At 70.3% G+C, this 45,298-nt stretch carries 33 protein-coding genes, 3 rRNA genes and 1 riboswitch; of the genes, 9 read left to right on the forward strand and 27 right to left on the reverse strand.

Translation table 11 applies throughout. The features are described from left to right. The coding region (locus tag IIE03_RS09150) for a sigma-70 family RNA polymerase sigma factor (protein WP_192862451.1) at nucleotides 1-918 on the reverse strand (918 nt) is incomplete at its 3' end. Between the two features lie 198 nt (nucleotides 919-1,116). Between IIE03_RS09150 and IIE03_RS09155 the strand changes: the two genes are divergently transcribed. Continuing rightward, entirely contained in the window at nucleotides 1,117-1,884 is a 768-nt protein-coding gene (locus IIE03_RS09155) for a hypothetical protein (protein WP_192862452.1), read from the forward strand. Between the two features lie 89 nt (nucleotides 1,885-1,973). On the opposite strand, the gene IIE03_RS09160 is transcribed toward IIE03_RS09155, so the two are convergent. The 6 genes from IIE03_RS09160 to IIE03_RS09185 all read right to left on the reverse strand — a co-directional run bounded on the left by IIE03_RS09160 (nucleotide 1,974) and on the right by IIE03_RS09185 (nucleotide 9,276). Next, nucleotides 1,974-2,282: a DUF1540 domain-containing protein gene (locus tag IIE03_RS09160; protein WP_192862453.1), complete on the reverse strand. Its 309-nt coding sequence runs from the start codon at nucleotides 2,280-2,282 to the stop codon at nucleotides 1,974-1,976. A gap of 195 nt (nucleotides 2,283-2,477) precedes the next feature. Further along, entirely contained in the window at nucleotides 2,478-2,930 is a 453-nt protein-coding gene (locus IIE03_RS09165; protein WP_192862480.1) for a heat shock protein transcriptional repressor HspR, read from the reverse strand. 27 nt (nucleotides 2,931-2,957) lie between these two features. Continuing rightward, nucleotides 2,958-3,950 (reverse strand): DnaJ C-terminal domain-containing protein, encoded by a 993-nt coding sequence (locus IIE03_RS09170; protein WP_192862454.1) that lies wholly within the window; start codon nucleotides 3,948-3,950, stop codon nucleotides 2,958-2,960. A gap of 61 nt (nucleotides 3,951-4,011) precedes the next feature. Beyond that, entirely contained in the window at nucleotides 4,012-4,746 is a 735-nt protein-coding gene (gene grpE / locus IIE03_RS26695; protein ID WP_192862455.1) for a nucleotide exchange factor GrpE, read from the reverse strand. After that, the gene (gene dnaK / locus IIE03_RS09180; protein WP_192862456.1) at nucleotides 4,743-6,614 is read right to left on the reverse strand and encodes a molecular chaperone DnaK; all 1,872 of its coding nucleotides are present in this window, start codon (nucleotides 6,612-6,614) and stop codon (nucleotides 4,743-4,745) included. Before dnaK ends, grpE begins: the two co-directional genes overlap by 4 nt. Nucleotides 6,615-6,795: 181 nt before the next feature. Next, nucleotides 6,796-9,276 (reverse strand): hypothetical protein, encoded by a 2,481-nt coding sequence (locus IIE03_RS09185; protein WP_193107584.1) that lies wholly within the window; start codon nucleotides 9,274-9,276, stop codon nucleotides 6,796-6,798. A 365-nt stretch (nucleotides 9,277-9,641) separates the two neighbouring features. On the opposite strand from IIE03_RS09185, the gene IIE03_RS09190 reads away from it, so the two are divergent. Next, entirely contained in the window at nucleotides 9,642-9,914 is a 273-nt protein-coding gene (locus IIE03_RS09190; RefSeq protein ID WP_192862458.1) for a hypothetical protein, read from the forward strand. 61 nt (nucleotides 9,915-9,975) lie between these two features. On the opposite strand, the gene IIE03_RS09195 is transcribed toward IIE03_RS09190, so the two are convergent. The 7 genes from IIE03_RS09195 to IIE03_RS09225 form a co-directional block, all read right to left on the reverse strand. Continuing rightward, a complete protein-coding gene (locus IIE03_RS09195; RefSeq protein WP_192862459.1) occupies nucleotides 9,976-11,199 on the reverse strand; it encodes a dipeptidase in 1,224 nt (407 codons plus the stop codon). Between the two features lie 25 nt (nucleotides 11,200-11,224). Next, complete coding sequence (locus tag IIE03_RS09200; RefSeq protein WP_192862460.1) at nucleotides 11,225-11,584, reverse strand: RNA-binding S4 domain-containing protein; 360 nt, start codon at nucleotides 11,582-11,584, stop codon at nucleotides 11,225-11,227. Nucleotides 11,585-11,672: 88 nt separating this feature from the next. After that, entirely contained in the window at nucleotides 11,673-14,771 is a 3,099-nt protein-coding gene (locus IIE03_RS09205; protein WP_192862461.1) for a S8 family serine peptidase, read from the reverse strand. A 162-nt stretch (nucleotides 14,772-14,933) separates the two neighbouring features. Then, nucleotides 14,934-17,381: a beta-xylosidase/alpha-l-arabinosidase gene (locus IIE03_RS09210; RefSeq protein WP_192862462.1), complete on the reverse strand. Its 2,448-nt coding sequence runs from the start codon at nucleotides 17,379-17,381 to the stop codon at nucleotides 14,934-14,936. 70 nt (nucleotides 17,382-17,451) lie between these two features. After that, the gene (locus tag IIE03_RS09215) at nucleotides 17,452-18,333 is read right to left on the reverse strand and encodes a carbohydrate ABC transporter permease (RefSeq protein WP_192862463.1); all 882 of its coding nucleotides are present in this window, start codon (nucleotides 18,331-18,333) and stop codon (nucleotides 17,452-17,454) included. Between the two features lie 3 nt (nucleotides 18,334-18,336). Then, the gene (locus tag IIE03_RS09220) at nucleotides 18,337-19,359 is read right to left on the reverse strand and encodes a carbohydrate ABC transporter permease (protein ID WP_192862481.1); all 1,023 of its coding nucleotides are present in this window, start codon (nucleotides 19,357-19,359) and stop codon (nucleotides 18,337-18,339) included. Nucleotides 19,360-19,364: 5 nt separating this feature from the next. After that, nucleotides 19,365-20,672: an extracellular solute-binding protein gene (locus IIE03_RS09225; RefSeq protein ID WP_192862464.1), complete on the reverse strand. Its 1,308-nt coding sequence runs from the start codon at nucleotides 20,670-20,672 to the stop codon at nucleotides 19,365-19,367. A 306-nt stretch (nucleotides 20,673-20,978) separates the two neighbouring features. Between IIE03_RS09225 and IIE03_RS09230 the strand changes: the two genes are divergently transcribed. Next, a complete protein-coding gene (locus IIE03_RS09230; protein WP_192862482.1) occupies nucleotides 20,979-21,986 on the forward strand; it encodes a LacI family DNA-binding transcriptional regulator in 1,008 nt (335 codons plus the stop codon). 95 nt (nucleotides 21,987-22,081) lie between these two features. On the opposite strand, the gene IIE03_RS09235 is transcribed toward IIE03_RS09230, so the two are convergent. From IIE03_RS09235 to IIE03_RS09245, 3 genes are all read right to left on the reverse strand, one after another. Beyond that, a complete protein-coding gene (locus tag IIE03_RS09235; protein ID WP_192862465.1) occupies nucleotides 22,082-22,267 on the reverse strand; it encodes a hypothetical protein in 186 nt (61 codons plus the stop codon). A gap of 130 nt (nucleotides 22,268-22,397) precedes the next feature. Then, a complete protein-coding gene (locus tag IIE03_RS09240; RefSeq protein WP_192862466.1) occupies nucleotides 22,398-24,746 on the reverse strand; it encodes a glycoside hydrolase family 3 C-terminal domain-containing protein in 2,349 nt (782 codons plus the stop codon). A 105-nt stretch (nucleotides 24,747-24,851) separates the two neighbouring features. Continuing rightward, nucleotides 24,852-25,394 (reverse strand): GNAT family N-acetyltransferase, encoded by a 543-nt coding sequence (locus IIE03_RS09245; protein WP_192862467.1) that lies wholly within the window; start codon nucleotides 25,392-25,394, stop codon nucleotides 24,852-24,854. A 117-nt stretch (nucleotides 25,395-25,511) separates the two neighbouring features. Between IIE03_RS09245 and IIE03_RS09250 the strand changes: the two genes are divergently transcribed. Next, entirely contained in the window at nucleotides 25,512-28,406 is a 2,895-nt protein-coding gene (locus IIE03_RS09250; protein WP_318842889.1) for an immune inhibitor A domain-containing protein, read from the forward strand. A gap of 130 nt (nucleotides 28,407-28,536) precedes the next feature. Here the strand turns inward: IIE03_RS09250 and IIE03_RS09255 are convergent, their stop codons facing one another. Then, on the reverse strand, nucleotides 28,537-29,295 hold the full coding sequence (locus IIE03_RS09255; protein WP_192862469.1) for a copper homeostasis protein CutC: 759 nt from the start codon (nucleotides 29,293-29,295) through the stop codon (nucleotides 28,537-28,539). Between the two features lie 65 nt (nucleotides 29,296-29,360). Between IIE03_RS09255 and IIE03_RS09260 the strand changes: the two genes are divergently transcribed. After that, nucleotides 29,361-30,518 (forward strand): PrsW family intramembrane metalloprotease, encoded by a 1,158-nt coding sequence (locus IIE03_RS09260; protein ID WP_192862470.1) that lies wholly within the window; start codon nucleotides 29,361-29,363, stop codon nucleotides 30,516-30,518. A gap of 172 nt (nucleotides 30,519-30,690) precedes the next feature. On the opposite strand, the gene pgi is transcribed toward IIE03_RS09260, so the two are convergent. From pgi to IIE03_RS09280, 4 genes are all read right to left on the reverse strand, one after another. Further along, complete coding sequence (pgi, locus tag IIE03_RS09265; protein ID WP_192862471.1) at nucleotides 30,691-32,412, reverse strand: glucose-6-phosphate isomerase; 1,722 nt, start codon at nucleotides 32,410-32,412, stop codon at nucleotides 30,691-30,693. A 68-nt stretch (nucleotides 32,413-32,480) separates the two neighbouring features. Further along, nucleotides 32,481-33,293, reverse strand: a complete 813-nt coding sequence (locus tag IIE03_RS09270) for an ABC transporter ATP-binding protein (protein WP_192862472.1) — start codon at nucleotides 33,291-33,293, stop codon at nucleotides 32,481-32,483. Beyond that, a complete protein-coding gene (locus tag IIE03_RS09275; RefSeq protein ID WP_192862483.1) occupies nucleotides 33,293-34,876 on the reverse strand; it encodes an ABC transporter permease in 1,584 nt (527 codons plus the stop codon). The genes IIE03_RS09270 and IIE03_RS09275 overlap by 1 nt, the downstream gene beginning before the upstream one ends. 197 nt (nucleotides 34,877-35,073) lie before the next feature. After that, a complete protein-coding gene (locus IIE03_RS09280) occupies nucleotides 35,074-36,090 on the reverse strand; it encodes a thiamine ABC transporter substrate-binding protein (RefSeq protein ID WP_192862473.1) in 1,017 nt (338 codons plus the stop codon). Next, nucleotides 36,090-36,206: riboswitch (TPP riboswitch) on the reverse strand. It overlaps the preceding gene by 1 nt. A 49-nt stretch (nucleotides 36,207-36,255) precedes the next feature. On the opposite strand from IIE03_RS09280, the gene IIE03_RS09285 reads away from it, so the two are divergent. From IIE03_RS09285 to IIE03_RS09295, 3 genes are read left to right on the forward strand one after another with little or no spacing between them, the layout of a single operon-like run. Continuing rightward, the gene (locus IIE03_RS09285) at nucleotides 36,256-36,543 is read left to right on the forward strand and encodes a DUF4235 domain-containing protein (RefSeq protein ID WP_192862474.1); all 288 of its coding nucleotides are present in this window, start codon (nucleotides 36,256-36,258) and stop codon (nucleotides 36,541-36,543) included. 59 nt (nucleotides 36,544-36,602) lie between these two features. Continuing rightward, nucleotides 36,603-37,097 (forward strand): cyclic pyranopterin monophosphate synthase MoaC, encoded by a 495-nt coding sequence (gene moaC / locus IIE03_RS09290; protein WP_192862475.1) that lies wholly within the window; start codon nucleotides 36,603-36,605, stop codon nucleotides 37,095-37,097. Then, complete coding sequence (locus tag IIE03_RS09295; protein ID WP_192862476.1) at nucleotides 37,094-37,336, forward strand: MoaD/ThiS family protein; 243 nt, start codon at nucleotides 37,094-37,096, stop codon at nucleotides 37,334-37,336. Before moaC ends, IIE03_RS09295 begins: the two co-directional genes overlap by 4 nt. 34 nt (nucleotides 37,337-37,370) lie before the next feature. Here IIE03_RS09295 and IIE03_RS09300 read toward each other — a convergent pair whose 3' ends face one another. Continuing rightward, complete coding sequence (locus IIE03_RS09300) at nucleotides 37,371-37,889, reverse strand: MogA/MoaB family molybdenum cofactor biosynthesis protein (RefSeq protein WP_192862477.1); 519 nt, start codon at nucleotides 37,887-37,889, stop codon at nucleotides 37,371-37,373. Nucleotides 37,890-37,984: 95 nt separating this feature from the next. Continuing rightward, nucleotides 37,985-38,914: a sulfite exporter TauE/SafE family protein gene (locus IIE03_RS09305; protein WP_192862478.1), complete on the reverse strand. Its 930-nt coding sequence runs from the start codon at nucleotides 38,912-38,914 to the stop codon at nucleotides 37,985-37,987. A gap of 190 nt (nucleotides 38,915-39,104) precedes the next feature. Here IIE03_RS09305 and IIE03_RS09310 point away from each other — a divergent pair, with 190 nt between their 5' ends. After that, complete coding sequence (locus tag IIE03_RS09310) at nucleotides 39,105-39,563, forward strand: RrF2 family transcriptional regulator (RefSeq protein ID WP_192862479.1); 459 nt, start codon at nucleotides 39,105-39,107, stop codon at nucleotides 39,561-39,563. A 113-nt stretch (nucleotides 39,564-39,676) separates the two neighbouring features. On the opposite strand, the gene rrf is transcribed toward IIE03_RS09310, so the two are convergent. From rrf to IIE03_RS09325, 3 genes are all read right to left on the reverse strand, one after another. Continuing rightward, nucleotides 39,677-39,793, reverse strand: a 5S ribosomal RNA gene (gene rrf / locus IIE03_RS09315). A 153-nt stretch (nucleotides 39,794-39,946) separates the two neighbouring features. Beyond that, a 23S ribosomal RNA gene (locus IIE03_RS09320) occupies nucleotides 39,947-43,077 on the reverse strand. A gap of 526 nt (nucleotides 43,078-43,603) precedes the next feature. After that, nucleotides 43,604-45,138, reverse strand: a 16S ribosomal RNA gene (locus tag IIE03_RS09325). The 16S, 23S and 5S rRNA genes sit together here, the layout of an rRNA operon. Between the last annotated feature and the right edge of the window lie 160 nt (nucleotides 45,139-45,298).

Consider the following 45,298-nt stretch of genomic DNA (forward strand, 5'->3'; position numbering starts at 1 on the left):
GCTCGCCCCGACGCCCATGCCGGTGCCTCCCGCGGCGCTGCCGACACCGCCCGCCGAGGTGCCCGTGAAGCCACCCGCCGACGCCGCCTTGACGGCGGTCGCCAGGCTCGCGCCCACGGGAATGGCGGATCCCACGAGCGCCAGGCCGGCCGCGCCGAGCACGAGCGGTGCGACGACGCACTTCATCCCGTGCGCGACGTCGGCCAGTTCCAGGACGAGCGCGCTGCACGTGCCGCACGTGGACAGGTGGCCCTCGATCCGGGCCTTCTCGCGGCGGGACAGGCTGTCGCGGACGTACCCGCCGAGGTGGGGATTCACCGCGCGGCAGGTGTCCGACGGCGCGTGGGTGAGGTGCTGCTGCAGGTAGCCGTCGCGCAGGGCGTCCTTGGCCCGGTACAGGAGCGCGGACACGCCGTTCGGCGTGAGGCCCAGCACGGGGGCGACCTGTGCGGGCTTGAGGTCGTCGACCAGGCAGTACCAGAGCACCTCCCGCCAGCGCTCCGGCAGGCCGAAGTACGCGCGCGAGACCACGGAGCGCTCGAAGCCCTGGAGGGCGGGGTCCTCGGACGAGGCGACCCTGCCGAGTGCGGCCTCGATCTCCGCGTCCTCGGCAGGGCGCATGCGGCTGGCCCCGCGGGAGACGTCGTACGCGCGATGCCGCACCACGGTGTAGAGGTAGGTGCGGAACCCGCTGTCCGGGCCCGCGCCGCGGCGGAGCATCTCGTACAGCTTCGAGAAGGCGTCGGCGACGACGTCCTCGGCGTCGCCGGGCTTCACGTACTGCCGGGCCAGGGCCCGGGCGGCCGCTGCGTGACGCGTGTAGAGCGTGCCGAACGCCTCCCGGTCACCTGACCTGACCTGGAGGATCAACTCGGCATCGCTCGGCGCCTCTCCTGCGCCGCGATCCACTTGCGTCACGTTGCCAACCTCGCCGCCCTCAGTCTCGTGCTCGCCCGGTGTGGTCTGCCGTCGGCCCCTGAACACACTTGACGGATCAGACTATAGGCCCATTGAACCGGAAGGGGGGAGGGTGAAACCACGGATGAAATCGGCCCGGGGGTGGTCTCACCGGCCGGAATATGCGTCATGATGTATCCCCGTGGGGGTCCAACAAACATGAGCGAGTCGCAGCAGAAGGCGCGGAATCCTGTCCGCGGCCTGCGTGAACGCTGGCGCGACGAAAGCCTGGCCACGGTGTGGATCCGTCCCGGGGACTGGTACCACCCGGCGGTCGAGGCTCTCGTGGAAGCGGTGGCGGAGGGCCGGCCGGTCGGAGGACCGGCCGAGCGGCTCGGTGCTGCCCGCGCCGCCGTCGGCGCCGGGATCGCCGAGACGCTCGACGACGTCACCGTGCTCTACACGGTCGCCGCGCTGCCGATCCCCCCGCACGTCCTGCGCGCCGTCGCCGTCGGCTGGGTCGCGGAACACGAGCGCGTGCCCCTCCGGGTGACGGCGCACGACCCGGCGACCGGCCTGCCCACCGGCGAATACCTCGCCGAGCGCCTGCGCGAGACCTACGGCGCCGCACAACGCGACGGGACCCGGGTCACCACGACACACTGTCTGCTCCTGCTCGACGTCGGCCTCGACGATCTCGACACCTGGCAGCGCCTCGCGCGGTCCGCGGCGATCGGGCGCACCCTGCACCAGGTCTTCGGCGAGGGACATCCGATGGCGGCGCTCACGGACGCCACCTACGCTGTGCTGTGCGAGCGCGGGAGGGCGACAGCGGACATGGGGCAGGCGCTCCGCCGCGTCGTCGAGCACAACGCCGAGGTGCTGGGGCTGACCGCCGAGGTGCGGCGTCCCACGCGGGTCTGGCTGGAACGGCTGCCCGACACCCACGAGGCGGCGATCATGCTGCTGACGCACCTGAGCCGGTGACGATGCGACGCTGAACCGCCGAGTCCACCCCGCGCGGACCGGGCGGGGCGGACTCGGCGGGGCGGGCACGCGGACTCGGCGAAGCGAGTTCAGCGCGTCTCGAAGGTGAGGCAGTCCGCGTGGCTCGGGTCCTCGGGGCCCGCACCGACGCGGATCGAGCCGGCGGTGCACTCCAGGTGCTCGTTGTGCAGGCACTCCGCGCGCTGGCAGGCACCCACGTGGGCGATGACCTTCTCCAGGCCGCCCTTGGTGCTCAGCGGGATGAACGTCGCACACTCCGCGTCGCCGGAATGTCCGGCGATGGTGACGGCACCGGCGTGGCAGCCGTGGTCGTGGTTGTAGCCGCAGCCCTCCACCGAGCATTCGGCGACCTCGGGCATCTCCATCAACGTGCTCATGCTTGTCTCCCCGGTGCGGACGGCACGCCAGGGCGGTTCCCGGGCGTTCCGTGGTAACCCGACAAACATATTCCAGAATCTCTGGATCGGATAGCCAGGAAAGGCTTACCTGAACATTGTCCGGAACTCCGTGGCGGCTAATATTATTTAGGAAACAATTGCATCAGGAAAATCCCGGGCGGATGCCGTCAGGGCTCAGCCGCGGTCGCCGCGGTGCGGCCGCCAGAGCACCAGCGCGCCGGACGTCCGCGCACGTCGGACGCCCTCGGACCGCTCCACCACCGTCTCCTCGACGTGGATCTCACCGCGCCGCACGCGGCGCCCGCGAGGCACCACCACCACGTCACCGCTCGTTCCGGCGGCGAAAACCCGTCCGGTCTGCTGCAGCTGCACGAGCGCGTCCTCGAGTCGCTCCTCCAGCATCGACACGTGAGCCTCGAGATCGAGGATGCGCTTGATGCCCGCGAGGTTGATGCCCTCCCCCTGGGCGAGTTCCTGGACCTGTCGTAGCCGGGCGACGTCGCGCAACGAGTAGCGGCGGCCCCGCCCGCGCGTGCGCCGCGGCACGACCAGCCCCAGCCGGTCGTACTGCCGCAGGGTCTGCGGGTGCATGCCCGAGAGCTCGGCCGCCTGGGAGACGGTGAACATGGGCGCGTCGTCGGCCACGCGTTCTCCCTACCCCTTCGCCCGTTCCGTCAGGTCCGCGCGCGGATCGGTGCCGTCGCTCGCCGCCGCGAACGCGTCCAGCGCTTCCCGGGCGGTCTTGCTCAGCTTCTGCGGGACGACCACCTGGACGGTCACGAGCAGGTCACCCGTGCCGCGCGCGGTGTGCGCGCCGCGGCCCTTGGCCCGCAGCACCTTGCCCGACGGCGTCCCGGCGGGCAGCTTCAGCTTCACCGTCTCGCCCGACGGCGTCGGGACCTCCACCGTGGCGCCCAAGGTCGCCTCCGGGAAGGTCACGGGCAGCGTGAGACGCACGTTCGCGCCGTCGAGCCGGAACACCGGGTGCTCGGTGACGTGCACGGTGATCAGGAGGTCACCGGCCTCGCCGCCGCCGGTGCCCGGCCGGCCCTTACCCCGGAGCCGGATCTTCTGGCCGTCGTTGACCCCGGCGGGGATCCTCGCCGTGAGCGTGCGGCCGTCGACCGTCAGGTCGACCGTGGCGCCCTCCAGGGCGGTGCGGAACGGCAGCGTGGTCGCCGCCTGCACGTCCGCACCGCGCTCCGGCGCGCGGAACCCGGCCGGCGCGCCGGCACCGCCGAACATGCCGCCCAGGATGTCCTCGAAACCGGCGGCACCCTGTCCGGCGCCGGGCCCGGTGCGCGAGTAGCGTACGCGCGGACCCGCGCCGCCACCGCCGAACATCGCCCCGAGGATGTCCTCGAAGCCGTTCGCCCCGCCACCGCCGGGACCGGCCGAGAAGCGGGCGCCACCGGCCATGGCGCGGATCGCGTCGTACTGACGGCGCTGCTCGGGATCCGAGAGCACCGCGTACGCCTCACCGATCGCCTTGAACCTGGCCTCTGCCTGCTCGTCGCCCTTGTTCTGGTCCGGATGGTACGTCCGGGCCAGTTTCCGGTAGGCCTTCTTGATCGCCGCGTCGTCGGCGTCCTTGGGGACGCCGAGCTCGGCGTAGAAGTCCTTCTCCATCCAGTCCTGACCGGTCACGGCACCTCCGTCTGCGGTGGTCGGGCGGTGGTGGGGCCGGGCCGGCCCCACCACCTGGGAGTCACTCGGGGCCGACGACGCCGACGCGCGCCGCGCGCACGACCTTCTCGCCGATCCGGTACCCGGGCTCGACGACGAGGTTCACCGTGGTGCTGGTGGCCTCGGCGTCGGTGTTGTGCATGAGTGCGTCGTGCACCTGCGGGTCGAACTCCTCACCCACCTGGCCGAAGCGCTCGACCCCGAACTTGGCGAGGGACTGGTCCAGCTTCTCCGCGATGGCGGCCATCGGGCCGCTCAGCTCGCCGTGCTGCTTCGCCCGCTCGACGTCGTCGAGCACCGGGAGCAGCGCGGCCAGCACGTCCTGCACGCCCCGCTCCCGCGCGATCTCCTGGTCGCGCAGGGCACGGTTGCGGTAGTTCGTGAAGCTCGCACGCTCCCGCTGGAGCGCGTCGAGGTGCTGCGCCGCCTCCGCCTTGGCGGCGAGCACCGCGGCGTCCTCCTCGGCCTCGCCGGACGGCTCGAAGTCGAGCGCCTCCAGCGGGTCGGTGGCGTCGGGCTCGTTCCCACCGGGCTCGTTCCCACCGGGGTGGTTCTCGGCGGGTTCGTTCTCTGCGGGTTCGTTCCCGGCGGCTCCGTCGTCGGAGGGCCCGCTGCCGGCGGAGGCACCCGCCGCAGCGGCACCGGGCTCGCGCGGCGTGCCGGCCTCGGGGTCGATCCTGCGCTTGTCGGTGAACTCGAACGGGCGCCCGCCCGAGCCCTCGGGCTCGGGTGAGGCCTGCGGCGTCTGCTCGGTCACTTCTTGTCGCCCTCGTCGTCCACGATCTCGGCGTCGACGACGTCGTCGTCGGCCGCCGGCTTCGGCTCGCCACCCGCCGGGGCGCCGTCGGCGCCCGGCTGGCCGCCCTCGGACTCGGCCGCGGAGTACAGCGCCTGGCCGATCTTCTGGGAGGACGCGCCCAGCTTCTCGTAGGCGGACTTCACCGCCTCGGCGTCCTCGCCCTCCAGGGCGGTCTTCACCCCGGCGATGTCGGCCTCCACCTCGGAGACCACGTCGGCCGGAAGCTTGTCGCGGTTGTCCGCGACCTGCTTCTCCATGGAGTACGCGAAGGCCTCGGCCTGGTTGCGCGTGTCCGCCTCCTCGCGACGCTTCTTGTCCTCCTCGGCGTGCGCCTCGGCGTCCTTGACCATGCGGTCGATGTCCTCCTTGGGGAGGGCCGAGCCGCCGGTGATCTTCATGGACTGCTCCATGCCGGTGCCGCGGTCCTTCGCGGACACGTGCACGATGCCGTTCGCGTCGATGTCGAACGTGACCTCGATCTGCGGCACGCCGCGCGGGGCCGGGGCGATGCCGGTCAGCTCGAAGACGCCCAGCGGCTTGTTGTCGCGGGTGAACTCGCGCTCGCCCTGGAACACCTGGATCGCCACGGACGGCTGGTTGTCGTCCGCCGTGGAGAAGACCTCGCTGCGCTTGGTCGGGATCGCGGTGTTGCGCTCGATGAGGCGCGTCATGACACCGCCCTTGGTTTCGATGCCGAGCGACAGCGGGGTCACGTCGATGAGCAGGACGTCCTTGCGGTCGCCCGAGATGACGCCGGCCTGCAGCGCGGCGCCGACGGCCACGACCTCGTCCGGGTTCACGCCCTTGTTGGGCTCCTTGCCGCCAGTGAGCTCCTTGACGACCTCGGTCACGGCCGGCATGCGGGTGGAACCGCCCACGAGCACGACGTGGTCGATGTCCGACACCGAGATGCCCGCGTCGCGGATCACGGCGTGGAACGGCTGCTTGGTGCGGTCGATGAGGTCCTGCGTCATCTGCTGGAACTGCGCCCGCGTGAGCTTCTCGTCCAGGTGGATGGGGCCGTTCTCGCTCATCGACAGGTACTGCATCGAGATGTTCGTGCTCGTCGCGGACGAGAGCTCCTTCTTCGCCTGCTCGGCGGCCTCACGGAGGCGCTGCAGGGCGATCTTGTCCTTGGACAGGTCGACGCCCTCGGAGTTCTTCACCTGCTTGATCAGGTGCTCGACGATGCGCTGGTCCCAGTCGTCGCCGCCCAGGCGGTTGTCACCGGAGGTGGCGCGCACCTGGATGGTGGAGAAGTCGTCCTCGTCCTTGCCGACCTCGAGCAGGGAGACGTCGAACGTGCCGCCGCCCAGGTCGAAGACGAGGATCAGCTCGTCCTCCTTGCCCTTGTCCAGGCCGTAGGCGAGGGCGGCCGCGGTCGGCTCGTTGACGATGCGCTGCACCTTGAGGCCCGCGATCTGGCCGGCGTCCTTCGTGGCCTGGCGCTCGGCGTCGTTGAAGTACGCCGGGACGGTGATGACGGCCTCGGTGACCGGCTCGCCGAGGTACTCCTCCGCGTCGCGCTTGAGCTTGCCCAGGATGCGGGCGGAGATCTCCTGCGCGGTGTACGTCTTCTCGTCGATGTCCTGCGACCAGTCCGTGCCCATGTGGCGCTTGACCGACGAGATGGTGCGGTCGACGTTGGTGACGGCCTGACGCTTCGCGACCTCGCCCACCAGGACCTCACCGGTCTTGGAGAAGGCGACGACGGACGGCGTCGTGCGCGAGCCCTCCGCGTTCGCGATGACGGTGGGCTCGCCGCCCTCCAGGACGGCGACCACCGAGTTGGTGGTGCCCAGGTCGATACCGACGGATCGGGACATGTCTTTCTCCTTCGCAGGGCCGACGGCGACCGGGGCGGCCGTCGTCGCACGGGTTGAGTCTGCTGCACTCAACTTAGGTCCCCGACCACCCTCTGGCAAGCCGACGGGCCCGAAGTTGAGTCTGTATGGCTCAACTTCAGGCCCGTGGTCGGTATTCCCCGCGGTCACGACGCCCCGGTCGTCACCCGGACCGCTCGATGCCGTCCTCCGCGGTCTCCCTCTCCGCGGTCTCCCTCTCCGCGGTCTCCCTCTCCGCGGTCTCCCTCTCGGCGGCCTCTGTCTCGGCGGCCTCCGTCGTAGCGGGTTCCGGGTCCGGGTCCCAGGGGCCCGTGGGCGGTGGCAGCAGCGGCGGAGGAAGCCGCACCCCGGAGCGGGACGGCAGCGGCTTCGCGGCCGCGGACCCAGCGGCCCCGGACTCCGCAGGCCCGGAACCGCCGGACCCCACCCCTGTCCCGGACCCCGCTCCTGAACCCGCGCCTGCCCCTGGGTCCTCCGCATACGGACCCGTCGGCGCCGGTACGCCTACGGCCCCCGACCCGGGGTGCGCGGACCGTTCCGGCGTGTCCTGCGCGAGCGCCCGGCGCGCCCGGCGCCGTCGTGCACGGATCACCAGCCAGATCGTGAGCAGGCCCGCGCCGAGCACGAGCACCACCAGGAGGATGCCGACCCACCGGGCGAGATCCACGAGCCGCACGGTCTGCTCGGCTCCCGCGGCCGCCTCGTCGAGGCGGCCCGCGTCGAGGTCCCGCACGGCGCCGTCGGCCGCGTCGCCGGCGAACAACAGCGACTCGGCGAGCTCCGTGACCGGGTCACGCTCCGCGCGCACCCTCTGGACGGCGTCGCTCACCTGTTCGGTCACGTCGGCGACGCGGGGCATCGTCTCGACGAGGTCGGCGTAGTCGAGGCCGGTGGAGGCCTCCTCGTACTCCTCCCGCGCGTCGGAGGGGGCGGGGAATCCCGCTGCCGCGGCGGCCTCCTGGATGCGGCGGGCGGCCTCGGGGGTGTCGCCGATCGCCTTGCGCGCCTCGGCGGCGCGGCCGAACTCCCACGACGTCATCCGGATGCGCACGCCCTGCGGGGGCTCCCACTCGCCGTCGGCCTCGTCGAGGGCGAAGTACTGCTCGCGCTCCTTCGCCCGCTTGGGCAGCTGCTTCTTCTCCTTGTCGGTGAGGACCCAGGTCGCGAACGTCTTCTGGGCGTCCTCGACGCCGGCGCGGTCCTCCAGGAGGTCGAGCAGGCGACGCCAGTCGGGCTTGCCCCAGACGTGCTTGTCGCCGGGCTGCTCGTAGGCGGACTCCCCTTCCAGCAGGGCGGAGACGAGCTCGGTGAACTCCTCGTCGTCGAGGTCCGCCACGAGCTTCTCGAACGTTGCCGGAGCCGCCGCGTAGGCGTAGTCCTCGACCGCGTAGTCGACGTCCCTGAAGTCGCGCGTGAGGTTCGTCCAGGTGTTCAGCGCCAGCGCGCCGTCAGCGTCGCGGGCGACGTCGGGCCGCTCGACCTTCCCGCCGGTCCGCTCCACGACACGACGCGCGATGGCCTCGGTGAGGCCCTCGATGAGCCAGCGGCCCTCGAGGGTCTCGCCGTTCACCCAGGTGTGCGTCAGCTCGTGGTAGAAGAGCTGCTCGTCGAGGTCCTCCCCGATGACGATCTCCTCCTGCTGGTCGTCGTACCAGGCGAACCCGACCACCTCTGGCGAGACGTCCTCCCGGATCTCCTTCAGGCCGCCCGGCCAGTCCTGGCCCACGATCTCCTCCACCACGGGCAGGCCGTCGGTGAGCCGCTTCTTGACGAACGTCGTCCACTTGGTGTCGCCCGGGAAGCTGAGCAGCGTGAGCTCCTCGCCACCGACCTCGACGCGTGTCGTGTCGGCCTGGTCCGGGTTGCGCAGCGAGACGGGCGACCAGATGCCGTACTCGTCCGTCACCGAGCTCGTGGACCAGGTCCTCCTGCCGTCCGACCGCTCCTCGGTGAACTCGCCCGCCAGGTTGGTGAACTCCATCGCCTCGGGCGCCACGACCTCGACGCTCACCGAGCCCGGGTCGCCGATGGCCTGGGTCGCGAAGGTCGCGTACCCCTTGCCGACGCGGGTGTAACCCTTCGACCGGATCGGGTCGCCGGGGATCGTGTAGCTCCAGTCGATGGTGCGGCTCTGCCCGTACCGGAGGTTCGAGAACGAGGTGGTCGCCCAGGTCGTGAACTCGTCCTCCGTGGGCTCGAAGCGCACGGGCAACGACTGGCCGGCGCTGGTCGCCCGGACGTTCCGGGCCCCCTTCGGGACCGGGATCCCGTAGGAGTTCCAGAAGTAGTACATGAGGCCCTGGTCGGGCTTGACGTTCCGGATGGTCGTGCGGACCGTCGCCTTCACGGTCCGGCTGCCGCCGTCGTACACGTAGCGGCTGTGCGACGACTCGGCCAGCCCGTCGGCGATCAGGGCGGGCATCCTGGCGCCCGCCACAGCGGTCTGCGGTGCGGCGGTCCGCGGTGCGGCGGGCGGCGCGGGCTCCGGGCCGGCCACCGCACCTCGCACCGCAACGCCGGCCGACGGCGGCGGCGCGGCGAGCGGCGCCGTCGCGTCCGCCGCCCCCACGGCCGTGGCAGGTGGCGCCGCCGGTACGACGACGGCTGTCCCGCACACGACGACGGCGGCCACCACGCGGGCCACCGCCTTCGCCGCCGCGGAAGCGGAATTCCTGGTGCCCTGGCCCATCTGCGGTTGCCCACCCGTCCTCACGCTCGTGCCGCCCCGGCGCGAATCGGCGGGGCGGTCGGCATGAAGACTCGCCGCCCTCGCTCGTCCGGGTCAAGCCAGATTGCGCGGCCCTCGGGTGAAATGGACGGATTTCACCCGCACGGCGATCCGTCCGCCGACATGGCGAAAATCTTGCGCGAGCAGTCCTTCAAGGCAACGAATGTCACCGTCGGCAGGCGCGGCGCCACGAGGTGCGATACACAAGTGCCACGGTCGGACGCGCGCAGGGGGCGCGTCGGGTCGGGCATCCACACAACTGCTGTCACCAGGGGGTTCACATGGCAAGCGTCCAGGGCAGTTCGTTGTCGATCGCTCTCCTCACGGCCCTCCTGGACCCTGAGGAGGACGGACTGCGCTCGCCGCTGGTCCAGGACCTTCTCGACGAGGCCCTCACCACCCGCGGTGAGGCGCGCGACGTGATGGTCGCCCTGCTCGCGGCGTCCGGTTCGATGCTCGGGCAGATCAGCGAGCGCAACGGCGACACCCCGCTGGAGTCCCTGCAGAAGGTCGCGCTCGGGTTCCAGAGGAAAGTCGTCGAGCTGGGATCCTGACCGACTCGACCGGTCCCGGGCCGCCCCGCCGGGCTGAGCCCGGCGGCTCCGGAAAGCACCGTCAGGCGTTGCCGAGCCGGGCCGTGCTCGGCGCTCGCTCCGCCGCGAGCCGCCCGGCCACGCGCTCCGCCTCACGCAGGACGCGAAGCATGTTGCCGCTGGTCAGCTTCGCCAGGTCGGTGTCGGACCAGCCGCGCCGGGCGAGCGCGGCGAGCAGGTTCGGGTAGCCGGACACGTCCTCGAGGCCGGGAGCGAACCCGCTCGCGCCGTCGTAGTCGCCGCCCAGGCCCACATGGTCGATCCCCGCGACGTCGCGCACGTGCTCGACGTGGTCGACGACGTCGTCCAACGTCGTGTGCGGGATCGGGTGATCCGCCTCCCATTCCTTGCTGAACGCGCTGAACCCGGTGTAGCTCGCGGGGTCGACGCCGCGAGCGCGCGCCGCCTCTGCGGCCTCGGCACGCCACGCTCCGATCTCCGGGGTCACGAAGCCCGGCACGAACGTCACCATGCACAGTCCGCCGTTGCCGCCGAGCCGCGCCAGCACGTCGTCGGGCACGTTCCTGGGCACGTCGCAGACGGCGCGGGCCGAGCTGTGGGAGAACATGACCGGCGCCTCGGTGACGTCCAGCGCGACGCCCATCGTGGCCGCCGAGACGTGCGACAGGTCGACGAGCATCCCGAGCCGGTTCATCTCGCGCACGACCTCGACCCCGAACTCGCTCAGGCCGCCGTGCCCGGACGGCTCGCCGGTGGCGGAGTCGGCCCACGGGTTGTTGTGGTTGTGCGTCAGGGTCAGGTACCGCACGCCGAGGCGGTACAGCATGCGCAGCGTGCCGAGCGACGAATCGATGGACTGGCCGCCCTCGGCACCCAGGAGCGAGGCGATGCGGCCGGCGGCCCACGCCTTCTCGACGTCGTCGGCGGTCAGGGCGAGCGCGAAGGTGTCCGGCCAGGTCTCCACCATCCGCCGCACGGCGTCGATCTGCTCGAGCGTCGCGGTGACCGCCGCGCTGCCGGGCAGGTCCGACGGTGCGTACACCGACCAGAACTGCGCGCCGACTCCCCCGGCCCGCAGCCGCGGGATGTCGGTGTGGGTGCGCCCGGCCGTCCCGGCGCCGATGTCGAGCGCGGTCCAGTCGTAGCCGACCTGCTCGCGCGCCTCCCATGCCAGATCGTTGTGGCCGTCCCAGACGGGGTGGCGCTCCAGCAGGGCGGCGATACGCTCCGCGAGGGGATCGGAGGTGCGGTCGGAGGTGTCCGACGGCGGCGTGGGGGCGGGCATGACCGTCACGCTACCCGAGGCGGGATCACCGGCGGCGGCCGCGCAGGCGGTCGATCTCGCGGCGCTCGCGCTTGGTGGGGCGGCCCGTGCCACGGTCGCGCACGCCCACCGCCTCGCGCTCGACGCGCGTCGGGAGCGGCTCGCTGTGGTCCAGGTAGGCCTTCACGGCCAGGGGCGCACCGACGCGCTTCGGCACGAGCTCCACGACCTCGACGTCACGCCCGCGCAGCGCGTCGCGCCAGGTCACGCGATCACCGACGGCGACCTGCGACGCCGGCTTGGCGGGTTTCCCGTTGATCCGCACCCGCCCGGCCCGGCATGCGGCGGCCGACACGGAGCGGCTCTTGAACAACCGGACGGCCCACAACCACACATCGACTCGCATCACCCCATCTTCCCCCGAACGACGAACCGCCGGGGCAGAGGACCCCGGTGGAATCCCCCGCCCCGGCGGAGCGTCGTGGCCTCCGGGGTCAGCTCACGCGCCGCCAGCTGCAGCCGGCCGTCTCGAAGGCGCGCGCGCCCGACGGGATCGTCAGGGTCATCGGCTCGGCCGCACGCCCCGACGCGATGACGTGGGCACCACTGCGGCTGCCCGTCGTCTCCGAGAGGATCGCGTAGTGGCACACGCCCTCGGAGCCCGGGCCGGACGTCACGTACGTGCCGCGCTCCAGCTGGTCGCCGAGGACGAAGACGCCGTCCTTCCACGTGGTGTACCGGGCCTTCGTCATTCCCGGGTAGTACTTCGTCCAGGTGCCGCAGCCCTCGGACCAGAAGGCCCAGTCGGTGGACTTCACCGTGGCGACACGCCAGCCGGAGCCGTAGTCCGCGCCGAGCCGGTTCGTCTCGGACGCCCACCGTTCCCAGACGCACGTCGACGAGCCCGCCTTGGCCGTGTAGGTGCCCGCCGAGACGCCGGTCCAGCCGCCCTCGGGGATGGTGATGCTCGAGGCGGCAACCTCAGGGGTCCGCCCGCTGAGGCGCGGCGTCGTCGCGTATCCCGAACGACGGGCGGTCACCTGGACCGTGATGCGCTTCTTGTACTGCGGGCCCTTGATCCTGAGGGTCTTCCCGGTCGCGTCCGGGATCGGCCGCCCGTCGGCGTACCACTGGTAGGAGAGGCCCGACGGGCTCGGCTTCCAGGTGCCCGGCTTCGCGGTCAGCTTCCCGCCGACCTCGAGCCGGCCGGACATGCCCGGCCGGGACGTGGTGGAGAACGCCTTGCCGACCTTCAGCCCCTTGCTCGTCCGCCACGAGCTCTTGTAGCCCGTGCGGTAGCCCTTGACCGTGACGGTGAGGGTCTTGCCCTTGTACTTGGCCGGAACCTTGTACGAGGCGCTGGTCGCACCCTTGATCTTGGTCCCGTTCACCTTCCACTGGTAGGTCGTCCGGGTGCGCCCCGGCGTCCACTGGGCGGCGATCGCCTTGACCGTCATGCCCACGGCCGGCGTCCCCTGGATCCGCGGGGTCGACGTCGAGAAGACACCGGAGGCCACCGTCTTGCCGCCGACCGTCTTGGTCACGGTGTCGTAGCCCTTGCGCTTCGCGGTGAGCGTCACCGTGAGGTTCGCGCCGCGCTTCGACGCCGTGGGCTTGTAGGTGAAACCGGTGGCGCCGGAGATCGCCGTGCCGTCGGCCTTCCACTGGTAGGTGAACTGCGTGCCCGACGGCCAGGCGGTCCCGGCCTTCGCCCGGAGCGTGTTGCCCACGCGCACGGTCCCGCTGATCCAGCCGCCGCCACTCATCGTCGCGTTCGCCACGGGCGCCGTGGGTGCGCTGGTCCGGGCGGTGGGCAGGCGTCCCTCGGCCGTGCCGAGCACGGTCACCGTGATCTCCGCCCCGGCGTCCGCGGGCTGCACCTGGTATGTGGTGTTCGTCGCGCCGGAGATCATCGTCCCGTCCCGGCGCCACTGGTAGTCCAGGCTCGCCGCCGGCGACCAGGCGGCGCCGTCGGCCACCGCGGTGAGCGTCTCGCCGACCTTGGCCGTGCCCGTCACCGACGGGTCCTGCGTGGCGTCGAACTCCATCGACTGCGCGAGCTCGTACGCGGCCAGCACGTCGAGCCGGCCCTCGCCGTAGACGTTGTTGTCGTCCGCCGTGCCGCCGCAGGCGAGGGCGGCGGTGCCGCCGACGTCGACCGCCGAGCCGTCCAGGATCGCGCGCGTCGCCGGGACGTCGCCGACCAGCGCGGGGAAGGCGCTCCACAGCAGGGCCACGGCACCCGCCACGTGCGGGGCGGCCATGGACGTGCCGGACAGCTGCTCCAGCTGCGTGCTCCCCGGGACCGCCGAGAGCACGCCGACGCCCGGCGCGGTGATGTCCGGCTTCACGGAGCCGCTCTGACCCGGGCCCCGCGAGGAGAAGTCGGCGACGGTACCGCTCGCGCGGAGCGCGCCCACCGAGTACGAGGCCGCCTGGGAACCGGGGGCGCCCGAGCTCTCGCAGCCGTGCTCGCCCTCGTTCCCGTTGGCGAAGGCGGCGAAGATGCCCGCGGCCTCCCAGGCCGCGACGACGTCCGCCATGAACGGGTCCGTCGAGAGCGCCTCGCCCCAGGAGTTGTTCACGACGTGCGGGCGCTTCGCCGGGTCGGCGCCGGAGCCGTCCCACCGGGTCGGCGCGAGGATCCATTGGCCGGACCGGACGAGGGCGGTGTCGAGGCACAGGTCCGCGCAGCCGTTCGCCGCGATCCACTCCGCGTCCGGGGCGACGCCGAAGGCGTACTCGTTGCCGCTGGACGCCGACGTACCGACGCCGCCGATCATCGTCCCGACGGTGTGCGTGCCGTGCCCGTTGTCGTCGGAGGGAGCACCGTCCCCCGTCCCGGCGGCGTCGTACCAGTTGTAGTCGTGACCCGACGACGCCCCGCGGTACGCCGCGGCGACGCTCGGGTTCGCCCGGCTCACGCCGGTGTCGATGTTCGACACCACGATGCCGCCGCCCGTGGCGCCGAGCGCCCAGACGTCGTCGGCGTTGATCGCGGCGATGCCGGACGTCGGCGCCGCGGCGACGACCGCCTGCTCCTCGGCGGTCACCTCGGCCGGCTCCGGCAGCGCGTACCGGACCGTCGGGCGCACCTGCGTCACCTCGGCGTTCGCCGCGAGCTCCGTCGCGAGGTCGAGAGACCCGTTCTCCACGAGGATCGCGTTCGACGCCCAGTACGTCTCGTACGAGACCCCCGCCCGCTCCAGGTCGGCGACCGCCGCGGCCTGCGACTCGCGTGCCGCGGCCTGCAACGTCTCGGTGACGTACCGGCCGCGCTCGGCCCAGTCGCTGATCTCGTAGGCGGCGGACAGGTCGGGCGCCTCCCCGAACCGCAGCCAGAAGCTCGTGTTCCCGCGCGCCGTGAAGTTCTTGCGTGCCGCGGTGGTGATCTTGTCCTCGGGCCGCCGCACGGCTCCGGGCAGCGCCCCTGTCGTCGGCCGGAGATCGCCGTGGGACGCGGCCGGATCGCCGCTGCGGAAGGTGCGGGCAGTGCCCTGCCCGGGGTCGTCGTCGGGCACGACCGCGGCCGCGGTTCCCGGTGTGGCCAGGAACGCGACGGCGGCCGCGGACGCGACGACGCGCGTGAACATGGGGTGCATGGAAGCAGCTCCGGGTGCTGAAGGTGCCCGCGAGACGGAGCACGCTGACCCGCCGTGATCGGCGGTGGGAGACAACCGGACTATATCGGCGTGGAACGAAATCCCAGTGCCAAATGCCTGGATTTCACCCGGAGGCCGCCACCCGCCGATGGCTCAGGAGCGCGCGATCGTCGCCGTGACCCAGCGACGGTCCGACGTCGTCACCTCGTGCGCCTCGCCCGTGATGCGCACGGTCCGGCGGGCCCTGGCGGGCTCGTGGTTCGTCCCCGCCACGCCCTCGACGCCCGACGGCTGACCGTCTCCAGCGGCGGCCCGCACGTCGTCGGTGTCGGCGATGCCCTCGGCCACCACCCTGACGACGCTGTCACCCGCGCTCGCACCGGCCCACACCTCGACGTCACCCGGCTCGACGATCCGCACCAGGTCCCTCCCGGAGAACGCGAACCGCTGCGTGGGCACGTCGAACGTCACGGTCGCCGCCTGGCCAGGCTCGAGCGTCACCCGCTCGTAGCCGAGAAGTTGTGCGGTCGGCCGCGCGATCGACCCGACCACGTCGTGCCCGTACAGCTGCACGACATCGGCCCCGGCGACGCCTCCCGTGTTGGTGACCCGCACGACGGCGCGGAACGCCCCGCCCGCCGGGACCTCCGCGTCCACCGCCACCAGCTCGCGCTCGAAGGTCGTGTACGACAGGCCGAACCCGAAGGGCCGGGTGGGCGTCGGATCGGTGCTCGTCACCTCTGACGGGCCGCCCAGGATCGGCTGCAGGTACGCGTACGGCTGCGACCCGGTGCTCCGCGGCAGCGACACGGGCAGCCGCCCGGACGGGTTGACCCGGCCCGACACGACCCGCGCGACCGCGGTGCCACCCTCCTCGCCCGGGAAGAACGCCTGGAGCACGGCCGCCGGGCGTGCCCCGGCGCCGTCGAGCGCCCAGCCGATGCTGTACGGGCGCCCGGTGAGCAGCACCATCACCACGGGCGTGCCGGTCGCGGCGACCGCCTCGACCAGTTCGCGCTGCACGCCGGGCAGCTCGAGCGACTCGCTGTCGTTGCCCTCCCCCACGGTGCCCCGGCCGAACAGGCCGGCCTGGTCGCCGACCACCACGACGGCGACGTCCGCGGCCTCCGCGGCGGCGACCGCCTCCGCGAACCCGGAGGTGTCGGCGCCGTCCACGGTGCAGCCCGCGGTGTACGTCAGCTCGGCGGCGGGCAGCTCGCCGCGCAGCGCCTCCAGCACGGACGGAATCTCGAAACCGATGTCGACCTGGTCGTGATGGGCCAGCACGTGGTTGGCGAACGAGTAGCAGCCCATGAGCGCCTCGGGCCGGTCGGCGTTCGGCCCGATCACGGCCAGCCGGCGCGGCGACGCGGCGTCGGTTCCGGTCAGCGGCAGCACGCCGTCGTTCGCGAGCAGCACCACGGACTCCTCCGCGAGCCGGCGCGCGATGTCGCGGTGCCCGGGCGGGTCGAGGTCGATCGCCGTGGGCGGATCGTCCTCGAAGGCGTCCGGCTCGAGCAGGCCGAGCTCCTCCTTCTGCGCGAGGACGCGCAGGACCGCGCGATCCACGTACGCCTCCTCGTACTCGCCGGATCGGATCCGCTCCGCGAGCGGCGCGAGGAAGGCGTCGCCGGACGGCAGCTCGACGTCGATCCCCGCGGTGAGGGCCTGCGCGGCCGCGTCGCCGCGGTCCGCCGCGACGGCGTGCATCACGGTGAGGAAGGCCACGGCGAAGTAGTCGGAGACGACGACGCCCGTGAAGCCCCACTTCTCGCGCAGCAGCGTCGTGAAGTACTCCGCGTTCGCGGCCATCGGCATCCCGTCCACGTCCGTGTACGAGTTCATGACGGAGCGCACGCCGCCGTCCAGCACCGCCATCTCGAACGGCGGCAGGTAGGTGTCCGCGATCTCGCGCGGACCCGCGCTCACGGGCGCGTGGTTGCGGCCGGCCCGGGAACCGGAGTAGCCCACGAAGTGCTTCAGCGTGGCGTGCACGCCCGCATCCTGGAGGCCGCGGACGTACGACGTGCCGATCGTGCCCACCACGTACGGGTCCTCGGCAATGCACTCGTCGACGCGTCCCCAGCGGGGATCGCGGACGACGTCGAGCACCGGGGCGAGGCCCTGGTGCACGCCGAGCTGCGACATGGACTCGCCGATCGCCCGGCCCATCTCCTCGACGAGCGCCGGGTCGAACGACGCACCCCAGGCCAGCGGCGTGGGGAAGGTCGCGGCCTGCCAGGCGGCGAGGCCGGTCAGGCACTCCTCGTGCACGACGGCCGGGATCCCGAGCCGGGTCTCCCGCTTCAGTCGCCGCTGCTCCTCCCACAGCCAGGCGGCACGTTCCGCGGGGTCGACCGGTCGCGTGCCGTACACGCGCGTGTACTGCCCCAGGCCGTGCTTCGTGACCTCGGCGAGCTCGCCGGAGGCACCCCCGCCGCCCATCTCACCCTGCATGGGTGCGACGACGTTGCCGCCCTGGTCCAGCCAGTACCCGACGATCTGGGCCAGCTTCTCCTCGAGCGTCATCTGCGCGAGCAGGTCCCGCACACGCTCCGACGCCTCCGGCATCGCCGGCAGGGCCACTTCGAGATCCGTCATCGGACCGTCCTTTCTGCAAAGTGCTGGATGCTGTCCTGGGGGCTTTCAGGCCGTTCCGTCCCGGCCGCCGTCAGCCCTTGACCGCACCCTGGAGTCCGTTGACGATCCGCTTCTGCATCGCCAGGAAGAACACGAGAGCCGGAATCATCGCGAGGGAGGTGAAGGCGAAGACGCCTGCGGTGTCGGAGGCGTGTTCCGACGAGAAGTCCGCGACGCCGAGGGGCAGGGTCTTCATGTCGCCCTGCAGCAGGAGCAGCGGCAGCAGGTACGCGTTCCAGGACGCCACGAAGGCCAGCACGCCCACGGTGACCATGCCCGGCCCGGACAGCGGGATCAGGATCCGCCAGAAGAAGCCGATCCGGCTGGCGCCGTCGATCATGGCCGCCTCCTCGAGCTCCTTGGGCAGCGCCATCAGGAACGGGCGCAGGATCACCACGGTCATCGGCAGCGCGAAGGCGGCCTGGGGCAGCGCGACGCCGATCCAGGTGTTGCCGAGCTGCAGGTTCTGGGTGATGAGGATGAACAGCGGCACGATGGCGACGGTGGCCGGGAACAGCAGTCCGACCACGAACACCATGAACAGGCCCTCGCGCCCCTTGAACTCGTAGCGCGCCAGCGGGTACGCGGCCATGACGCCGAAGACCACCACGACCGCCGTCGTGATGAGCGACACGCCCACGGAGTTCCAGGTGTACTGCCAGAACGTCGGATTGGTGAGGACGCCCACGTAGTTGTCCAGCACCCAGGGGTCGGGCAGGCCGGCCGGCGTCTCGGCGAGCTGGGCGTTGGTCCGGAACCCGCCCAGCACCCCGTAGATCACGGGCCCGAGCGTGAGCGCCACGACCACCAGCGCGATGCCGTACACGATGACGTTCGTGGGCCGGAGTGATCCTGGGCGTCGGTTCCGCGTCGTGGGGGCCAGGGAGAGATCGTTCATCGTCGATGCGCTCATTCGTCAGTTCCTCCCGGTCTCGGGACGCGTGTCGCGACGCAGGATCAGCTGCTGGTAGAGCACCGCCATGAACAGCGCGACGACGAACAGCACCACGGAGGCGGCACCGGCGATCCCGAAGTTGCTTCGCTCGGTGCCCTCGTTGATCAGGAAGGTCGCCATGGTGGTCGTGGCGTTCGCCGGGCCGCCGCGGGTCAGGATCCACACCATGTCGAAGAGCTGGAGCGAGCCGATCATCGACAGGAAGCCCCAGGTGCGCAGGGTCGGGCCGAGCAGCGGGATGGTGATCTTGCGCTGCACCTGCCACCACGTGGCGCCGTCGAGCTGGGCCGCCTCGTAGAGTTCCTCGGGCACGCCCTGCAGGCCGGCGAGGAAGAGGATGACGGCCAGGCCGAGGTACTTCCACGTGAGGACCACCATCAGGGTCCACAACGCCAGGTCCGGGTCGCCGAGCCAGCCCTGTTCCGGGCTGCCCAGGCCGACGGCATCGAGGATCCCGTCGATGACGCCGTACTGCGGCTGCAGCAGCTGCAGCCAGATCACACCGGCGACCACCTCGGCCAGCACGTACGGCACGAAGATGATGGTCCGCAGTGCGCTCTGCCCCCACATCCTGCGGTTCAGGAGCAGTGCGATCGCCAGTCCCAGCGGAAGCTGGATGAGGATCGACAGGCCGACGATGACCAGGTTGTGCACGACCGCGCCGGTGAAGACGTCGTTCGTCAGCACGGACACGTAGTTCCGCAGGCCCACGAAGTCGACGAGCGGCCCGATGCCCTTCCACCGGAAGAGGGACATCTGCACGGCCGTCGCGATCGGGACGATGACGAACAGTCCGAAGAGCGCGAGGGCGGGCGCCACGAAGAAGACGATCTCCAGGCGCTTGCGCAGTTGCGAGTTCACCCCGCGGCGTCCGCCCCGCGCGGGGGCCGCCGGCCGCACCCGGGAGGTGCGGCCGGCGGCTCCGCGCGCGGGCGACGTCGCAGGCGAGGCGGCCACGTCCCGCGTGGTCACGTCGTCTGCCACGTCAGTCACTCCGACTCTGCTGCCGACTGGATCGCGTCGACGATGTCCTGCGGGCCCGCCTGGCCGGCGAACATGAGCGCGATCTCGTCGTTCATCGCGCCGCCGACGGACTGCCCCAGGCGCGTGTCCAGGTAGAGCTGGGTGTTGCCGCCGCCGTCCCGCACCGGGATCAGCTGCGCGAGCGTCTCGTCGGCCACGGAGCCGGTCGCCGCCGGGTTGGTCGGCAGACCCATGTCGCGCTCGGCGAAGCCCTGCTGGACCTCGTCGGACAGGAGGTACTTGGCGAAGTCGACCGCCGCGTCCGGCGCACCGGACGACACGGACCACGCGTCACCGCCGCCCATCTGGTCGGCCGGGTCCCCGCCCTGGCCGTCGAACGTCGGGAACGCGAACCAGCCGAGGAAGTCCGGCACCTGCTCGTCCTCGGTCAGGCCGCCGGCCACGCCGGGCTCCCAGTGGCCGGCCAGTTCCATGGCCACCTTCTCGGTCGCCAGGAGGCCGGAGGCCGACGTCGGGCCCTCCTGGGCGCCCGTGGAGAGGAAGCCCTTGTTGAACGGCTCCTTCGCGATGATGTCCTCGACGTCCTCGCCCGCCTTGATGAAGCACGGGTCCGAGTAGTCCGTGTTCGCGATCGCGTTCTCCACGGTCTCGAACGGGCACTCGCGGACGACGGCGTAGTACCAGTAGTGCGCGGCCGGCCAGGCGTCCTTGGCGCCCACCGAGATCGGCGTGATGCCCGCCTGGTCCAGCTGGTCGACGTAGCCGTAGAACTCCTCGATGGTGGGGCTCGGGTTGACCTCGTCGATCCCGGCCTCGGCGAAGAGGTCCTTGTTGTACCAGAAGCCGACGATCCCCATGGAGAAGGGGAGGGCGTAAACCTTTTCATCGACCGTGTACTGGCCCGTGAAGGCCGAGATCTTGGCGATCTCGTCGGCAGCGGCCTCCGTGAGGTCGCGGACCACGCCGGTCTCCACCTCGGTCTGCAGTTCGCCGCCTCCGCGGCTCATGTAGACGTCCGGGATCTGGTCGTCGCTGCCGGACTGGAAGGCCGCCTGCAGCTTGGTCGTCATGTCCTCGTGCTGCATCGCACTGACCTCGACCGTGACGCCGGTCTCGGCCTCGAAGTCCGCGGCGACCTGGTCGTAGTACTCCTTGCCCTCACCGGTGTTCGAGTTGTGCCACCAGGTGATGGTGTCGGCGTCGGCGTCGGTGCTGCCGCCACCACCGCCGCCCTGGCCGGCGCAGGCGGCCGCGAGCAGCGCGACGGCCGAGCCCAGCGCGATCGCGGCCACGCTTCGCTTCGTCCTCGTCATGATCTGAACCCCTTGGTCTTCTTCGACGGAGTCGACAGGAAGGATCTGTCAGCGACGAGAGTGACAGGTGACACAGCGGTTGGTCAAACGTTGTCGATATCGATTTCGAAACAACCGAAGCTCGGCGCGTGGCATCTCCGTAGTCAAGGTAGTGTCTCCTTCGTGCAGAGCGGTACGAATTTTCCTGGTAGAACCGGGGCAGAAACCGGTGACGAGGCGGGGGCGACGACGTCGTCGCCCGACGTCCCGTCGCCGGACGACCGGCCGGAGGAGGGCTCCGAGGGCGGCGGCCTCCGTGCCGGCCGGGTGACGATCACCGACGTCGCGCGGGCGGCGGGCGTGTCCGTGGCGACGGTGTCCAAGGTGGTCAACGGGCGCTACGGGGTCGCTCAGACGACGGCGAGCCGCGTCCTCGAGGTGGTCGACCAGCTGGGCTACGAGTCCTCGCTCGTCGCCCGCAGCCTCCGCCGCCGGCGCACCAACGTGATCGGCGTCCTGGTGGCCGAGTTCGAGCCCTTCAGCACCGAGCTCCTCAAGGCGATCTCCAAGGCCGTCGAGGGCACCGGGTACGAGCTGCTGGCCTACTCCGGCGGCGGTGACACCTCCGATCGCGTGGGCTGGGAGCGGCGTTCGCTGTCCCGCCTGGGTGGCACGCTGATCGACGGCGCCGTGATCGTCACCCCGACGGTCCAGGTCCCGACGGACGAGGGCATCCCCGTGGTCGCCATCGACCCGCACACCGGTCCGACCGGCCCCGCCACGGTCGACTCCGACAGCCTGGCGGGGGCACGCATGGCGACCGAGCACCTCATCGGCCTGGGCCACACCCGCATCGGCCATCTCGGCGGACGACGCGACCTCGAGTCCGCCCGGCTCCGCGAACTGGGCTACCGCCAGGCCATGAGCGACGCAGGGCTCACCGTGGATCCGAGCCTCGTCCTCACCGGCGGGTACCGCCCCGACCTCTCCGACCGGCCCGCGCACGAGCTGCTGGACCGGCCCGACCGGCCCACCGCCGTCTTCGCGGCGAACGACCTGTCGGCGCTCCACGTCGTGGAGGTCGCCGGCGAGCTCGGCCTGCGGGTGCCGGAGGATCTCTCGGTCGTCGGGTACGACGACATCCCGGAGGCCGCGGCCGCGCGGCCACCACTGACCACCGTCGCGCAGCCGCTGCGCGAGATGGGCGCCGAGGCGCTCCGCATGGTCGTCTCCCTGATCGAGAACGAGGCGCCGCGCGCCCGGCAGGGGCATCACACGCGCCTGCCCACGCGGCTCGTGGAGCGCGCCAGCACGGCGCCGCCGCCGGCGCACTGATCTCCTGGGTCGCTGACTTCCTGGGTCACCGGCCTCTCCTGGGGCGGGCGCCCCCGAGCCGCCGCCCACCGTCGTCTCGTCGTCACCCGTCGTCGTCACCGCCCGAACGGCACGAGCTCACCGATCGTGGGCGAACCGCCGGGGAGCTCCGCCGGGGCATCGCCGAAGTCCGTCTGCGACGGGTTCACCAGGATCATCGCCGCGATCCCGGCGAGCAGCACGAGAACGACGCGCAGCAGCATGCTCCGCGAACGTGGGCGGGCTCGATGTTGGTGCAGCATGATCGGCCTCCTGGGGCAAACACACGCGACGGCAGGCCCACCCGCACGACAGCTCAGGCACGGCGCTGTGCTGCACGCACCGTAGCAACTCCGGCCGAGCGCGCGTCAACGCCGTCGCGGGGCGGAGCCGCTACCTCGGGGCGGAGCCCCGAAGCCTCCGACGCACCGAGATCGACCCCAGCACCTTCGCCGCCGTCCGCTTGATCCGGCCCGCGGATCCGTCGGACAGCGCGATGAGATCGGCGAGCTGCTTCTCGCTCACGCCCGCCTCCGGGACGTACGGGATCCGGCCGACCGGGATCGCGAGCGCCATCTCGCGCACGTCCTCGTCCATGGTCTCGATCGCGCTCGTCACCAGCGGGCCCACCGTCGGGTCGGCGGCCGCCTCCCGGAGGGACGACGCGCGGGTGATCGGCCGCAAGGCGTCGTCCCCGGCGATCTCGATCTCGGCCGTGGCCCGCAGGTCGCGGCTGGACGCGCCGACCTCGACGCGCCACGTGCCGCTCTCGGTGACCCAGCCGTCCTCCCGCACGCTCCAGTGCGCCAGATCGCTCCTGGGCACGGTGAGCTCCACGCGCCGGGACTCGCCGGGCTCCAGCTCGACGACGTCGAACGCGGCGAGCACGCGCGGCGGACGCGCCACGGCGGACGCGTCCCGGCCCACGTAGCACTGCACCACCTCACGGCCGGGCACGTCGCCCGTGTTGGTGAGGGTGAGGGTGACGCGCAGTTCGTCGTCGCCTGCCGTCACCGTGAGGCCGTCGTAGCCGAACGTCGTGTAGGACAGCCCGTGCCCGAACGGGAACGCGACGTCGAGGTCACGGGCGTCGTACCAGCGGTGACCCACGAACACCCCCTCGGCGTACCGGACGTGCAGGTCCTCGCCCGGGAAGTCCAGGTAGGCAGGACCGTCGGCGAGGCGGTGCGGGATCGTCTCCGACAGTCGGCCGGAGGGGTTGACGCGGCCGGTGAGCACGTCGGCCGTGGCGGAGCCGCCGGCCTGGCCCAGCAGCCAGCCCTCGACGACCGCGGGGACGCGGTCCGCGAACGGGAGCCGCACCACGGAGCCGTTGGACAGCACGACGACCACGCGCGGGTTCACGTCGAGCACGGACTCGAGCAGGTCGACCTGGACGGCCGGCAGGTCGATGTGGGTGCGGTCGCGCCCCTCCGCCTCGGCGTCGTCCGGTAGGCCGGCGAAGAAGAGGACGACGTCGGCGTCGCTCGCCTCCGCGACCGCCTCCGCCGCGAGCGCGGTGTCGTCGCCCGCCTCGCGGCCGAGCGCGTAGCCGGGGGCGAACGCCAGGTCGGGGTAGTCCTCGGTGAGGGCGGTGAGGGCGTCGTCCAGCCGGGTGGGGACCACCTGCGAGGATCCGGCTCCCTGGTACCGGGGCGTGCGGGCGAGCTCGCCGACGACGGCGATCCGGGCGTCCTTCGCGAGCGGGAGCAGCGGGGCGGGGCCGTCGTCGCGGGCGGGCGCCTCGTCGCCGGCAGGGGCCTCGTCGCCGGCGCGGGCGACGGGCTCGTTCCGCAGGAGCACGATGGCGCGGGCGGCGGCCTCCCGCGCCAGTTCGTGGTGGTCGACGAGGTCGGTGGCGTCGGCCGGGCCCTCGGCGTCGCGGACGCGGTGGGCCAGCGCGACGACGCGCCGGGCCGCACGGTCGACGTCGGCCTCGGGCAGGTCGCCGGACTTCACGGCCTCGACGATCTGCCGGACGCGCGCCTCACCGGGTGCGGGCATCTCGAGGTCGAGCCCGGCGCGCAGGGCCGCGATGCGGTCGTCGACGGCGACCCAGTCGGAGACGACGAGTCCGTCGAACCCCCACTCGTCACGCAGTACGCCGGTGAGCAGACGCGGGTCCTCGCCGACATAGGTGCCGTTGACCCGGTTGTAGGAGCTCATCACGGTCCAGGGCCGGGCCTCGGTGACCACGCGCTGGAACGGCCGCAGGTGGATCTCGCGCAGGGTGCGCTCGTCGACGTCGGCCGAGACGCGCAGCCGCTCGGTCTCCTGGTCGTTGGCGACGAAGTGCTTGACGCACGCGCCGACGCCGGCGGACTGGATGCCGCGCACGAGAGCGGCTCCGACATGCCCGGCCAGCAGCGGGTCCTCGGACACGTACTCGAAGTTCCGCCCGCACAGCGGGGAGCGCTTGATGTTCACGCCGGGTCCGAGGACGACGCCGACGCCCCTCTCGGCCGCCTCGGCACCGATCGCGGCGCCGACGCGTTCGGCCAGGCCGACGTCGAAGGTCGCGCCCAGGGCCACCGCGGGCGGGTAGCAGGTGGCGGGCTCGGCCCCCGCGATCGCGCCGTTCGCCGGGTCGAGGCGGCGCACGCCGTGCGGGCCGTCCGCGAGGAACACAGCGGGGACGCCGGGAAGGTCGGCGGTGGTCCAGTAGGACACCCCACCGACGAGGCGAGCCTTCTGCTCCACGGTGAGGCGTCCGACGACGTCGGCGGGTGCGGCGGAAGTCATGCCCGCATCATCGCACCGGAGACCCGATGCGACGAAGGGCGCGACACGGCAGGGTGCCGACGGTGCCGACGGTGCCGACGGTGCCGACGGTGCCGAGGAAGGGTGTCACAGGATCCGCGCCATCTCCAGCTCCGGCCCCATGGCTCCCGTGAACGTCGCGCCGGTCGCGGTGAAGCCGAGCCGGCGGTAGGCGCCCTGCGCCCGGGCGTTGTCCCGGTGCACGTACAGCCGGGCGCGGTGCAGCGCCCGTTCCCGGGCCCAGCCGAGCGCGGCGTCGAACAGGTCGTCGATCAGCCCGTGCCCGCGGTGCTCGGGCCGGACGTAGACGCCGACGACGTGCGCGCCGTCGCGCTCGATCCGCCTCTCCTCGAAGTCCCGCTGCCCGGCGCGCTCGATCAGGGTGACGGCGGTGCCCACCCACCGACCGTCGTCGGACATCGCGACGAACTGCCGGGCGTCCGCGGCCGGGCCGGCGTCGAGGGACGACGTCCGGGCGCGACGGATCCAGAACTCGTCGGGGTAGGCGGACTCCTCCTCGTACGTGGAGAGGAAGGCGAGGGGCGCCGCCTCGTCCCGCAGGGCGTCCATGCGCAGGTCACGGATCTCGCGCCACTGCGTGGCCCGGACGGGGCGGATCTCGTACGGCATGCCGGAATGGTCGCACGTCGGGCGGATGAAATTCCCACGACGCCCTTCACAGGAATGTCACACTCTGGTTCGGTGTGACCCATGGCACACAACACCAGACGCGTCGCGCGGTGCACGGTGGCTACCCTCCCCGTCGTCGCCCTGACGGTCGCCGGCCTGGCGACCACGCAGGGCGCCGCGACGGCCCAGCCCACCCCCGACCCCGCGATCAGCGCTTCCGAGTACTACATCAACTATGCCGAGGCCGCCGTCCAGCCCGACGTCGGCACCGACATCGAGATCACCGAGAACGGCCGGATCGTCGAGCACGCGCCCGGCAGCGGCACCGGAACGACCGTGGACGCCGCGGTCCAGGCCGCGGCCGAGGAGCTCGAGTCCAAGTACGCGGGCGGCAACCCCGCCACCGCCGAGCAGCTCGCCGCGGCGGAGGCACAGGCCATCGAGCAGGGCGGCAGCCCCGCCGACATCCGCGAGCGCCGTGCGGCGCAAGCCCTGGCCGACGGCAGCGACGCCGTCCGGCGCGGCGGGCACCACGGCGGCGGGCACCACGGCAAGAAGCCCCGGTACAAGCAGGCGGAGACCACTCAGGAGGCCAAGCTCCTGACGATCCTGGTCGAGTTCGCGGACGACGTCGACGACGACTTCACCGACTCGATGGTTCCCACGTACTGGGGTTCGTCGGAGTGCATGCCCGGCAACATCCAGAACGGCCCCAAGCACAACAACCTCCCGGACCCGGGCTCGATGGAGCTCGAGGACAACAACTCCATGTGGGTGCCGGACTTCTCGCCCGGGCACTACAACGACATGCTGTTCACCGACGAGGGCATCACGGACCGCGTGCGTACGGATCTCACCGGGCCCGACGGCGAACCCGGCTTCGACATCTCGGGCTACACGATGAAGAACATGTACGAGGAGATGTCGCAGGGCGCCTACACCGTGTCGGGCGAGGCGACCCCGTGGGTCACGGTGCCGCACTCGGAGGGGTGGTACGGGGCGACCCGCTGCTTCCTCAACGAGGAGGGCGAGTGGGAGGCCGGCGCCTACCAGGGCATGCAGGGCCACCCGGACAACCCGCTGGGCCCGGGCCAGCTCCCGATCGACGCGGTGGCGGCGCTCGCCGAGGCCGTCCCCGACTTCCCGTGGGAGGACTACGACGTCGAGGACCAGTCGGACCGCGACGGTGACGGCGACCTCTTCGAGCCGGACGGCGTGATCGACCACGTGGTCCTGGTGCACGCCGGCGCCGACAAGTCGGGTGGCGGCGGCGACGAGGGCACGTACGCCATCTGGGCGCACTCGTCGGCGGTGGCCGGCGGTGCGGACATCCCGGGGACCGACCTGAAGCTGTCGAACTACATCGTGCAGCCCGAGGACTCGGGCGTCGGCGTGTTCGCGCACGAGTACGGCCACGACCTGGGCCTGCCCGACCTGTACGACACGTCCGGCGACGGCGACTCCGACGTCGACTTCTGGGACCTGATGAGCTCCGGCTCGCACGCCGGCCCGATCTTCCAGTCGATGCCGACGCACATGGGTGTGTGGGACAAGTACGTGCTCGGCTGGGCCGACCCGCTCGAGATCGAGCCGGGCGACGACCGGCGGATGGTCCGCGTGGGCCAGAACTCGCGTCCGCTGCGGGGTACCGAGGACGGCATCAAGATCAACCTGCCGGACAAGGACCTGTTCCTCACCGAGCCGCACTCGGGCGAGAACTCGTGGTACACCGGCGCCGACCAGGACTGGGCGGACGTGCGGTTGTCCCGGAGCCTCGACGTGCCGGCCGGTACCGAGGCGACGTTCTCGATGTGGAACGACTACGTCATCGAGGCCGACTGGGACTACGGCTTCGTCGAGGTCTCCACGGACGGCGGCGCGACCTGGGACGAGGTGAAGGTCTACGACGCGGAGGGCGCGGAGGTCACCACCGGTGACGGCTACGCCGACCCGAACGGCCGGCTGAGCGACTTCGGCGGCAAGCGGTACGGCCTGACGGGCGACACGCACGGCTGGGCACAGCACTTCGTGGACCTGTCGGCCTACGCCGGGTCCACCGTGGACCTGCGCCTGCGGTACGCCACCGACGCGGCGTTCCTGGAACGCGGCTGGTTCGCGGACGACTTCGCGCTCGTGGTCGACGGCGAGACCGTGTGGTCGGACGACACCGAGTCCGGTGCCAACGGCTGGACGAACGAGGTCTCCACCTGGGTGGACACCACGGGTCAGGGCTGGCACCAGCACGCGGGGTCCTCGACGCAGGCGCAGTACTACATCATCGAGTGGCGCAACGCGGACGGCTTCGACGAAGGGCTGAGGTACGCGTACGACTCCACCTACGCGGCCCCGCAGAGCGAGGCGTGGAAGGTCGAGAAGTTCTCGTACAACGTGCCCGGCATGCTGGTCTGGTACCGGGACACGACGTACGGGAACGCCAACCACATTACGGCGAACCTGAGCGCGCTGCCGAGCCTGGGCTCGAAGGGTGGTCTGCTCATCGTGGACAGCCACTTCGACCCGCTGCGCCGCGACGCGTCCGCGACGCCGGACACGTCGGTGCTGAAGAACATGCCGTCGCGTCCGCAGTCCTCCAACGCGGCGTTCGGCCTCCGGCCGACGTACCCGCTGACCGAGTGCATCGTGGCCGACGACGACCTGACGAACGAGTTCTGCACCGACGTCGCGCCGCTGGCGCCGGTGCGTGCCTTCACCGACGACAAGGGCTGGTACCCGGGCATCGAGGTGCGGGACGAGGGCCTGTTCTACCGGGACGTCGACGCGTCGGTCACGGTGCCGTCGGTCGGGAACAGCCCCTACTCGTTCCGGATCGTCGACCCGGACGGGAACCTGCTGCCCGACTGGTTCGGGGAGGACTTCGGCTTCCCGGCCCCGGCCGGGACCGGTGACCCCGTGGACGACGGCGTCGGCCTCGGCACGGAGGTCAAGCTGCACCGGACGCAGTTCGGCGACCGTGTCGGCCTGATCTCGGTGACGCCGCCGAGCGTTTCCTGACCGGGTGATCCCCACCGGGGCAGTACCCGCCCAGCGCGGTGTGCTGCCCCGGCAGACCCCCGATACCGAGGCAGTACGCCGCAGCCGGCGTGCTGCCTCGGTGGCGTCTCGGCACGGCTCGCGCGACTACCTACCGCAGCTGCAGCTCGCGGACGGCCTTCGCGACGGCGTGGGCGATGGCGTCGTCGGTGACCTCGTAGCCTCCGGTGCCACCGCCCGGACCGCCGTCCTCGGCCACGGCGCGCTTCGCGCTCAGGTGGATCGCGTCGACTCCCGCGGCGGCCAGGGCCGGGACGTCCTCGAGCCGGACGCCGCCACCCGCCATGATCTCCACGCCCAGGTCGGCGCTGCGCTCCGCCAGCAGCGCCAGCCGGTCCACGCCGTCGACCGCCCGGGCGGCGGCGCCCGAGGTCAGGACGCGCGTGACACCGAGGTCCGCGAGCACGGCGAGCGCCGTGAGTTGATCCGGGACGACGTCGAGTGCCCGGTGGAACGTCACCTCGGCGTCGCCGGCGGCCGCCACGAGGGCGCGGATCGTGTCCTCGTCCACGGCTCCCTCGGGAGTGAGGGCGCCCACGACGACGCCGTCGGCCCCTGCGTCGACCGACAGGACCGTCTCGCGAACCATGAGGGCGCGCTCCTCGGCCGACCACGTGAACCCGCCCGGGCGCGGCCGGACGAGGACGTGGACCTCCAGGATCGGGGCGCCCGCCGTCTCGGGCACCACGGCGGCGGCGTCGATCGCCGCCTCGATGAGGGCTGCGCTGGGCGTGATCCCGCCCGTCGCCCCGAGCGCGGAGCACAGCTCCACGCGCCGGGCGCCGACGTCGGACGCGATCCGCGCGCCTGCGGGGTCCTGGACGGCCAGCTCGAGGGCGACGTTGTGCACGGACGACAGGCTACCGTCGAGCCGGGCTCGCCCCGGGGAGGCCACGTTCACTAGGCTCTGCGTCCATGACCGTCGACCCGAGCGCGATCCTTCGCGGCCGCCCGCCAGGCCGGGCGCCCACGGGGGTCATCGTGGCCATCGCGTTCTCCTCCGTGTGCCTGATGATCGTGCTCGCGTTCGACGCGGTCGACGGCGGGGCCTCGTTCGTCGTGGGGCTGCTCCTCGCGCTGCTCCCGCTCGGGATCTGGCTGCCGGTGATCCTCGCGCTCGACCGGATGGAGCCGGAGCCCAAGAACGCGCTGGTCCTCGCGTTCCTGTGGGGTGCCGGGGTGGCGGCACTGGTCTCGATGGTGCTGAACACCCTCCACTTCGTGGTCATCACCGACCTGCTCGTGAGCGCCGACGACGGCTGGTACTGGACGGCGGTGGTCGGCGCGCCGATCGTGGAGGAGGTCCTCAAGGCCTTCGTGCTGTTCGGCATGCTCTGGTTCCGCCGCCACGAGCTCAACGGCCTCACCGACGGCATCATCTACGCCTCGATGGTCGGCCTGGGCTTCGCCGCCACGGAGAACATCACCTACTTCATCGAGGCCGCCGAGGAGGATCAGCTCGGCTTCGTGTTCCTCATGCGCGCGGTCATCGCGCCGCTGCTGCACCCGTTGTGCACCGCCATGACCGGGATCGGCGTCGCGGTCGCGGCGATGAGCCGGCCCGGCACGCTCCGGTTCTCGGCGCCCCTGATCGGCCTCGTGGGCGCGATCGCCCTGCACAGCCTGTGGAACGCGGCGTCGTCCCGCGGGATCGGCGGCCTGGCCTCGGCGTACCTGATCGGCCTCGTGGTGATGATTGTCCTGGTCGTGGTCGTGCAGAAGGAGCGCCGCCGGCTCGTCGGCCTCATCCTCCACTACCTGCCGAAGTACATCCCGACGGGCGTGGTGACGATGGTCGACGTACAGATGCTCAGCTCGCTGAAGGCCCGCAGGGCCGCCCGCGAGTGGGCGACCTCCCGCGGCGGCCGCGCCGCTGGCGCGGCCATGCGCGAGTACCAGCAGGCCGCTACCGAGCTCGCGATGCTGCACGAGCGGGCCGAGCACGCGGCGGCGGAGCCCGCCGAACTGGAGAACCAGCGTCAGGCACTGCTCTGGGTCATGCAACGCTCGCGCGCCACGTTCCTCCCGTCCGCGGGCACGGCCAACCTCCCCTGGGCGGCCGGCACGCACTGAGGCCAGGTTCGGCGACCACGGCGTGATACCGGGTTCGGCCACCCCGCCGTCGTGCACGGGGGAAAGGCTCCCACCACGCACGACGGCGGGTCGCGCCCCGAAGGGCCGGCCGACGGCGGGTGCCGGCCGGCGTCGGCCGGCGGCCGTGGGGCGTTGGCGGCCGTGGGCCGGGTCAGGCGCGGAGTTCGCGGTACCTCGCGATGAGGGCGGCCGTCGAGGCGTCCTGCGCGGCCAGGGCCGCCTCGTCCCCCGCTACCGCGGGAGCGATCTCCAGGGCGAGCTTCTTGCCGAGCTCCACGCCCCACTGGTCGAACGAGTCGATCCCCCACACGGCGCCCTGCACGAACGTGATGTGCTCGTAGAGCGCCACCAGCTGTCCCAGCACCGAGGGCGTGAGCGCGGGCGCGAGGATCGACGTCGTCGGCCGGTTGCCGCTGAAGACCCGCGCCGGCACGAGTTCCTCGGCCGTGCCCTCCGCGCGGACCTCGTCCGCCGTCTTGCCGAACGCCAGCGCCTTCGTCTGCGCGAAGAAGTTCGCCAGGAACAGGCCGTGCACGTCGGCGCCCGGGGACACGGCTTTGCCGTCGCCCACCGGGTCCGTCAGCCCGTACGCAGGCTGTGCGACCGCGATGAAGTCCGCCGGGATCAGGCGCGTCCCCTGGTGGATGAGCTGGTAGAACGCGTGCTGCCCGTTGGTGCCGGGCTCGCCCCAGAAGACCTCGCCGGTGTCGGCCGTGACGGGCGAGCCGTCCCAGCGCACGGACTTGCCGTTCGACTCCATCGTGAGCTGCTGCAGGTACGCCGGGAAGCGGTGCAGTTGCTGCGCGTACGGCAGGACGGCGTGCGTGTGCGCGTCACGGAAGTTGGTGTACCAGACGTTCAGCAGGCCCATCAGCACCGGGACGTTCTGCTCGAGCGGCGCGGTCGCGAAGTGCTGGTCCATCGCGTGGAATCCCGCGAGCAGCTCGCTGAACCGCTCCGGCCCGACGGCGATCGCCAGCGACGTCCCGATCGCCGAGTCCATCGAGTACCGGCCGCCCACCCAGTCCCAGAACCCGAAGGCGTTCTCGGGGTCGATGCCGAAGGCCGCCACCTTGTCCAACGCGGTGGAGACCGCCACGAAGTGCTTCGCGACGGCGCCCGCCCGCCCCTCGTCGGTGTCCTCGATCGCGCCGGCCTCCACGAGCGAGCGCCAGAGCCAGTCGCGAGCGAGCCGGGCGTTGGTGAGCGTCTCCAGCGTGCCGAACGTCTTCGAGGCGACGATGAACAGGGTGGTCGCGGGGTCGAGGCCGGCGGTCTTCTGCGCGACGTCCGTCGGGTCGATGTTCGAGACGAACCGGCACTCCAGCCCGTCCGCGACGTAGGGCTCCAGGGCCTCGTAGGCCATGACCGGGCCGAGGTCCGAGCCGCCGATCCCGATGTTCACGATGGTGCGGACCCTCTGGCCGGTGACGCCGGTCCACTCGCCCGAACGCACCTTCTCGGCGAAGGCGTAGACCTTCTCCAGCTCGGCCCGCACGTCGGCGTCGATGTCCTGGCCGTCCACGTGCAGCGCGGGGAGGGTGCCGGCGGGCCGGCGCAGGGCGGTGTGCAGGACGGCACGGTCCTCGGTCGTGTTGATGTGCTCGCCGGAGAACATCGCGTCCCGGCGCTCGGCGACGCCGGTCTGCTCGGCGAGGGCGACGAGCGCCGCCAGGACGTCGTCGGTCAGCAGGTTCTTGGAGAGGTCCACGTACAGGTCCGCGGCCTGGAAGGCGAACCGCTCGGCGCGGCCGGGGTCGGCGTCGAACCAGCCCCGCAGGTCGGGTTCGAGGTCCTCGGAGAGCCGGGAGAGGTCCGCCCAGGCGGACGTGGTCGTGGCGTCGACAGGCTGCTTGGCAAGCTCGGTGCGCATGTGCACAAACCTACTGTCCGACGACGGCGGCAGCTGAGTCGTCCCGCACGGCGCGGCCGACCACCGGATCACGGGCCCAGGAACTCCGCGACCTCCGCCGTGGCCGGCTTCTCGCGCAGTTCTTCGGGCGGGGCGACCTGGAGCAGCCGCCCACCGGACATGACCCCCACCCGGTCGGCCACCGCGAAGGCCTCGTCGTGGTCATGGGTGACGAAGAGCGCCGTCGTCCCCGTCTCCTTGAGGACCCGGCGCACCTCCGCGGCCAGGCGCTCGCGCAGACGGCGGTCCAGTGCGGAGAGCGGCTCGTCGAGGAGCAGCAGCCGCGGGCGCGGTGCGAGGGCCCGCGCGAGCGCCACCCGCTGCCGCTCTCCCCCGGACAGCGTCGCGACCCGGCGCCGTTCGTAGCCCGCGAGGCCCACGAGCTCCAACAGCCCGGCGACGCGCTCGGCCCGCTCGGGAGCCGGGACGTGCTGCGCCTCGAGCCCGTAGGCGACGTTGCGCCCGGCGTCGCGATGCGGGAAGAGCTGCCCGTCCTGGAACATCAGGCCGAACTGGCGGCGGTGTACCGGCACGCCGGTGAGGTCGCCGTCGTCCCAGGTGACCGTGCCGTCGGCGAGCGGTTCCAACCCGGCGACGGCGCGCAGGAGGGACGACTTGCCGCATCCGCTCGGCCCGAGCAGCGCGACGATCTCGCCCTGGTCCACGTCGAGCGAGACGTGGTCGACGGCGACCGTGGTGGCCCTCGTGCGGCGCCACAACCCACCGGGTGCCTTCGCGTAGCGCACGACGACGTCGCGCACGGCGAGCCCGGCCCCGCCGCCGTCAGCTCGAGCGGCGGTGACCGCATCATTCGACCCGGTACCCGAGCCACGCGAGATCATCAGAACTCTCCTCCGCCATGATCGCCCCGCAGGCGCTCCGCCAGCATCATCACGACCGCGGTGAGGGCGGCCAGCACCACCGACGCCGCGAGCGCCATCCCGTAGTTCTCGGCCCCCGGCCGTCCGATGAGCCGGAAGATCACGACGGGCAGCGTCTCGCTCTGCGGCCGCACGAGGAACGACGTCGCGCCGAACTCCCCGAGGGACACGGCGAACGCGAACCCGACGGCGAGCCCGAGGGATCGGGCCGCGAGCGGAAGGTCCACGGTGCGCAGCACGGCCCAGGGACCCGCGCCGAGGGTTCCGGCGACCTCGCGCAGCCGCGGGTCGATGGCACGCAGCACGGGCAGGACGGTGCGCGTGACGAGCGGGACCGCGACGACGGCCTGCGCGATCGGCACGAGCGCCGGCGAGGTCCGCAGGTCGTACTCGACGCCGAGCGGCTGGTCGAGGGTGACGAGGAACCCAAAGCCCACGGTCACCGCGGACACCCCGAGGGGCAGCATGAACAGGCCGTCGAGCAGGGACACGGCGCGCCGGGCCCCGGTGCCGCGCGGCCGCCGGGACGCGAGGAGCGCCACGAGCCCGCCCACGACGAGCGCGATCGCGCACGCCCATGCGGCCGTGCGGAGCGAGTTGCCGAGGGCCTCCCAGACCGTGACGGTCAGGGCGCCGCGTTCGCCGGTGGTGCCGAGCGCCGCGTAGTTGGCGAGCCCGAGGCGGCCGTCGGGCCCACGGAACGAGCGCAGCGCGAGGCCGCCGAGCGGCAGCAGGATCAGCCCGCCGACGACGGCGGCCGTGGCCGCGACCGCCGCGACGTCGCCACGCGATCGGCGCAGCGGCACGGCGGAGGTCCGGTCGCTGACGAGGTGCAGGGCGGCCTCGCGCCGGCTGCGCGTGCGTGCGGAGACGGCGAGGGCGGTGGCGACGACGACGAGCTGGAGGATCGAGAGCACGGCCGCCGACCGCAGGTCGAGGAACTGGGTGGTGCGCACCCAGATCTCGGTCTCCACCGTGCCGTATCGTGCGCCGCCGAGCACCATGACGACGCCGAACGCCGTCGCGCAGAACAGGAACACCACCGAGGCGGCCGACACGAGCGCGGGGGCGAGCGACGGCAGCGTGACGGTCCACCACACGCGGCCGGGCGAGGCGCCGAGGGCGGCGGCGGCCTGTTCGGTGCGCGGGTCGAGGCGTTCCCAGAGACCGCCGACGGTGCGCACGACGACGGCCAGGTTGAAGAACACGAGCGCGACGACGATCCCGCCGAGAGTCTCCTCCAGGCCGAGGAACCCCAGCGCGCCGTCGGGCACGAACAGACTGCGGAACGCCACGCCGACCACGACGGTGGGCAGCACGAACGGGACCGTGACCAGTCCGCGCAGCAGGCCCCGGCCGGGGAACGTGCGGCGGTACAGCAGGAAGGCGACCGGCAGCCCGGCGACGAGCGCGAACCCGGTGCCGAGGAAGGACTGGGCGAGCGTGAGGCCGACGAGGCGCCAGGTGCGCGGGCGGCCGAGGACGTCCGCGAACCCGGTGAGGTCGAGCGCGCCGTCGGCAACGAATCCACGCGCCACCAGCATCGCGACGGGCCACGCGAAGAACAGCCCGACAAACAACAGCGGGACGAGCGCGATCGATGCCCAGGCGAGCGCTCGGCGGATTGCCGGAGCGTCAGGGGACCAGGCGCGGACGTATCTTTCCCGAAGTGGAGGGCCTCCTGGGGCCCGTGAACGCGTCCGCGCCTGGTCCCCTGACGCTCCGGCAATCCGCCGAGCGCTCACCCCAGCACGATCGCGGTCCACGCCTCGATCCACTCGTCACGGTGCGCCGCGATCTCCTCCGGGTCCACCTCGTACGGGTCGTCGGCGAGCGGGGCGTGCTCGACCCATTCCTCCGGCAGGGCGGCGTCCTCGTCGGCCGGATACATGTACATCGAGCCGGGCAGGTCTTCCTGGACCGTGTCGGACTGCAGGAACCGCACGAGCTCCCAGGCGCCGTCCGGGTTGTCGGCGCCGGCAAGGACACCGGCGTACTCCTCCTGGCGGAAGCAGGTGTCGAGGAGCGCGGTGGTGGTGGACTCGCCGTCGTCGGTCACGGTGTAGGCCGGGGACGTCGAGTAGGACAGGACGAGCGGCCGGTCGCCGTCGCCGTCCGCGCCGGAGAAGTCGACGTAGTAGGCGTCCTCCCACGAGTCGACGACCTTGACGTCGTTGTCCCGCAGCGCCGCCCAGTAGTCGCCGAAGCCGTTGTCACCGAACGCGCTGTACGTCGCCAGCAGGAACGCGAGCCCCGGGGACGACGTCGCCGGGTTGGTCACGACGAGCAGGCCCTGGTACTCGGGCTCGGTCAGGTCCTCGAGGGTCTCGGGGATGTCCAGGTCCTGCTCGGCGAACCATTCCTTGTCCGCGTTGATGCAGACGTCTCCGCGGTCGATCTGGGCCAGGTCACCGGCGATCACCCCTTCGTCGGTGACGCGTGACGCGAACGTGTTGTCGATGCCGAACACGGCGTCGCCGAGCGGCGCGTCCTTGGTGAGGACGAGCTGGTTCGCGAGCGTGCCGGCGTCCCCGGCGGCGTTCACCTCGACCGTGAGCCCGGTCTCGTCCTCGAACTCGTCGAGGATCCCGTCGCTGAGCGCGAACGAGTCGTGCGTGACGAGCGTGACGGTGTCCGACGCCGGCGAGGCGTCGCCGTCCTGCTCGTCGCCGGGCTGCCCCGTGCACCCGGCGAGCAGCAGGGCGGACACGACGGACGCGGCCGCCGCGGTCACGGCGGTACGTCGGAACATGGTCATGAAAGGTCCTTTCGACTTCCTCCACCGGTGCTAACCGGATCAGGTTCGAGGGTCTGCGGCGAACCGCACTCTCAGCGCCCGCGTCGTCGACGGCGGGGGCTCCCCTGTCGTTGTTCTCGGCAGCCTACCTCTGCTGTCCGTCACGGATGCCGCTACGGTGGGTTCGTGGCCGAGAATGAGACGGAACCGACACTTGCGGTGAAGATCGGCACCATCGCCCTCACGTTCGCCGCCGGATGGGCGGCGCAGAAGGCGCTGGCGCTGGTCTGGAAGCAGGTCACCGGCAAAGACGCACCCACCAAACCCGACGACCCGGAGCTCGACATGGTCCAGGCGACCGTGTTCGCCGCGGTCGCCGCCGGGACGGCCGTGCTCGCCAAGCGTGTCGCCGCCCGTGGCGCGCAGCGCGCGGTGGCCAGGATCGCGGCCCGCTCGGCGGCGCGCTCGAGCTGACCACGAGGCCGGGCCGAGACGGCCGCGGAGGCAGGCACGCGATCTTCTACGCTGGGCGGGTGACCTTCACCCATCTCGACGACCGCGGCCAGGCCCGCATGGTCGACGTCACCGCCAAGCAGCCCACCGTGCGATCCGCGACGGCGACCGGTCGCGTCGCCTGCGCGCCCGAGGTCGTCGCGGCGCTCCGCTCGGGCGAGGTGCCCAAGGGTGACGTGCTCGCCGTGGCGCGCATCGCCGGCATCGCGGGGGCCAAGCGCACCGCGGAGCTCCTGCCCCTCGCGCACGTGATCGGCGTGCACGGCGCGGTGGTGGACCTCGAGGTGACCGATGGCGGCGTCGACATCACGGCCACCGTCCGCACCGCGGACCGTACCGGGGTGGAGATGGAGGCGCTGACCGCCGTGTCCGTCGCCGGGCTCGCCGTGGTCGACATGGTCAAGGGACTGGACAGGTCGGTGTCGCTCGCCGACGTCCGCCTCGTCGCGAAGACGGGCGGCAGGTCGGGCGACTGGGTGCGGCCGGGAGCCGAGCGAGAGGCCGAGGCCTCGTGATCCAGGTGCGGTACTTCGCGGGAGCGAGGGAGGCAGCGGGTGTCGCCTCGGAAGCCCTTCCGGGCCCGACGACGGCGGCCGGCCTGCGCACCGAGCTGGCCGCGCGGCACGGGGCGGCGTTGGGCGAGGTCCTGCCGAGGTGCGCGCTTCTCGTGGCGGGAGCCCGGGCGACGTCGGACGAGACCCCGGTGCCCGACGGGACGACCGTGGACGTGCTCCCGCCCTTCGCGGGTGGCTGATCGCTCCCTACGCCACGGTTCGCCGGCGGGTCGGCTACTGCTCGGGTGGGGCGGGGTGATCGGCGCCGTCGAGCTGTTCGCGAAGATGCGGCCACAGCGGTAGAACGATCTCGGCGCCGTCGCGCGCGCCTCCCGTGGAGCCGGGCAGGTTGATGACGACCGCCGGCCGACTGCCGTTGGGCGCCCGGATGATGCCGGCAAGACCACGGGACAGTACGGCCGTGGGAATCCCGCCCTCCGCGCCCCTGGCCCGGATCGCCTCGGCGATGCCGGGGATCTCCGTGTCGAGCAGACCTCGGGTGCCCTCGGGGGTGAGATCGCGGGGAGTGACGCCGGTGCCACCGGTGGTGAGGATCAGGCGGGCACGCTGGGCGAGCGTCCAGCGCAGGACGTCCCGGACGGATTCGACGCCGTCCGGCACGACGCGGGTGACCACGTCGCTGATCCCGTGCTCGGCGAGGACCTGTACCAGGAGAGGGCCGGAACGGTCTTCCGACTCACCGCGGGCACAGCGGTCCGACACGGTGATGACGGCAGCGCGGTCGGAAGTCATGCCTACACCATAGGAGGTCGCTCGCTGCACGGGCACGGACGACCGGGGCGAGCCGTAGTCGTGACGCGGCAGCCGCCCGGTGGAGCGGTCGTCGGTCACGACACCGGCGTGCGCTCGCTCGACGTCGGATCATGGTCGAGCGAGCTGCCGTCCTCCCGGGACCGGGCGCCGACACGGTGGGCTCGGACGGACCAGGCCACGGCCGCGGCCCAGCCGATCCAGATCACCACGTAGACCGGGATCCTCGTGGCCTCGGGCGCGGCGATCCAGTCGCTGTCGAGCAGGGTCCGGGAGTTGGTCAGCACGATGACCCCGCCCACCAGGGAGCCGAGGACGCGCGGCGGGACGCGCCGGACGAGCCATGCCGCGATCGGCGCCGCGACGAGGCCGCCGACGAGCAGTGCGAGCACCCACGCGTAGTCGATGCCCTCGCCGGCCATGCCGAGCAGGAAGCCACCGCTCGCGGCGACGGCGACGAGGAACTCCGACGTGTCGATGGTACCGATCACCCTGCGCGGTTCCATCCGCCCGCTCGCCAGGAGTGCCGGTGTGCCGACCGGGCCCCAACCGCCGCCACCCGTCGCGTCCATGAAACCTCCCAGGAGGCCCAGTGGCGCGAGGAATCGCTTGCGCATCGGCTTGTCCGACCTGGTCGGCAGACCCTGCACGGTGAAGCGGACGAGCACGTAGACGCCCAGGGAGAGGAGAATCAGCGACATCACGGGCTTGGCGACGTCCGTGGACAACGACGAGAGGAAGGTCGCACCGGCGAAGGCGCCCAGCGCGCCGGGGACTCCGATCTTCGCGACGACCCTCCCGTCCACGTTCCCGAACCGCCAGTGCGATGCGCCGGACGCCAGGGTGGTGCCGATCTCGGCGAGATGCACGGTGGCCGACGCCGCAGCTGGATTCGTGCCGATGGCGAGCAACAGCGTCGTGGACGTGACGCCGTACGCCATGCCGAGACTGCCGTCGACCAGTTGGGCGCCGAGGCCGACCAGAGCGAGCAGGATCAGGGTTCTCATGAGCGGCTCCGGTTCGGGCGATCGTGGCGGGCAGGAGTTCGAGGCGGGTTCGAACAGGGCGAGAGTATCCTATCAATCCGATAGGAACCAAGCACTTTGAACAAGTCGGGTTTTAGCTCGGCCGTCGGGCATGGACGCCGACTCTGGGTCGTGCGCGCGGTAACCGCCTATTCCGGTGGACAATGGGGTCATGAGAATCTCCGCACGCGCCGACTATGCCGTGAGAGCCGCCGCCGAACTCGCGGCCGCCGACCATGACGTACCTGTTCGCGCCGAAGCCCTCGCCACGGCGCAGGGCATCCCGTATCGCTTCCTGGAAGGGATTCTCAGCGACCTGCGCCGGGACGGTCTCGTCACGAGCCAGCGCGGCGCCGGCGGCGGCTACCGACTGGGCCAGCCCGCGGAACGCGTCACGATCGCGGATGTCATCCGTGCCGTCGACGGGCCGCTCGTCTTCGTACGTGGCAAGCGGCCGTCCGACCTGGAGTACCAAGGACCTGCCGCACCGCTGCTCCAGGTCTGGGTCGCACTGCGCGCCAATGTCCGCACGGTGCTGGAGCAGGTGACGCTCGCCGATCTGGTGACGGATGGTCTACCGACGGAGATCCGGGACCTGGTCCGGGCGGACGACGCGTGGGCGAACGCGTGAGATGGCGGCGTGGGCGAACGCACGAGGTGGCGTGGCCGGCATCGCTGCCGGGCGCTTTCCAGGAATGGCGAAAGCCCCTCGAGTGGGTGCTCGAGGGGCTTTCGTGAAAGGGGGTCCGGCGGCGTCCTACTCTCCCACCCCCTGGCGGGGGCAGTACCATCGGCGCTGTAGGGCTGAGCTTCCGGGTTCGGAATGGAGCCGGGCGTTTCCCCTACGCTATGACCGCCGTAACACTATCGAGTTCACCAACCAACCCAGGGCTACAGGCCCCCCCTCTTCGTTGTGCCTGCCGGCACCCGTGGGGGGTGGTTTGGTCGTTTCTCGGGAACCGTACAGTGGACGCGAACAGCCGGCACACACACAGTGTGTGGGTGTGGGGTGTGTTGTTGAGGTTGTTGGCGGATTAGTACCGGTCAACTCCACCCATTACTGGGCTTCCATCTCCGGCCTATCAACCCGGTAGTCTTCCGGGCGCCTTCCCACCCGAGGGTGGTGGAGTCTTCATCTTGAAGCAGGCTTCCCGCTTAGATGCTTTCAGCGGTTATCCCTTCCGAACGTAGCCAACCAGCCGTGCTCCTGGCGGAACAACTGGCACACCAGAGGTTCGTCCGTCCCGGTCCTCTCGTACTAGGGACAGCCCTTCTCAAGACTCCTACGCGCGCAGCGGATAGGGACCGAACTGTCTCACGACGTTCTAAACCCAGCTCGCGTACCGCTTTAATGGGCGAACAGCCCAACCCTTGGGACCAACTCCAGCCCCAGGATGCGACGAGCCGACATCGAGGTGCCAAACCATGCCGTCGATATGGACTCTTGGGCAAGATCAGCCTGTTATCCCCGGGGTACCTTTTATCCGTTGAGCGACCACGCTTCCACAAGCCATGGCCGGATCACTAGTTCCGACTTTCGTCCCTGCTCGACCTGTCAGTCTCACAGTCAAGCTCCCTTGTGCACTTGCACTCGACACCTGATTGCCAACCAGGCTGAGGGAACCTTTGAGCGCCTCCGTTACATTTTAGGAGGCAACCGCCCCAGTTAAACTACCCACCAGGCACTGTCCCTGATCCGGATCACGGACCGAGGTTAGATGCCCGAAGCGATCAGAGTGGTATTTCAACGATGACTCCACCCGACCTGGCGGCCGGGCTTCACAGTCTCCCACCTATCCTACACAAACCGCACCGAACACCAATACCAAGCTGTAGTAAAGGTCCCGGGGTCTTTCCGTCCTGCTGCGCGTAACGAGCATCTTTACTCGTAGTGCAATTTCGCCGAGTTCGCGGTCGAGACAGCGGAGAAGTCGTTACGCCATTCGTGCAGGTCGGAACTTACCCGACAAGGAATTTCGCTACCTTAGGATGGTTATAGTTACCACCGCCGTTTACTGGGGCTTAAATTCTGAGCTTCAACCCGCAAGGGTTTGACTCGTCCTCTTAACCTTCCAGCACCGGGCAGGCGTCAGTCCGTATACATCGTCTTGCGACTTCGCACGGACCTGTGTTTTTAGTAAACAGTCGCTTCTCCCTGGTCTCTGCGGCCCACCCCCGCTCCCCCCAGCAAGTAGGGTTCACGGGTTGGGCCCCCCTTCTCCCGAAGTTACGGGGGCATTTTGCCGAGTTCCTTGACCACGATTCGCTCGATCACCTTGGTATTCTCTACCTGACCACCTGAGTCGGTTTCGGGTACGGGCGGCTAGAACCTCACGTCGAGGCTTTTCTTGGCAGCAGAGGATCACCACGTTCCCACATAAGTGGTCACCATCAGCCCTCACCCTTCATGTCCCGCGGATTTGCCTACGGAACGGGCTACGACCTTGGACGTGGACAACCATCGCCACGTGCGGCTACCTTCCTGCGTCACCCCTGTTAACACGCTTACCTACTACCGGATCAGGTCCCACGCCTCACCCCCCGGTACAGTCCGAAGACTGTGGTGGAAGGTTCGGGATGGTTAGTCTCACCGGACTCGGTATGGGCGGTTCTTCGCCGGTAGGAGAATATCAACTCCTTGTCCATCGACTACGCCTGTCGGCCTCGCCTTAGGTCCCGACTTACCCAGGGCGGATAAACCTGGCCCTGGAACCCTTGGTCATTCGGTGGACGGGATTCACACCCGTCATTCGCTACTCATGCCTGCATTCTCACTCCCGCAGCCTCCACCCCTGGATCACTCCGGGACTTCCACGGCTGCAGGACGCTCCCCTACCCAACCACACCACTGACAATCAACAAGTTGACCGTAATGTATGCGTGTGGTTGCCACGGCTTCGGCGGTGTGCTTGAGCCCCGCTACATTGTCGGCGCGGAATCACTTGACCAGTGAGCTATTACGCACTCTTTCAAGGATGGCTGCTTCTAAGCCAACCTCCTGGTTGTCTGAGCAACTCCACATCCTTTCCCACTGAGCACACGCTTAGGGGCCTTAGCCGGCGATCTGGGCTGTTTCCCTCTCGACCCACGGAGCTTATCCCCCGCAGTCTCACTGCCACGCTCAACTTACCGGCATTCGGAGTTTGGCTGACGTCAGTAACCTTGTCGGGCCCATCGGCCATCCAGTAGCTCTACCTCCAGCAAGCAACACGCGACGCTGCACCTAAATGCATTTCGGGGAGAACCAGCTATCACGGAGTTTGATTGGCCTTTCACCCCTAACCACAGGTCATCCCCCAGGTTTTCAACCCTGGTGGGTTCGGGCCTCCACACCGTCTTACCGACGCTTCACCCTGCCCATGGCTAGATCACCCCGCTTCGGGTCTAGACCCGGCGACTGGACCGCCCTGTTCGGACTCGCTTTCGCTACGGCTACCCCACCCGGGTTAACCTCGCCACCGAGCACTAACTCGCAGGCTCATTCTTCAAAAGGCACGCCATCACCCCCACACGCCCCACAAGGAGACGCCGAGGCTCTGACGGATTGTAGGCACACGGTTTCAGGTACTATTTCACTCCCCTCCCGGGGTACTTTTCACCTTTCCCTCACGGTACTGGTCCGCTATCGGTCATCAGGGAGTATTTAGGCTTACCAAGTGGTCTTGGCAGATTCACACGAGATTTCACGGGCCCCGTGCTACTCGGGACAACCTCCACCAGGCCGCACGATTTCACCTACGGGACTCCCACCCTCTACGGTCCGGTATTCAACCCGGTTCGGCTATCACACGACTTTCTCACTGGCCCAGACCCTGTCAGAGATCTGAAGAAGCTCCCACTACCCCGCACACGCAACGCCTGACAACTTGACACGCGCACGGTTTAACCTCATCCGCTTTCGCTCACCACTACTCACAGAATATCTCTTCCTGCCGGTACTGAGATGTTTCACTTCCCGGCGTTCCCCCCCACACCCTATGAATTCAAGTGCGGGTACCCGAACATGACTTCGGGTAGGTTCCCCCATTCGGAAACCCTCGGATCACAGCTCGTCTGCCAGCTCCCCGAGGCTTATCGCAGGCTACAACGTCCTTCGTCGGCTCCTGATGCCAAGGCATCCACCCTGTGCCCTAAAAAACTTCAACAACACTACACAGAACACACCAGCACACCCCCTCCCACCCCAAGGATGAAAACCCCAAGGATGAGAACAGAGCCACTGGCATGTCCAGAGATGCTCGCGTCCACTATACAGTTCTCAAGCAACGAACGAACCCACCACCCACGAACGACCAACCACACCATCCCGGCCTGGCGGTATCGCTCCAGCGATGACCCGAACCCTCCACGAAACACCCCACCCAGGAACCCCCACCCCGACCACGAGCAAAAAAACCCGCGACCCGGTCGTGACGATCCCGAGAGCCGGTTGCCTCAGGACCCAACAGTGTGCTCGGCAGACCCCACCCCCAGGCGTCACCCGTTCCAGCCCGGCCACCACCACCCCCCGCAAGAGAGAGGCCGGCACCCGGCGTACTAGAGGCAACCCCACACAAGAGGCAGAGCCCTTCGTCAATGTTCCACCCACGAGCAACCACCCACGACACGTTCGGTCATGGCGCGGCTTCTGGACCCGCCACCCCAGGGGCGACGAGCCGAAGTGCTCCTTAGAAAGGAGGTGATCCAGCCGCACCTTCCGGTACGGCTACCTTGTTACGACTTAGTCCCAATCGCCAGTCCCACCTTCGACCACTCCCCCCTTACGGTTGGGCCGTGGGCTTCGGGTGTTACCAACTTTCGTGACTTGACGGGCGGTGTGTACAAGGCCCGGGAACGTATTCACCGCAGCGTTGCTGATCTGCGATTACTAGCGACTCCGACTTCACGGGGTCGAGTTGCAGACCCCGATCCGAACTGAGACCGGCTTTTAGGGATTCGCTCCACCTCACGATATCGCAACCCTCTGTACCGGCCATTGTAGCATGCGTGAAGCCCAAGACATAAGGGGCATGATGATTTGACGTCATCCCCACCTTCCTCCGAGTTGACCCCGGCAGTCTCCCATGAGTCCCCGGCATCACCCGCTGGCAACATGAGACAAGGGTTGCGCTCGTTGCGGGACTTAACCCAACATCTCACGACACGAGCTGACGACAACCATGCACCACCTGTACACCGACCTTACGGAAACCACATCTCTGCAGCGATCCGGTGCATGTCAAGCCTTGGTAAGGTTCTTCGCGTTGCATCGAATTAATCCGCATGCTCCGCCGCTTGTGCGGGCCCCCGTCAATTCCTTTGAGTTTTAGCCTTGCGGCCGTACTCCCCAGGCGGGGCACTTAATGCGTTAGCTACGGCACAGAACAGGTGGAACCTGCCCCACACCTAGTGCCCAACGTTTACGGCATGGACTACCAGGGTATCTAATCCTGTTCGCTCCCCATGCTTTCGCTCCTCAGCGTCAGTAACGGCCCAGAGACCTGCCTTCGCCATCGGTGTTCCTCCTGATATCTGCGCATTCCACCGCTACACCAGGAATTCCAGTCTCCCCTACCGCACTCCAGCCTGCCCGTACCCGATGCCAGCCCGAGGTTGAGCCTCGGGTTTTCACACCAGACGCGACAGACCGCCTACGAGCTCTTTACGCCCAATAATTCCGGACAACGCTTGCGCCCTACGTATTACCGCGGCTGCTGGCACGTAGTTAGCCGGCGCTTCTTCTACACGTACCCTCAACCCCCCGAAAACGAGAAGCCTTGTTCCGTGTCGAAAGAGGTTTACAACCCGAAGGCCGTCATCCCTCACGCGGCGTCGCTGCATCAGGCTTGCGCCCATTGTGCAATATTCCCCACTGCTGCCTCCCGTAGGAGTCTGGGCCGTGTCTCAGTCCCAGTGTGGCCGGTCGCCCTCTCAGGCCGGCTACCCGTCGACGCCTTGGTAGGCCATCACCCCACCAACAAGCTGATAGGCCGCGAGCCCATCCCCCACCAAAAAATCTTTCCAACCCCCACCATGCGGCAGAGACTGAATATCCGGTATTAGACCCCGTTTCCAAGGCTTATCCCGAAGTAGAGGGGCAGGTTACTCACGTGTTACTCACCCGTTCGCCACTAATCCACCCAGCAAGCTGGGCTTCATCGTTCGACTTGCATGTGTTAAGCACGCCGCCAGCGTTCGTCCTGAGCCAGGATCAAACTCTCCGCAAAAGAAAACACTCTTCACAGAGCTTAACTGATACCAGCTCAGACCAGACAGACAAACTGCCCGATCCGATCCAAAACAACCCCTCCCACAAAAGGGAAGAGCCTTAAACATTGGCATTGACTATCAAGCACACTGTTGAGTTCTCAAACAACCGACGCACAC

The sequence above is a fragment of the Myceligenerans pegani genome (assembly GCF_014892515.1).
In the GTDB taxonomy this organism is placed as follows: Bacteria; Actinomycetota; Actinomycetes; order Actinomycetales; family Cellulomonadaceae; genus Myceligenerans; species Myceligenerans pegani.

Excerpts from the sequence above, each read along its gene's own strand:
- IIE03_RS09280 (WP_192862473.1), bottom strand. The coding sequence starts at position 36,090 with ATGACCATGTTCCGACGTACCGCCGTGACCGCGGCGGCCGCGTCCGTC.
- IIE03_RS09190 (WP_192862458.1), top strand. The coding sequence starts at position 9,642 with ATGGCAAGCGTCCAGGGCAGTTCGTTGTCGATCGCTCTCCTCACGGCC.
- IIE03_RS09275 (WP_192862483.1), bottom strand. The coding sequence starts at position 34,876 with ATGCTGGTGGCGCGTGGATTCGTTGCCGACGGCGCGCTCGACCTCACC.
- IIE03_RS09270 (WP_192862472.1), bottom strand. The coding sequence starts at position 33,293 with ATGATCTCGCGTGGCTCGGGTACCGGGTCGAATGATGCGGTCACCGCC.
- IIE03_RS09160 (WP_192862453.1), bottom strand. The coding sequence starts at position 2,282 with ATGAGCACGTTGATGGAGATGCCCGAGGTCGCCGAATGCTCGGTGGAG.
- dnaK (WP_192862456.1), bottom strand. The coding sequence starts at position 6,614 with ATGTCCCGATCCGTCGGTATCGACCTGGGCACCACCAACTCGGTGGTC.
- IIE03_RS09225 (WP_192862464.1), bottom strand. The coding sequence starts at position 20,672 with ATGACGAGGACGAAGCGAAGCGTGGCCGCGATCGCGCTGGGCTCGGCC.
- IIE03_RS09305 (WP_192862478.1), bottom strand. The coding sequence starts at position 38,914 with ATGAGAACCCTGATCCTGCTCGCTCTGGTCGGCCTCGGCGCCCAACTG.
- IIE03_RS09205 (WP_192862461.1), bottom strand. The coding sequence starts at position 14,771 with ATGTTCACGCGCGTCGTCGCGTCCGCGGCCGCCGTCGCGTTCCTGGCC.
- IIE03_RS09200 (WP_192862460.1), bottom strand. The coding sequence starts at position 11,584 with ATGCGAGTCGATGTGTGGTTGTGGGCCGTCCGGTTGTTCAAGAGCCGC.
- IIE03_RS09215 (WP_192862463.1), bottom strand. The coding sequence starts at position 18,333 with ATGAGCGCATCGACGATGAACGATCTCTCCCTGGCCCCCACGACGCGG.
- IIE03_RS09240 (WP_192862466.1), bottom strand. The coding sequence starts at position 24,746 with ATGACTTCCGCCGCACCCGCCGACGTCGTCGGACGCCTCACCGTGGAG.
- IIE03_RS09245 (WP_192862467.1), bottom strand. The coding sequence starts at position 25,394 with ATGCCGTACGAGATCCGCCCCGTCCGGGCCACGCAGTGGCGCGAGATC.
- pgi (WP_192862471.1), bottom strand. The coding sequence starts at position 32,412 with ATGCGCACCGAGCTTGCCAAGCAGCCTGTCGACGCCACGACCACGTCC.
- IIE03_RS09155 (WP_192862452.1), top strand. The coding sequence starts at position 1,117 with ATGAGCGAGTCGCAGCAGAAGGCGCGGAATCCTGTCCGCGGCCTGCGT.
- IIE03_RS09235 (WP_192862465.1), bottom strand. The coding sequence starts at position 22,267 with ATGCTGCACCAACATCGAGCCCGCCCACGTTCGCGGAGCATGCTGCTG.
- IIE03_RS09195 (WP_192862459.1), bottom strand. The coding sequence starts at position 11,199 with ATGCCCGCCCCCACGCCGCCGTCGGACACCTCCGACCGCACCTCCGAT.
- IIE03_RS09260 (WP_192862470.1), top strand. The coding sequence starts at position 29,361 with ATGACCGTCGACCCGAGCGCGATCCTTCGCGGCCGCCCGCCAGGCCGG.
- IIE03_RS09300 (WP_192862477.1), bottom strand. The coding sequence starts at position 37,889 with ATGACTTCCGACCGCGCTGCCGTCATCACCGTGTCGGACCGCTGTGCC.
- IIE03_RS09210 (WP_192862462.1), bottom strand. The coding sequence starts at position 17,381 with ATGACGGATCTCGAAGTGGCCCTGCCGGCGATGCCGGAGGCGTCGGAG.
- IIE03_RS09165 (WP_192862480.1), bottom strand. The coding sequence starts at position 2,930 with ATGTTCACCGTCTCCCAGGCGGCCGAGCTCTCGGGCATGCACCCGCAG.
- IIE03_RS09310 (WP_192862479.1), top strand. The coding sequence starts at position 39,105 with ATGAGAATCTCCGCACGCGCCGACTATGCCGTGAGAGCCGCCGCCGAA.